This is a genomic window from Anaerocolumna sp., assembly GCF_032079385.1.
In the GTDB taxonomy this organism is placed as follows: domain Bacteria; phylum Bacillota; class Clostridia; order Lachnospirales; family Lachnospiraceae; genus Anaerocolumna.
The window spans coordinates 1-41841 of record NZ_DAMAUC010000034.1; the positions used below are offsets into that span (position 1 = coordinate 1).

At 34.6% G+C, this 41841-nt stretch carries 34 protein-coding genes, 7 tRNA genes and 1 pseudogene; 33 read left to right on the top strand and 9 right to left on the bottom strand.

Annotated features, from left to right (window positions below; all coding sequences use genetic code 11):
* Nucleotides 1-94 precede the first annotated feature (94 nt).
* From RT261_RS18915 to RT261_RS18970, 12 genes are all read left to right on the top strand, one after another.
* Nucleotides 95-168, top strand: a tRNA-Asp gene (locus tag RT261_RS18915).
* 43 nt (nt 169-211) lie between these two features.
* Nucleotides 212-284: transfer RNA gene (locus RT261_RS18920), tRNA-Val, on the top strand.
* A gap of 22 nt (nt 285-306) precedes the next feature.
* A tRNA-Thr gene (locus RT261_RS18925) sits at nt 307-379 on the top strand.
* A 76-nt stretch (nt 380-455) separates the two neighbouring features.
* A tRNA-Tyr gene (locus RT261_RS18930) sits at nt 456-537 on the top strand.
* Nucleotides 538-580: 43 nt separating this feature from the next.
* A tRNA-Met gene (locus RT261_RS18935) sits at nt 581-654 on the top strand.
* A gap of 53 nt (nt 655-707) precedes the next feature.
* A tRNA-Phe gene (locus RT261_RS18940) sits at nt 708-780 on the top strand.
* Between the two features lie 41 nt (nt 781-821).
* A tRNA-Lys gene (locus RT261_RS18945) sits at nt 822-894 on the top strand.
* A 274-nt stretch (nt 895-1168) separates the two neighbouring features.
* Nucleotides 1169-1822, top strand: a complete 654-nt coding sequence (gene fsa, locus RT261_RS18950) for a fructose-6-phosphate aldolase (RefSeq protein WP_313134685.1) — start codon at nt 1169-1171, stop codon at nt 1820-1822.
* Between the two features lie 114 nt (nt 1823-1936).
* Entirely contained in the window at nt 1937-3925 is a 1989-nt protein-coding gene (gene tkt, locus RT261_RS18955; protein WP_313134686.1) for a transketolase, read from the top strand.
* A 598-nt stretch (nt 3926-4523) separates the two neighbouring features.
* Nucleotides 4524-5030 (top strand): FliG C-terminal domain-containing protein, encoded by a 507-nt coding sequence (locus RT261_RS18960; protein WP_313134687.1) that lies wholly within the window; start codon nt 4524-4526, stop codon nt 5028-5030.
* A 369-nt stretch (nt 5031-5399) separates the two neighbouring features.
* Nucleotides 5400-6083: a response regulator transcription factor gene (locus RT261_RS18965; protein WP_313134688.1), complete on the top strand. Its 684-nt coding sequence runs from the start codon at nt 5400-5402 to the stop codon at nt 6081-6083.
* Complete coding sequence (locus RT261_RS18970; protein ID WP_313134689.1) at nt 6073-7569, top strand: sensor histidine kinase; 1497 nt, start codon at nt 6073-6075, stop codon at nt 7567-7569. The genes RT261_RS18965 and RT261_RS18970 overlap by 11 nt, the downstream gene beginning before the upstream one ends.
* A gap of 343 nt (nt 7570-7912) precedes the next feature.
* On the opposite strand, the gene RT261_RS18975 is transcribed toward RT261_RS18970, so the two are convergent.
* Nucleotides 7913-9691 carry an ABC transporter ATP-binding protein gene (locus RT261_RS18975; RefSeq protein WP_313134690.1) on the bottom strand — a complete coding sequence of 593 codons (1779 nt, stop codon included), beginning with the start codon at nt 9689-9691 and terminating at the stop codon, nt 7913-7915.
* The gene (locus RT261_RS18980) at nt 9691-11526 is read right to left on the bottom strand and encodes an ABC transporter ATP-binding protein (protein WP_313134691.1); all 1836 of its coding nucleotides are present in this window, start codon (nt 11524-11526) and stop codon (nt 9691-9693) included. The genes RT261_RS18975 and RT261_RS18980 overlap by 1 nt, the downstream gene beginning before the upstream one ends.
* A 957-nt stretch (nt 11527-12483) precedes the next feature.
* Here RT261_RS18980 and RT261_RS18985 point away from each other — a divergent pair.
* Nucleotides 12484-13122: pseudogene (locus tag RT261_RS18985) on the top strand (GTP pyrophosphokinase); the annotation flags it as partial.
* 414 nt (nt 13123-13536) lie between these two features.
* On the opposite strand, the gene RT261_RS18990 reads toward RT261_RS18985, so the two are convergent.
* On the bottom strand, nt 13537-14538 hold the full coding sequence (locus RT261_RS18990) for a S1 RNA-binding domain-containing protein (RefSeq protein ID WP_313134692.1): 1002 nt from the start codon (nt 14536-14538) through the stop codon (nt 13537-13539).
* Nucleotides 14539-14795: 257 nt separating this feature from the next.
* Here RT261_RS18990 and RT261_RS18995 point away from each other — a divergent pair, with 257 nt between their 5' ends.
* Together RT261_RS18995 and RT261_RS19000 are read left to right on the top strand one after the other, a co-directional pair.
* Complete coding sequence (locus RT261_RS18995; RefSeq protein WP_313134694.1) at nt 14796-15659, top strand: sigma factor; 864 nt, start codon at nt 14796-14798, stop codon at nt 15657-15659.
* Nucleotides 15637-16875 (top strand): DUF3810 domain-containing protein, encoded by a 1239-nt coding sequence (locus tag RT261_RS19000; protein ID WP_313134696.1) that lies wholly within the window; start codon nt 15637-15639, stop codon nt 16873-16875. Before RT261_RS18995 ends, RT261_RS19000 begins: the two co-directional genes overlap by 23 nt.
* 22 nt (nt 16876-16897) lie before the next feature.
* On the opposite strand, the gene RT261_RS19005 is transcribed toward RT261_RS19000, so the two are convergent.
* Nucleotides 16898-17629, bottom strand: a complete 732-nt coding sequence (locus RT261_RS19005) for a hypothetical protein (RefSeq protein WP_313134697.1) — start codon at nt 17627-17629, stop codon at nt 16898-16900.
* Between the two features lie 379 nt (nt 17630-18008).
* Between RT261_RS19005 and RT261_RS19010 the strand changes: the two genes are divergently transcribed.
* From RT261_RS19010 to RT261_RS19030, 5 genes are all read left to right on the top strand, one after another.
* Entirely contained in the window at nt 18009-19310 is a 1302-nt protein-coding gene (locus RT261_RS19010; protein WP_313134698.1) for a M18 family aminopeptidase, read from the top strand.
* A gap of 252 nt (nt 19311-19562) precedes the next feature.
* A complete protein-coding gene (locus RT261_RS19015; protein ID WP_313134700.1) occupies nt 19563-20291 on the top strand; it encodes a LytR/AlgR family response regulator transcription factor in 729 nt (242 codons plus the stop codon).
* On the top strand, nt 20288-21607 hold the full coding sequence (locus RT261_RS19020; protein ID WP_313134701.1) for a sensor histidine kinase: 1320 nt from the start codon (nt 20288-20290) through the stop codon (nt 21605-21607). Before RT261_RS19015 ends, RT261_RS19020 begins: the two co-directional genes overlap by 4 nt.
* Nucleotides 21608-21739: 132 nt before the next feature.
* Nucleotides 21740-22324 (top strand): accessory gene regulator ArgB-like protein, encoded by a 585-nt coding sequence (locus RT261_RS19025; protein WP_313134702.1) that lies wholly within the window; start codon nt 21740-21742, stop codon nt 22322-22324.
* Nucleotides 22321-22458 carry a cyclic lactone autoinducer peptide gene (locus RT261_RS19030; protein ID WP_091687014.1) on the top strand — a complete coding sequence of 46 codons (138 nt, stop codon included), beginning with the start codon at nt 22321-22323 and terminating at the stop codon, nt 22456-22458. The genes RT261_RS19025 and RT261_RS19030 overlap by 4 nt, the downstream gene beginning before the upstream one ends.
* Nucleotides 22459-22573: 115 nt before the next feature.
* Here the strand turns inward: RT261_RS19030 and RT261_RS19035 are convergent, their stop codons facing one another.
* Complete coding sequence (locus RT261_RS19035; RefSeq protein ID WP_313134703.1) at nt 22574-23842, bottom strand: CapA family protein; 1269 nt, start codon at nt 23840-23842, stop codon at nt 22574-22576.
* 165 nt (nt 23843-24007) lie between these two features.
* On the opposite strand from RT261_RS19035, the gene RT261_RS19040 reads away from it, so the two are divergent.
* From RT261_RS19040 to RT261_RS19100, 13 genes are all read left to right on the top strand, one after another.
* Entirely contained in the window at nt 24008-27292 is a 3285-nt protein-coding gene (locus RT261_RS19040) for a DUF6240 domain-containing protein (protein WP_313134704.1), read from the top strand.
* 147 nt (nt 27293-27439) lie between these two features.
* The gene (locus RT261_RS19045; protein ID WP_313134705.1) at nt 27440-28942 is read left to right on the top strand and encodes a flagellin N-terminal helical domain-containing protein; all 1503 of its coding nucleotides are present in this window, start codon (nt 27440-27442) and stop codon (nt 28940-28942) included.
* An 83-nt stretch (nt 28943-29025) separates the two neighbouring features.
* A complete protein-coding gene (locus RT261_RS19050; protein WP_313134706.1) occupies nt 29026-29505 on the top strand; it encodes a flagellar export chaperone FliS in 480 nt (159 codons plus the stop codon).
* 300 nt (nt 29506-29805) lie between these two features.
* Nucleotides 29806-30537, top strand: a complete 732-nt coding sequence (locus RT261_RS19055) for a FadR/GntR family transcriptional regulator (RefSeq protein WP_313134707.1) — start codon at nt 29806-29808, stop codon at nt 30535-30537.
* Between the two features lie 346 nt (nt 30538-30883).
* Nucleotides 30884-32227 (top strand): GntP family permease, encoded by a 1344-nt coding sequence (locus RT261_RS19060; RefSeq protein ID WP_313134708.1) that lies wholly within the window; start codon nt 30884-30886, stop codon nt 32225-32227.
* 139 nt (nt 32228-32366) lie between these two features.
* Nucleotides 32367-34025: a dihydroxy-acid dehydratase gene (gene ilvD, locus RT261_RS19065; protein WP_313134709.1), complete on the top strand. Its 1659-nt coding sequence runs from the start codon at nt 32367-32369 to the stop codon at nt 34023-34025.
* A 104-nt stretch (nt 34026-34129) separates the two neighbouring features.
* Nucleotides 34130-34879 carry an IclR family transcriptional regulator gene (locus tag RT261_RS19070; RefSeq protein WP_313134710.1) on the top strand — a complete coding sequence of 250 codons (750 nt, stop codon included), beginning with the start codon at nt 34130-34132 and terminating at the stop codon, nt 34877-34879.
* Between the two features lie 104 nt (nt 34880-34983).
* Nucleotides 34984-35865 carry an acetaldehyde dehydrogenase (acetylating) gene (locus RT261_RS19075; RefSeq protein WP_313134711.1) on the top strand — a complete coding sequence of 294 codons (882 nt, stop codon included), beginning with the start codon at nt 34984-34986 and terminating at the stop codon, nt 35863-35865.
* A 1-nt stretch (nt 35866) separates the two neighbouring features.
* A complete protein-coding gene (gene dmpG / locus RT261_RS19080) occupies nt 35867-36874 on the top strand; it encodes a 4-hydroxy-2-oxovalerate aldolase (protein ID WP_313134712.1) in 1008 nt (335 codons plus the stop codon).
* A 107-nt stretch (nt 36875-36981) separates the two neighbouring features.
* Nucleotides 36982-38322, top strand: coding sequence for a CoA-disulfide reductase (locus RT261_RS19085; protein ID WP_313134713.1), 1341 nt, complete (start codon nt 36982-36984; stop codon nt 38320-38322).
* A gap of 16 nt (nt 38323-38338) precedes the next feature.
* Complete coding sequence (locus RT261_RS19090) at nt 38339-39127, top strand: CoA transferase subunit A (RefSeq protein ID WP_313134714.1); 789 nt, start codon at nt 38339-38341, stop codon at nt 39125-39127.
* Nucleotides 39128-39140: 13 nt separating this feature from the next.
* The gene (locus tag RT261_RS19095) at nt 39141-39860 is read left to right on the top strand and encodes a CoA-transferase subunit beta (protein ID WP_313134715.1); all 720 of its coding nucleotides are present in this window, start codon (nt 39141-39143) and stop codon (nt 39858-39860) included.
* Between the two features lie 171 nt (nt 39861-40031).
* Nucleotides 40032-40793: an HpcH/HpaI aldolase family protein gene (locus RT261_RS19100; RefSeq protein WP_313134716.1), complete on the top strand. Its 762-nt coding sequence runs from the start codon at nt 40032-40034 to the stop codon at nt 40791-40793.
* Between the two features lie 216 nt (nt 40794-41009).
* Here RT261_RS19100 and RT261_RS19105 read toward each other — a convergent pair whose 3' ends face one another.
* The 4 genes from RT261_RS19105 to RT261_RS21185 are packed head-to-tail and all read right to left on the bottom strand — an operon-like array spanning nt 41010 to nt 41733.
* Nucleotides 41010-41285, bottom strand: a complete 276-nt coding sequence (locus RT261_RS19105) for a hypothetical protein (protein WP_313134717.1) — start codon at nt 41283-41285, stop codon at nt 41010-41012.
* Nucleotides 41269-41403, bottom strand: coding sequence for a hypothetical protein (locus tag RT261_RS19110; protein WP_313134718.1), 135 nt, complete (start codon nt 41401-41403; stop codon nt 41269-41271). The genes RT261_RS19105 and RT261_RS19110 overlap by 17 nt, the downstream gene beginning before the upstream one ends.
* A gap of 57 nt (nt 41404-41460) precedes the next feature.
* Complete coding sequence (locus tag RT261_RS19115; protein WP_313134719.1) at nt 41461-41589, bottom strand: hypothetical protein; 129 nt, start codon at nt 41587-41589, stop codon at nt 41461-41463.
* A gap of 39 nt (nt 41590-41628) precedes the next feature.
* Entirely contained in the window at nt 41629-41733 is a 105-nt protein-coding gene (locus tag RT261_RS21185) for a VOC family protein (RefSeq protein ID WP_313134720.1), read from the bottom strand.
* Nucleotides 41734-41841: the final 108 nt, after the last annotated feature.

The following is a 41841-nucleotide window of genomic DNA, read 5'->3' on the forward strand; positions in this document are numbered from 1 at the left end:
TGACTAATACTAATAGGTCGAGGGCTTGACCTAAAGAATTGTTCATATTTGTTAAAGGTAATGTCATTCAATGTGATAGTAATTGTCAAGTATTGGCCCAGTGGCTCAGTTGGTTAGAGCGCCGCCCTGTCACGGCGGAGGTCGAGGGTTCGAGTCCCTTCTGGGTCGTTTCTTTAGAGATAAAGAATGACAATAATATTTATATTCCCATGGGATCTTAGCTCAGCTGGGAGAGCATCTGCCTTACAAGCAGAGGGTCACAGGTTCGAGCCCTGTAGGTCCCATTAGAGCTTTAAAGTTCTAAATGCCGACGTGGCTCAATTGGCAGAGCAGCTGACTTGTAATCAGCAGGTTATCGGTTCAAGTCCGATCGTCGGCTTTGTGAATAAAATTATATTCATGTGTATAAATTGTTAATAAGGCATATAATATTGTTGGTAATAAAAAATTAATTTGGATGGGTTCCCGAGTGGCCAAAGGGGGCAGACTGTAAATCTGTTAGCGACGCTTTCGAAGGTTCGAATCCTTCTCCATCCACTTGTTTTACTAATAAATATAGAAAAACAAACATATATTATATCGCGGGGTGGAGCAGTCTGGAAGCTCGTCGGGCTCATAACCCGAAGGTCATAGGTTCAAATCCTATCCCCGCAACTCGAAAACTACATATGGTTTTCGTAATAGTTGCTTCGCAAGTCGAAGACAATGCCCAGATAGCTCAGTCGGTAGAGCAGAGGACTGAAAATCCTCGTGTCGCTGGTTCGATTCCGGCTCTGGGCATTTTTTATTGGGAATGGTACATGTATCAGCTCAATAAATTTGGGATATTAGCTCAGTTGGTAGAGCACTTGACTTTTAATCAAGGTGTCCCGGGTTCGAATCCCGGATGTCTCATGTATTTGTTTTAAATTAAGACTGAAAGGTCTTTTTTTTATTGTTTTAAATTAATATACAGAACTTGGAAAATATGGAATCTATTTAATGAGAATAATGTATTATTCTATCGTTTTTCTATTGAATTATAGATTTTGATATAGTATAGTATATTTGGATTAATAGTGGAATGACATCCAAGTAATAACCAGTAACTTTCTTCCATTATTCTTGCAATAATAATTTACAGATATTTATATAATTATATAGATATTAATTGAAGGAGGATTTAGGTATGAAATTTTTTATTGATACAGCTAATGTAGAAGATATTAAAAAGGCAAATGATATGGGTATCATATGCGGAGTAACTACTAATCCGTCATTGATTGCTAAGGAAGGAAGAAATTTTACAGAAGTTATTAAAGAAATTGCCTCTATAGTAGATGGTCCAATTAGTGGGGAAGTGAAAGCTACTACTGTAGACGCAGAGGGAATGATTGCAGAGGGAAGAGAGATTGCTAAAATTCATCCTAATATGGTTGTTAAAATCCCTATGACAGCAGAAGGTTTAAAGGCAACAAAGGTTTTATCAAAAGAGGGAATTAAAGTAAATGTAACTTTAATATTTACTGCTAATCAGGCATTATTGGCAGCAAGAGCTGGTGCAGCTTATGTTTCTCCTTTTTTAGGACGTTTGGATGACATATCTACGCCAGGTATTGATTTAATCAGGACAATAGCAGAAATATTTGATATTTATAATATAGATACTGAGATTATTGCAGCAAGTGTACGTAATAACATACACATAACAGATTGTGCTTTAGCTGGTGCAGATATTGCTACAGTTCCTTTTGGTGTGTTGGAGCAATGTATAAAACATCCTTTAACAGATCAAGGTATTGCTAAATTCCAGAAGGATTATAGAGAAGTATTTGGGGAATAGTATATTTTAACCAGTTATGTCAAGGTAATCAACGTGTGATATAAATAATTACAGGATTTATATCACCTTGATTTTGATAATAATGAGCATCATTAATTTTTAGGAGGAAATAAAATGAGTAACATTGATTCCATGTCAATAAATGCACTTAGAGTCTTGTCGGCTGATGCGGTTCAAAAAGCTAATTCAGGACATCCGGGACTACCATTGGGAGCTGCAGCAATGGCCTATGAACTATGGGCGAAACACATGAACCATAATCCCAAGAATCCGAAATGGCCAAACAGAGATCGATTTATTTTATCCGGAGGTCACGGATCAGCTTTACTATATTCCTTATTACATTTATTTGGTTACGGAGATTTATCTGTAGAAGATCTAGCCCAATTTAGACAGTTGGATTCTTTAACTCCAGGTCATCCTGAGTATGGACATACAGTTGGTGTAGAGGCAACTACGGGACCACTTGGTGCAGGAATGGCTATGGCTGTGGGAATGGCTATGGCAGAAGCACATTTGTCAGCTAAATTTAATGAAGATAACTTTCCAGTAGTAGATCATTACACCTATGTACTTGGTGGAGACGGTTGTATGATGGAAGGTATTTCATCGGAAGCTTTTTCTTTAGCAGGTACCCTGGGTTTAAATAAATTAATTGTTTTATACGATTCCAATAAAATATCAATTGAAGGCGACACAGATATAGCCTTTACAGAAGATGTGAAATTGCGGTTTGAAGCATATGGTTTCCAGACGTTAGTTGTAGAAGACGGTAATAATCCTGAGGAGATTGGCGCTGCAATAGAAGCAGCAAAGGCAGATAAAACAAAACCATCTTTCATTGTTGTTAAAACTAAAATTGGTTTTGGATGCCCTGCTAAGGAAGGTAAAGCCAGTGCACATGGTGAACCTTTAGGAGCAGAGAATATTACTGCATTAAAAGAAAACTTAGGTTGGCCGTCCATGGAACCTTTCCATGTTCCGGAGGAGGTATATGCAAATTATAAAACAATTGCAGATCAGAATGCTAAGGTAGAAGAAACATGGAATGCAATGTTTAAGAAATATTGTGAAACCTATCCGGAGATGAAAGAACTTTGGGAGAAACAGCATAATTTAGATATAGCCAAAGACTTACTAAATGATGAGGATTTTTGGTCATTTGAAGATAAAGCAGATGCAACAAGGAATTTATCTGGTATGGTAATCAATAGAATCAAAGACTTAGTTCCAAGCTTTATAGGCGGTTCCGCAGACCTTGCTCCTTCTACTAAGACATATATGAAAAATGAAGGTGATTTTTCAAAAGATAATTACGGTGGACGTAATCTCCATTTTGGTGTTAGAGAGCTTGCAATGGCGGCAATTGGTAATGGTTTAGCTCTTCATGGAGGATTAAGGCCATATGTTTCTACTTTCTTTGTATTTAGTGATTATATCAAACCTATGGCAAGATTGTCTTCTTTAATGGGAGTGCCGGTAACATATGTTTTAACTCATGATAGTATTGGTGTTGGTGAAGACGGTCCTACCCATGAGCCGGTTGAACAATTAGCAATGCTTCGTGCAATGCCAAACTTTACTGTTTTCAGACCGGCAGATGCTATGGAAACAATAGCTGGCTGGTATTATGCAATAACTTCAAAAACAACTCCTACTGCCTTAGTTTTAACACGTCAGAACCTGCCTCAATTAGCCGGTTCCAGTAAGGAAGCTTTAAAAGGTGGATATGTTATAGCAGATTCCCAAAAAACAACACCGGATGGGATTATTTTAGCAAGCGGTTCAGAAGTTGAGTTAGGTATCCAGGCAAAAACAGAACTTGCTAAAGAAGGAATTGATGTAAGAGTAGTAAGTATGCCATCATTAGAATTGTTCGATGCACAGTCGGAAGAGTATAAAGAAAGTGTACTTCCAAAGAGTGTAAGAGCAAGAATTGCAGTAGAAGCAGCCATTGATTTTGGTTGGGGCAAATATGTTGGTTTAGATGGAGCATATGTAACTATGAAGAGTTTTGGAGCTTCTGCACCGGCAAATCAATTATTTAAAAAGTTCGGCTTTACTGTGGAAAATGTTGTGGCAACTGTAAAGTCCGTATTATAAGAATATAAATGATTAAAGAATATTATTTTAATAAGAAGGCAATTTGAAAAACAATTAAAATAATATAGAAATTAGGATATAATAAAAATTGTAATAATAAAGAAGTTAAAATTATCTAGTAGATAATAAAGAATAAAGAGTTTTTCTTTAGCTTATGGTTAAAGGAAGACTCTTTTTTAGTTAACTCTTTGGTTTAAACGCTATATTGCAAATAATTGCTAAATATTATATAATTATTTTAATAATTTGATATTAAATAAAGAGTTTTTTCTAATTATGGAGAGGGGGAGATATTTATGTCTAAATTAAATGAAAAATTAATAGGCATTTCAATATCTGACACCGCTTTATAAGGATACTCAAAGGAATATTTAATGAAAATGTTGCCTATGTATTGTAAATACGAAACAATGTTTAAGCGTATTCAGTTAAACCAAATGGAGCATACAATTCCATATACTTATTGAAATTGTGTGTGAGGAATAACATAAAATCTTTACTGAAAGTTAAGTAATTAATTAGATCCAGTTTTATTACATAAAGACATCAATTATATTATATTTATAGCTTTTATACAAAATTAAGGAGGGTATATTATATGAAACTATTTTCTTTTACTTCTTTATTACCTGAAGAGCTTCAAATGAAATATTATGAATCAATAATACAAAATGGATTTATTAATGATGATTTGTGGAGTGATATTGATAGTTATATTAAAAGTGCATATAAAAAAGTGGATAATAGAGAAGAGGAAATTGGAGATATCTTAAAAAACTTAGATAGTGATAATAGAGAGGTATTATTAGAAATAATTAAATCAAATAATAATTCGCTATTTCAGAAACTCTCATCTAAGTTGTTAAGTTTTGAAGATATTGCTAATGTTGATTCAAAATTATTAAAATTAGTATTAGATAATTATAGTAGGGAGGATGTGTTTAAAGCTTTAAAGGCTGCGTCTCCAAAAGTTAAAGATATTATTTTATCATTAGTTGAAGAGGGGGATTCTACAAAAGTAAATAATGAAAGTGTACCTATTTCAGAAATAGTGGAAATACAAGATAGAATAATTCAAGATATTAATAATATTAGTGGTGTCTAAAACATAGTAGAGTAGCAGTATATGCTATCTTTAAAAGTTAGTCATAAATAATTTACTTTGTTTTAACCAAAAGATTTAACTTATATAAATTTAGGATGGGATTCTTTAAAGCCCATCCTTTTGTATTCATTTTCATTTTCTATTAAGTATTGTAAGGCCCAGCACAACAATTCCGAATAGATTTTTACCATTTAAAGCTATCATTAAAATTGTATGGAGGTTCTACAGAATATTAGTCACACTTTTCTAATTAAACTTTAATTTATACATATTGCATTCATTTAGAAGAACCGATAGAATAAGAATAAAAGTAAAATAATGCATTCAAAATGGATATAAGTTAACATATTCGTTATGAGAGGAGTAAAAATGGCTAAGATATTAATTATTGAGGACGAGAATAAGATTGCTAGATTTGTGGAATTGGAATTAAAATATGAAGGTTACGAAGTTGAGATCGCTTCGGATGGAAGAACTGGCTTGGAAAAGGCATTACATTATAACGTTGATCTTGTTCTTTTGGATATTATGCTGCCGGGTTTAAGCGGGATAGAGGTTTGCAGAAGAATAAGATTAGAATCAAGTGTCCCTATTATCATGTTAACGGCAAAAGATGATGTCACGGATAAAGTAGCAGGTTTGGATACAGGTGCGGATGATTATATGACCAAGCCTTTTGCAATAGAAGAATTACTGGCACGTATTCGCGTTGCCTTAAACAGACAATCTAAAATAAATCAGCCGAAGGTAGATATGTTACAAATAGGAGAATTAAAATTAAATTTAACCGGCCATAGTGCGTATTATGGTGAAGATGAAATCGTTCTTACCAAGAAAGAGTTTGAGCTGTTGGAATATTTGCTAAGAAATAAGAATATTGCCATAACAAGAGAACAGCTGCTGAATAATGTTTGGGATTATGAATATTTGGGAGATACCAATGTGGTAGATGTTTATGTCCGTTATTTAAGACAGAAAATTGATGATAAATACGGTATTCGCCTAATAAACACAGTGCGAGGGGTAGGGTATATAATTAAGGATGAAAAATAGATTAGTAGAAGCAATACGGCAATTATTAATTAAAATTATACTTCCGTTAAGAAAGAAAAAGGAAAACTTCCTGGGGCAATTCCGTTTTTCCATAGAATTTCGTATCTCGCTTCAATATTTAAAATTATTATTGATTAACGGTGCAATTTTTATGGCAGCAATTTCTTTGCTGTATTATTTTTCTGAATGGAAAAACTGTGAAAAAAAGGCCGTGGCTATTATCAATCAGTTTATATCTACCGTAGAGGAAGAGGAAACTTTAGTTAATCTATATGAAGGTAATTTACCAAGCTATGGAGAACGTGAACATAACTTGTCTATAAATCCTTATTATATAGATGGAATATCTTTTAAAGTATATGATTCAAGTACAAATAAAGAATTATACAATGATATTTCATATGATATTACGGAGAAAAAGAAGATATTAAATAAAGTGTATTCAGAGGATAAAGTTGGCGATGAACCAATGAAACTGATTATTTATGAAGAAAAAAAAGCAGCTAATAATAATATAACTTATAAATTTCATTTTCAGTACGATTTTGCTGAAGCAAGCAGCAAGTTATATGGGTTAATAATAAATGTTTCCATAGTTTATCTGGTGCTTGTATATATTATTATCCGCCGAGGAAAGAAAAGTGACAGAAAACTATTTCAACCTATTTATGAGATGTCTGCCACAGCTAATAAATTAACGGTGAATAATCTCCATAGTGAAAGATTAAATGTGGAAGGAACAAAGAATGAACTAAAAGACCTGGCGATGGTTATTAATGATATGCTTGACCGTATTGAAACCTCTTATGAAAGTCAGAAACAGTTTGTTTCAGATGCTTCTCATGAACTTCGTACGCCTATTGCAGTAATACAAGGATATGCTAATTTATTAAATCGCTGGGGTACCAAAGATGAGGATGTATTAATGGAATCCATTGATGCCATTAACAATGAAGCCAAATCCATGCAGGATTTAGTGGAAAAACTTTTATTCTTATCCAGACATGACAAAAAGACTTTGAAACTTGTGAAGAAAAGATTTAACATGTGTACTGTTGTGGAAGACATGGTAAAAGAAACCCGTTTGGTGATCACCAATCGAAAAATTGAAAGTCCAATACTTCAAAATGTAATTGTATATGGAGACAAGCAGGCGCTAAAACAGGCTATACGTGTATTTATTGATAATGCTGTGAAATACACGAAAGAAGGGGATACCATAACCATAACATGTGAGAATAAAAGCGGAGATTGTGTTATAACAGTACAGGATACGGGTATTGGTATGACAAGAAAAGATGTAGATAATATTTTTAAACGATTCTACCGTTCAGAACATGTTAGAAATGAAAAGATCAGCGGTCATGGTTTAGGGTTATCCATTGCAAAATTAATTATAATGGGACATACAGGGAAAATTAAAATACGGTCTCAATTTACAAAAGGAACTACTTTTACGATTACATTACCACGGAGAAGACATTAATTTAATAAAATATTCAATTCAATTAGAATAAAATTGACTTAGAGTAAAACATTAGCATGTTGGAAAGATGAAAGCCTCCCTTTCCCAGGCTAATCTAAAATATGCCTCTTGTTGCAGACAGATAATTAATCTACAATAAGGGGCATATTTATATTAACTGACTTTAAAGGCACATATTTGTAACTTAAATCAGTTTCAATATTACAGCCTTAATTGTTAAAATAGTTGGGAAGAATGTAATTGTATCACTTATTAAGAGTACCATTCACTATAAGAATTTTCGCTTATCCAACAAGGCTGAATAAGCGAAAAAATGACAAACGATTTCAATTCGTTTTATATATTAAATATTTTTGAATTGAGCCATATACAATTCGTAGTACATTCCCTTTTTATCTAATAATTCCTGTGCGCTTCCTTCTTCTTTTATACCCCCATCGTCAATTACAAAGATCCGGTCTGCCTTTTGAATCGTTGAAAGGCGGTGGGCAATTACAAAGGAGGTTCTTCCTTTTAATAATACTTCGATTCCTTGTTGTACCAAGATTTCAGTATGGGTATCTATACTGGAAGTTGCTTCATCCAGAATTAATATTTTAGGCATGGATACCATGGTTCTTGCAAATGCTAAAAGCTGCCGCTGACCGATGGATAATCCGGAACCTCTTTCTTTTAGTTCGGTATCATAACCTTTTTCTAATTTCATAATAAAGTCATGAGCATGGACTGCTTTGGAAGCAGCAATGATATCTTCATCTGTAGCATCTAATCTGCCATAGCGGATATTATCTTTTACAGTTCCTGAGAATAAGAAATTATCCTGTGTCATAACACCCATTTGCATTCTTAAGCTTTCAATGGTTACATCCTTTACATTGTAGCCATCAATAAAGATATCACCTTCCTGAATATCATAAAAACGGCTGATGAGATTAACAATAGTAGTTTTTCCGGCACCGGTTGGCCCTACAAGAGCTATGGTCTCACCCGGTTTAATGTGAAAGCTGACATCGTTTAATACTTTAGTATCTTTATCATAGGCAAAGGATACATTGCTAAAAACAATATCACCTTTAATTTCCGGGATATTAGTTACTTTATCCTTATCGGAAATATCCGGTTTGGTATCTAATATTTCAAAGATACGCTCTGCACCGGATATATTAGTTACCAGCTGGTTATAAAAATTGCTTAAATTCATAATTGGCCTCCAAAACATGGATATGTAGGAGCCAAACGCAAGAAGTGTACCAACAGGAACAGATTCCCTGCCAATCATTTTAACACCAACGTAATACAGGCATACAGTTCCAAGTCCCCAGCAAAAATCAATGGCAGAGCCGAAAGCATCGTTTAATACAATTGCATCTATAAAAGAACCTCTGTGTTCTTTTAGTAATTGATCAAAATCCTCTTCGGTTTCTTCCTCAGCCGTAAAGCTTTGAATAATACGCATGCCGGATAAATCCTCGTGTATGAATGCATTTAAGTTTGAACTTTTTTTACGGTGAATCTGCCATCTGACATGGGAGAATACCTGTATAAACCACATAGCAATAATTAAGATGGGTAAACTAACCATTGAAGCTAATGCAAGCTTATAATTTTTCACCAGCATGATGGTTACTACACCACATATGGATATAAAGTCCGGTATTAATGTAGTAACACTATTGGACAAAACATCTTTCAGTGAATTTACATCCCCTATAATACGGGCCAAAATTTTTCCGGTAGGTCTGCTGTCAAAAAAGCTAAAACTTAATTTCTGTATATGTTCATAAAGCTCTTGTCTGATTGACAGCAATACATTATTGGATATTTTGGACATAATGTAAATTCTTAGCTTTACCATACAAACAAAAATGATATTCATGATAATTGCAAAAACGCCAAGCTTAATTAATCCGTTCATATCATTATTTGCAATGTGCACATCAATGGCACGTTCAATAATTAATGGATTAATTAAAGTTATAGCTACAATACAGGCCATAATGCAAAGTACAATTGCAATTTCCTTTTTGTATGCAAGCAGATATTTAAATAATCTAAGGAGGGTTGCAAGTTTTCCTTTACTGCTTACCGATACTTCATCATCCCGTGTAGCATTTATAGACATTATATCACCTCCCTGGGTGTCATAAAATCAGGTGTTTCTGTAGAAGGAGATTTTAAACCTTCTCCATTTAAATCATCAGCACCTTCATTATATTCTTTTAGTTCTTTTAAGAAATCATCATTTAAGATATCTCCATACTGTGCCATATATGTTTTATAATACAGACCTTTTTTATCTAATAAATATTCATGAGTTCCTCTTTCCGCAATGGAACCTTCCTCTAGAACTAAGATTTCATCTGCATTACGAACGGCGGAGATTCTATGAGCAATGATTATTTTTGTAGTATCATTTAATTCATTTAAAGACATTTGAATGGAATGTTCTGTCTCCATATCCAGAGCTGAGGTAGAGTCATCCAATATAAGTATTGGATTTCTTTTAGCCAACGCTCTTGCAATACTGATTCGTTGCTTCTGACCGCCGGAAAGACCAACGCCCCGCTCTCCTACAACAGTATCATATTGTTTATCCATTCGTTCAACAAAGTCTTTGGCTTGTGCATGATCGAGTGCATAGACTACATCATCTTCACCTACATATGCACGTTTACCAAGTTTCACATTCTCGCTGACCGTATCAGAGAAAAGGAAAACATCCTGCATAACTAAAGATATACTGCTGCGAAGTTCTTTTAATGTTAAATCTTTGATGTTTACACCATCTAATTTAATATCACCTTCGTCGGTATCATAAAATCTTTGCAGCAAGTTTACGATAGTAGATTTACCTGCTCCGGTTGCACCCATTATGCCAATGGTTTTACCGGCTTCAAGTTTAAAACTTATGTCAGATAATATTTGTTTACCATTTTGACTAAAGGAAACATGCTCGAATTCAATGTCTCCCGTTATCTCATTTAGAACAGTTGGATTGCTAGTTTCCTTAATGATGGGTACTTCTTCATAAATCTTTTTAATTCTTTTATCGGATGCAAATGCGGAAGCAATATCATTAGCTAACCAGCCCAGCATTTCCATAGGCCATACAATATTAGTGGAATATTCTGTAAAAGCGCCTAAAGTACCAAGAGTTATTTCTCCATGCAAAACCAAAATACCGCCATAAATAATAACTAAAACCGGCATAAGTTTAGATATAAACTGGAAAAATGGATAGTACTTTACAAGAATTTTTGACTGTTTCATATTTAAATCATAATATTTTTTATTATGAGACAGGAATTTTTGAATCTCAAACTTTTCTCTAGCAAAGGCTTTTACTGTTCTAACACCGGACAGATTTTCCTGTGCTACTCTATTTAAGACAGCATTTTCTTCACTGATATCTTCATAAACACCACCCAGTTTATTCTCCATTAAAACAGCCAAAAACCCTACTAAAGGCATGGCTATTAAAGGTATAATGGTTAATTTAAAACTAAGGTTAATCATACAATAGATAACCAAACTGGTATGAATAATGACTTCTATTACTAACATACCGACAAATCCCAATGCGCCCCAGAGCTTATCAACATCATCTTTTACTCTGGACATTAACTCACCGGTATTGGTTTTATCAAAAAATTGGACGGATAAACCTTGAATATGACAAAATAGAGTTCTACGAATGTCGCAGGCAATTTTTGAACTTACAAAGTCAAAGGTCAATTCTTTTAAATATTGAAAGATACATCTTCCGATTCCAACCAAGAAAATACCTAATAATAGTTTGGTAAGGAGTTCTACTTTTCCTCCTCCTATAACATCATCAATAATACGCTTGGTAATCTGCGGTGATAATAAATCGAGTGAAACACTGATAACCATGCATATAATGCCAAATACATAGGAATACCAATATTTACGTATATAACTTGATATTTTTTTCATAATTTCCCCCATTTCGAATGTACCTATCGGGTTAATAAGTACAGCTTTTTTACTTTCCTCTAAACTAAGAGCAACCTTTTTTGGGCAAAAAATAAGCCGTAAGGTAAGATACCTACGGCAAATAAACGAATCCCTTTAAAAAATATAAACCTGCAAAAAGCATAAATACGCAGCATTCAAATTATAAGGTTATTCCTATTTCAGAGGTAAACTTACATAATACGTTACATATAAAATTGTTTTGATAATTATTAAACTTAATCATGATTTTACCTCTCTTTCTTTTATAGTCTTTCCATATTATAGCACACATGTAAAGAAAGTCAATAAATTTATTTAAAAATTATAAAATTAATTAAGAAATATAAACCAAGCTTATAAACCAGATAGGAGATTAATGCCTTGAAACCACTTTTTACAGCTGTTTTCTTCTATTTGAAGAGGATAGTTTTCAGAGAGGTTTTTTAGAGACTTCTTTATATAAAGTGCATATATTTTTGGAAAAATTATTTATAATATAGGAAATTTTTATAAAGAAAAGCAGTTTATAAATGAAAATTAAAGAAACATTAATATTTTATTAAGTCTTTAAATATTCAAAGATTGTTCATAATTTGGTGTTATAATTTAACATGTAATAATTTCTTACATAGCCAAACTGTGAATGGGATATTGGTAACAAAATTGAAAAATCAGATTAAAATATTAGTAGACAGAGCCATTAATTGATGAAACATTTTTAACAATAAACGAAAAACAAAAGTATGTAACTATGAATCGAAACGATGAGAAATAAAAAATAAGAATAAAAAAAATTAAATGATAAGAAATGATAAATAACTAACAACAAAAAGAATTAAATGATAAAAAGAACTAGAACTAGAAATAAAATATGATACTAAAAATAGAAGATATATTTGAATTATGGAATATTGGGGAAACATATAGGAGGAAGTTATGGATTTACCTATGTTTTACAATGAAGAGGAAGAATGGAAAAAGGTCATGCTTATGTATGACTCTGCATTGAGAGAAGTAAATACTAAAATAGAAATATTAAATAATGAATTTAAATTAGCACATCAATACAATCCAATTGAACATGTTACATCACGTATAAAGTCACCTCAAAGTATAGCAAAGAAGATACGCCACAATGGAAGGGAATTAACGGTAGAAAATATTGTGAAATATATTAATGACGTTGCTGGAATTCGAATTATATGCTCATTTACTTCAGACATTTACCGTATTGCAGATCTGCTTGCTAAACAAAGTGACGTGCAGGTGTTAAAAGTAAAAGATTATATTATGTGTCCAAAAGAAAATGGTTATACCAGTTATCATATGATAGTATCCGTGCCAATTTATCTGTCCAATACTATGATAAATACGAAAGTAGAAGTACAGATTCGTACCATTGCTATGGACTTTTGGGCAAGTCTTGAACACAAAATATATTACAAATTTGAAGGAAATGCACCGGAACGAATCCGCAAAGAATTAAAAGAATGTGCGGATATAGTAGCCTTCCTTGATCAAAAAATGTTAACGATCAATGAAGAAGTAAAATCCTATAGCCTGGAAGACAAAGATGCCCAATACAGGGAAATTGTATCGGATACCTTTCAGCATATGATTAAAGACTCTTATGGAACCGTAGTGGATGACGAAGAGTCTGTCAGTTATACCCAAAAAGAAGTAAGTATTGTAGAAGAACCCGTTCCACCCTCATCTGAAAAAGAAGATAAAAAGACAAATCATGCTGCCGAAACAAAGAAGAAGGAAAAAAGATCTAAGATATTTAAGTTTATATAGAGGATGCTTGGCTCATTTTAATAGTAGATTACCATAAGGACCCGTTGCCTCAGAACCTATCATGACATTAGAGAGTATGGGAGACTGTAGTATTAGAACCATCGAATTCCCGATGGAACAAGAACTACACAGCCTCCCATACTTTTTAATGTCTGGATAACTTCTTTTTGACAAGGGTCCTGCCAGATTAGATTATAATTTAATCTTAGACAATAAACTACCTAAACCGGTAGATACTTCTTCTCCTGAAGTATATTCGAATGGCACTTCTTCCACAGCATCTACTACTTCTGCGGATTCTTCCACTGCCTTCATGCTTAAACTGATTTTACCATCTTTTATGTCTGTGATTTTTACGGTAACTTCTTCTCCTTCTTTAATCACTTCGTTAGGGGATTTAATTCGTCTGCCGCAGATTTGAGAAATATGAACTAATCCGGATAAGCCGTCGCCAATATTGATAAATGCACCATAAGGCATTATTTTTTCAACAGTTCCGGTGGTTACTACACCTTTTTGTAGTCTGGATATTTTACTGTTTCTATCTGCTTCTGCTTTATTTCGTTCCACTTCTTTGCCGGATAAAACAAGTCTGCTATTTTCTTCTTCTGCAGTAATTACAATAACTTCTATTTCTTTATTTACCCAAGATTCCAAGTCTTCTACATAGTTAAGAGAAAGTTGGGATGCAGGGATAAAGCCCCGGATTCCTTCTAAATATGTTACAACGCCACTATTGACAGCTTGGGCAATTTTAACCTTCTTTACTTCCTGATGATTCATGTATTCTTTCAGCTTCGTCCAGGAAAGAATATTATCAGCATCTTTCTTTGATAGTAAGATATTTCCTTCTCCGTCATCTTCTCTTAGAACAACGCCGCAGATTTCTTCACCAACTGTAACGTCGGCTTTAATGGAGAAACGAGGATCGTTACTCAGATCTTCTAATCGAATAATACCTTCTGCATAATAACCAAGGTCAACGGTAACTTCCGTTTCAGAAACACCGATTACAGTTCCTTTTAGAAGCTCCCCTTCTTTTACCTGATGAAGAGAACGGCTGATTTCTTCTTCAAAATCTTTCATAGAAGGTATTTCTTCCGGAGTGGTATTTTCAGCAGTTACTGCTGCATTTTCCTGCAATTCCTCATTCTTTAGTTCTTTTGTTTGAATATCCTTTTCTAAATCGCTCATACAATGCTCCTATCCGTGTTTTGATCCACATTTTTTCTGATACCAGTCTTTTCACCAGAATGAAAAAGTACTCATAATGTTATTTATTATACCATAATAATACTGCTTTTTCTAGCAATAATCAGATTGCGATGGGGTTATTTGTATGATAAAATATAAGTACGTCTATTAGTAATGTAAGATTAGTAAAACGATTTTTAATCCTATAAAATTATTAAAAAAATCGTTATTAATGTGATAAGGAATGAGGAACTTCAATGAGTGATGCAAATAAATTTCATGAAATGCTTTCAGATATTATGGAAGTTGCCAGAGTACAAGGTAATCAGCTAACGATGGAGGACGTAAAGTCTTTGTTTGGTGATATGAATTTAACCGACGGGCAGTACGATCATATTTATGCCTACCTTGCTGCAAATAAGATTAAAATCAAAGGTTATGTGGATTCTGCTTCCCTTTATACGGAAGCGGTAAATCAAGAAAAATTAAAAGAAGAGCATTTAGATAAAGAGGATTCCGAACAAAAAGCTTCAGCGCATGTTCAGGATAAGGATACATTACAGGAAGAGGATTCGGTTTATCTAAAAATGTATCTGGAAGATTTAGAGGGCATAAAGGATTGTACTTTAGAAGAAGAATTGACATTAATTAATCATATAATAACGGGGGATTTTTCTGCAAAGCAGCGTTATATTGAGGGAAATCTAAGAAATGTAATAAAAATTGCTAAAGAGTATAGGAACAAGGGAGTTACCCTGGAGGATTTAATTCAGGAGGGGAATATAGCGCTAATGAATGCCTTGGAACATCTTCAGGAATTTGAAAAAGAAACAATAAGAGAGCAAATAATTCAGTATATCAGAAATTTTATAGAAGCTGTTATTAACGAAGAAAAGGAAAGCAGCAGTTTTGGAAACAGTATAGTTGACAGAACCGACTTTCTTAATAATGCAGCTAAGGAACTGGCAGAAGATTTGGGCAGAAATGCAGATATTCACGAATTAGCTGTCTATACAAAATTATCGGAGAGAGAAATTAAAGATATACTCAGTATGTCAGGGGATGCAGTAAAGGTAAGCGTTCATCATCATAGGAAGGATGGAAAGAGTGAAGGCATATGAGAAGGGAAAGCGGTTTAATTTACTAAGGAAATTTTCGAAAGAAAAAGATGATAAAGGGATGGTAATGCCTGTTAAGTGGAATAGCATATTACAGAAAAAGCGGATATGGATACTTATTTTAACACCAATCGCCTTGATTATAATGCTTCTGGCACAGGTAAATCCGTGGATTGCAGAATATATCTTTGCCAGAGGAATCTATAAACAACTGGCACAAGCATTCAGTATGATGGCAGGTATTGTACCATTCTCCATTATGGAGGTACAGGTGATTTTGCTGCCTATATTGGCTATCATTTTATTTCTGCGCTTCTTGTGGAAAATTGTAAAAAAGATATATAAGAAACAAAATGACTTAGGCTATACCATTGCAAATGGTTTATTGAATGGGGCCTGTATATTTAGCGTTGTTTTATTCTTATTTGTTATATTTGCAGGTGTTAATTATCATAGATATTCTTTTGCCGATTACAGCGGATTAGAGGTAAAGGAATCTACCCTGCAGGAGCTTTATAATCTAAATGTTGCAATAGCTAATAAGGCATCGGATATTCGAGATAAATTGCATTTAGAAGGTGCAGAGGATGAGAATGGTGTGATTCAGTTTAGCAGTAGCAATTGGAATGAAATAGGACAGGAAGCAGCTAAGGCCTTTGATAAAGCCGCTGAAAAATATCCTGTATTAAAGGGCAATTATGGAACCCCAAAGCCGGTTTTCTTCTCCAGGTTTATGTCCAGAATGGAAATCACAGGTATCTATTGGCCTTTTACCTTGGAGGCAAATATAAATGTAGATACAACAACCCATTCTATTCCGGCTACCATGGGCCATGAATTGGCACATTTAAGAGGATTTATGAGGGAAGACGAAGCTAACTTTATAGCATATCTGGTTTGCAAGGAATCGGAGAACTTATTGTTCCAATACAGTGGTACCATGTTGGCTTTATCCTATGTAAGTAATCAATTATATAAAGAGGATAGTGAGTTGTATGACAAAGTAGCAGCTCTTTATAGTCCTTTTATGATAGCAGATCTTCGAGAAGAATATTATTACTGGAACCAGTTTGAAGATACAGTGATCAGTACCATTTCAAATACCATGAATGATACGTATTTAAAGGCAAATAATCAAGAAGACGGCGTGAAAAGCTATGGAAGAATGGTAGATCTTTTATTAGCTGAATACCGGACAAATCAGGATATAGTGAATTAAATATAAAAATGAAAAAACAAGCCTATCGGGAGTAAAGATAAGCTTGTTTTTTCTTCCCCACTTTTTTGATGACACCAACATAATTTAAGATGTTTAAGGCAGAGAAAGCGTACTTCTGGCTGAGACCGGTAACTTTTCTAAAATCTATGGTTGTAAAGTTCTCATTTAAGCCAGGTGGTATTAGTTTTTCATATTCCGTTATATCTTTGATATATATTTCTTCCACCAGCTTTGAGGGAATGCCATCGCTTCTGGTAGAGCCTTTCTTTTTATCCTTGCTCCAGCCATTTAGAAGCCGGTATTCTTCTAAGTCCATAAGAATAATATGTAACTTTAGATTGGGATGTAACAGATAATTTTTAATCTTATAAAGTTCAGGAAAAATCATATAAGGAGAGCCCTTTTTGGGAGATTTTCTGGGCGGGCTGATTTCACCGGTTTCTTCATTTACCCATCGCAGCATCTTTATATAAGGGATGGGATAAACAATGGTTACCGGTTTTAATTCTAAAAACACCTCTAATTTTCTTCTTAATTTATCAAAATTACGTGTTTGAATTTCAATAATTCCCTGATCATTTAAAATATCCGCATAAAAATTACCTATTTTAATCTCGTGAGAAGAAGTATCAGGTGCTAAATAGTTTTTAATGACGGCGTGAATGGTCTTTTCACTTAACGTACCAATTTCATGGCTTTCCCTAATCTGGTCTATTACAGTATCACATGCTTGTTGAAATAGGATTTGGTCCATAGGAACCTCCAGTATTTATATATTAAATTCCCAGCCAGTTCAAAATGAGCTGCTAAGAAGGTGAACATGGTTTAAGTTCATGATACAATAAAATGTAACGAGGAAATGCAAGCTTGCTTGTATTTCCGGGTGGAGTGCAAGATCATGAACATGTTTTGTGTTTATAAGACAATAAACATAATGAGGAAAACGCAAGCCAGCTTGTATTTTCCCAATGGAGTGCTAAGATCATGAACAGGCTTTATGTTTATGATATATTACATATATAATCTAGTCAAGTTGGGAAAAAACTATTGTTTAGTTATGGAACTTGGCTTATAATACCTATGAGATTACATGGTAAAATATAGAATACTGAATTTGGAAAGGAAAGATTAATATGACACAAAACATAGCGGCAAAAGAATTGATAAATTATATAAATTCAGCAACTTCTCCATATCAGGTTGTTGAAAAAGGAATAGAGACACTTAAGGCAGCAGGCTTTCAGGAATTGAATATGAAAGAAAAATGGAATCTAGAACGAGGGGAAGCCTATTATATAATGCCTTATCCCACTTCTTTGTTTGCATTTACAGTAGGAAGCCAGTGGGAGGAAGGACAGACTTTACGAATTGGAGCAGCTCATACGGATCATCCTTGTTTCCGCATTAAACCTAAGGCTGAATTAACATCCGGTAAATATCTGAAACTGAATACAGAAGTGTATGGAGGTCCTATTATTAATACCTGGCTGGACAGACCTTTATCTATAGCAGGAAGGGTTATGTTAAAAAGCAATGATCCCTTTCACCCCAAAGCAAGAATATTGGATATGAGGAGACCGGTTATTACCATACCCAATCTTGCAGTTCACATTAACAGAGAAGTAAACAAAGGTATTGAATTAAATAAACAAATCGATACCATTCCTCTTATTGCAATGATGAAGGAAAGTTTAAACAAAGACAGGTTCTTTATTCAATACCTGGCAAAAGAATTGGAAGTAAATGAAGAGGAAATCCTGGACTTTGACATGTACATTTATAATGCAGAAGAGGGCTGTGTAATCGGTATAGAGGAAGAATTCATCTCCGCTCCCAGATTAGATAACCTGACATCCGTATGGGCATTGTTAAAGGCCATTATACAAGGTAAGAGAAGCGCTGGAATCAACGTTATTGGTTTATATGATAATGAAGAAATCGGTAGTAACACAAAGCAAGGTGCTGACTCAGCTATTTTGAACATGATTTTGAAGAAAGTATATTCCGGATTAGGAGTAAAGAATGAAAATGCGTTATATGAAGCTATGGCAGACGGTCTTCTTTTATCTGTGGATGTAGCTCATGGACTTCATCCGAATAAACCGGAGAAATACGACCCTACTAATGTTACATTTTTAAATGGAGGCGTGGTATTTAAAATTGACAGTAATCAAAAATATTCTTTTGATACGGAAGCCATTGCGATTATTCAGCAAATATGTGAAACATTAGGAGTTAAATATCAGAAGTTTGTGAAACGTTCAGATATGCCAGGAGGAGGCACCTTAGGACCTATTATATCTTCCTGGCTTCCTATGAAGACCGTAGACCTTGGAATTCCTTTACTGGCCATGCATTCTGCCAGAGAAACGATGGGTGTTTATGATCAGGAGCAGTTAGAAAATTTATTAAAAGGATTCTTTAGTTTGAATTAAAACCTGTTTTGGTAAAAATAACAACAATTAAACAAAATGTACACTATCTATTGACATATCTCACAATAAATGTTATTATCAAATAAGTCGATACGCGAAGGTATTGAACTAGAGGATGTAAGCGCGTTGGGGAACGTGAGAGGGCAAAAACTATGATAAAATAAGGCTAACTGATACGTGTACTTTGAGTTAGGGGTACACCTTTAGTTAGTCTTATTTTATTTTTTATTAACAAGATAAAGGCGGAGATATATGTTTGTTAGAATAGCTGTTTGTGATGATGATTCTGTATTTCTGGAAATGCTGGTAAAGCAGGTTTCACAGTTGTTTCAAAATGTAGATAGCTCCCTGGAGCTGGAATATCAGATAGATTCTTTTCAAGATGGTGCTAATTTATTAGGCAATTGGGATCACGAAGTTTATGATATTTTATTTCTGGATATAGAAATGCCCAGAGCCTCAGGAATTCAAGTTGCAGATAAAGTTCGTATGAAAAACCCCTATGTGAAGATCTTATTCATTACCAATCGGGAAGATTTGGTGTTTCATTCTATTCAATACAGGCCATTTCGGTTTATTCGTAAAAATCATCTGGAGGACGAGCTGCCGGAAGCCGTTAATGGATTAATTGAAAGTTTACATAAAGAAAATAAATACCTTAAGGTTAGTTTTAACGGCACAGAAAAAAATATTAAGATTATTGACATTCATTATATAGAAAGCTGTAAGCATGATATATACATATACACATTTCACGATACTTTTCGGATAAAGAGTAACCTTACCAAGCTGGAAAATCAATTAGAAGCATATGGATTTATTAGAACCCACAGTGGGTACCTTGTAAATTCTCGTTATGTATTTTCTGTGGAAAAAACCCAGGTTGTATTAAATGACGGAAGAGAAATTCCGTTAAGCAGATACCGGACAGAAAAGGTGAAACATAAGCTTCAATTATATGGACGAGGGACAGAAGAATGAATTGGATAGTATTAGACGTGGTGACAACTTTTTTTGAATGTTTTATTTCGACGGAGTTTATAACCAAATACTTAGGATTTAAGGCCAAAGAAATAAAGTATTATACAGGTTTTATTATTACCTTTCTCTTAGGAATAATATCTACTTTAATAATGAATCGTATTACTTTATTTGAAGGCATTGGAGGATTGATTTACCCGACTATAATAGTTTGTTACGGAATGCTATGTTTAAATGGTTCGATATTTGAAAAGATTATCATTGCCTGTATTGACAACGGACTTAATATGCTAACCAGTGTAACGGTACTAACTATAATCAATTATATTTCATCTTCGAATATCAGTCAGTTAATTACGGATCAGGGCGTTGTAAGAATTTTTATGATATTCATGGCAAAGGGAAGTTATTTCTTTTTAACAAGAATTATACTACGAATGAATAAAAGGAACAGATTTGCTCTGTCCTCTATTGAATGGATTGCTATTTTGGGCGTATTTATTATGTCTTTTATTACAGGGGTATTTGTATTCCAAATGCTTATAATCAATCTTAATGATAAATATAATAATTTTTTATCCGTATCAGCAGTGGTATGTCTCATATTAATCAACGTATTCTGCTATTATATTTTTATTAAAATAAGTGCTAAAAATAAAGAGAGAATGCAGTATTCCTTTCTCGAATTTAAACTGCTGGAACAGCAAAAAAGTATTTCTGAAATGAAACTTTTATATGATGAAATTACAAAATTAAGACATGATATGAAGAATTATTTAGGCTGCATAGGGACTATGTTGCATAATGAAAAATATCCGGAGGCAAAAGAGTATCTGGATAGTCTTTTGGAGAACCGGCTAAGTTTTGGTAAACAGTATATCTTAACCGAAAGTGATGCCGTAAATGCTATTATGAATTCCAAAATGTCAATCTGCAAAGAACATGGAATTAAAATGGATTACCAAATCAGCGGTAGTTTGAATTCAATTTCTGAGCTGGACTTAAGTATATTGCTGGGGAATGTACTAGATAACGCAATAGAGGCCTGTATAAAGGTAGAGAATTCACCCCTAATAGACATTAAGATTTATAATGAAGGTAATTATCTTGTAATCAAGGTTGCCAATTCCATAAAAGATTCCGTACTCAAATATAATCCGAATCTGCAATCCACCAAGAAGGATAAATCAAAACATGGTTTCGGAACGGCTAGTATTAAAGATATTGTAAAAAACCACAATGGAATGATTCGCTTTTATGAGAAAAACAATCAATTTATAACAGATATTTGGCTAAAACCAGACAAAAAAGATTAAATAATGATTTGATTTAAACCAAATATGCTTCATAGCATGCCAAACGTGTCCAAGCTATTGAAATGTAAATCAAAATCAGCTATCATCAAAACATAAAGAGAAAGTTATGAAAATCATAAACAGGAGGGGATTGTGATTCATAAGTTTGCTCAGATGGTAGCTGATTTTTTATGCGATAACGATACAATTAAAGAAGAAGAAAAAGATATTTACATATATGGTTATGAAATTATCATATCCAATATTGTTAATTTTTTAATTATTCTTACTTTGGGGTTATTATTACATCAAGTAATTGATGGATTTTTGTTTTATATCGTTTTCATTATAACAAGGCAGTATTGCGGCGGTTACCATGCAAATACATACTTAAAATGTAACATTTTATTTGGAACCCTATGTTTAGTAACGTTATGTTTTTCAAAGATGTTATATCCTTCTACTTCATTTATATCCTTATTGATCCTGTTTCTTATTTATATAGGCTGCATTTTGGAATATGCCCCTATAGATAATGAACATAAAAAAATATCTGCAGAAGATAAAAAAAAATACAGAAGAATTAGTATCTGGATTAGTGTTTTATGGTCAGCAGTAGATATTGTGTTATATCTCACTGTAAAGAAATATGCTATTACTTTAACTATTACATTGGTTATTATAGCAATGTTAATGGTAATAGAAATAAATAGGAGAAAGGAGTTAATTTTAGAATGAAAAAAGATTTATTAAGGGTGATTGCAAAACTTGGTTACAACTCAGCAATAAAAGCAGCAGGAGCTGCTTCAAGGTATGGTACTTATCAACCAGAAGAACCGGAGGTTCTTCAAAAGTTAAGAAAAGACAAATAATAGGTTATATTTAAAGAGTAGGTATAGTAGGCTTTGGGGGAGTATTTCCTATAATAAAAGGCACCTGTAATCCGATGATTTAGCATGGGATTACAGGTGTTTTTCATTCTAAACTCTATTTTACGGGACAGGGATACAGCTGATGCCAATCACCAAGTATTTGTTTGGCCAGTGATCTTGTGCCGGATAAGGAAAAAGAACTTTCTTTTTGCAGTTTCAAGATTCCATGGCGGATTGCTTTATCCACGGTATAATCTTCTAATTTATATACGGTATAGGAGGAATCCCTGGCAGACTCATAATGGGTCACAATAGGGGTAATTCCGGCTTTGCTAATATAAGTAATTTCCTTTTCCTTTGTTATGGTAATATGAGCCATGCCTCCCAACATTCTGGGAGCTTCTCTTTGATAAGATACAAAATTGCCTAAAGAATAATAAATTAACATGGGATGTCCGGAATCTGAAACAATCCATGTAACCGGCTGCAATACATGGGGATGTGTGCCTATAACCAGATCCACACCTTCTTCCGCAAAGAAACTTGCTAGATCCTTTTGCGTGTCATTGGGCTGGTATACATATTCGGTTCCCCAGTGAGGGAATACAATTACAAAATCAGCCAGTTTTTTTGCCTTCTTTATATCTTTTTTCATTTCAGACTTGTCCAACATGTTAACAAGAAAAGGTTTATCTTTTGGCATGGTGAAGCCATTTAATCCGTAAGTATAATTTAACATGGCTATTTTAATTCCATTTTTCTCAATTATTTGAATGGTATCTTTATCTTCCTGGGATTTATTTATTCCCAAAACGGTAATCAGGGGGTGCTTATTCCAGTATTCAAGCGTATTCTTAATACCGGGGTAACCCTTGTCCAATGCATGGTTAGAGGCATGCAGTACAACATCAAAGCCGGCATGAATAAGGGCATCTCCAATCTCAGTGGGTGAATTAAATACCGGATAACCGGAATAAGGGAATTCATTACCGCCTAAGATGGTCTCCTGATTAATGATAGCTATGTCAGCAGCTTCTATATCAGGCTTTAATGTGGAATATAAATGATCATAATTATAGGAACCATCTTTTTTTAAACCACTTTTAACGATCTGCATGTGTATTAGGTTGTCCCCAACAGCTAATAAGGTCAGCTCTTGCTTAGTATTGTTCTCCTCTTTTTCAGGAGTTTCTTCTTTGGTATAAATAATAGGAACAGGAGGGATTTGCCCGGTCATCGTTGATGTAAGGTTTGTATCAGAAACGGATACTGATATTTTCTCTTTGGAAGGATTGCATCCCTGCAAAAACAAAAGCGAAGACACAACAAGACTTAAGGTGAAAATTCCTTTTATCCTTCTAATTCTCATCTTTTTGATATCCATACCTTTCCATATTCATTTATACAAATATAGTATACCACATTTTGGTAAAAAAATAATTAAAGAGTTTATGAAGATTTGCCGAAATATGTTTCAACAATGGAAAAGCATTTGAAAGAAGCAAAAGATAAATGTTTTTAACACAGGAAAAGTGAGAGAGTGAATTCTATGAACATTAATTCTATCTATGGTAATAGTACAACTCAGAATCAAATAGGAGAAAATAGTATTGGTAAAGAAATAGAGAAAAGTATCAGTACAAGCCAAAAGGGTCTGGAGAGTATACATACCGAAAAAAGTCCCTATGAAGTAACCCTTCAAAGTTCAGAACCCAATCCTAATATTTATGAAGAAGAAACGAAGGAGTCTTCCAAAGAAGTTACAAACAAGGAAGAGACAGAAGAAGATAAATGGAAATCCAATTCGGAACGAATGACAGAAGAGGATTATAAGGCTTTGACAGAAGAGGGTATAACGCTTGAAGAATATACCATAGAACAATTAGAGCGGGCATTAATCAGGATTAAAGACCAAAAAGTAATAAAAGCAGAAGGTATAGAACAGCAAAAACAGAAGCTGGATGAACAAAATATGGCTTTAAAAAGCTCAGCCGGTTTACAAGGGGTTTCAAAGAAAATAGTTGAGAAATTATTAGAAGCCAATTTACCTATAACCCAGGCAAATATTGAGAGAATAGCCAAAGCACTGAATATGGCAGAGTCAGCAACTTCTTTATCTGATAAAGAGAGCCATTATATTATAAAGAATGGTTTGGAACCAACTATTGAGAATCTATATAAGGCCCAATACAGCGGATATTATTATCAATATCAGCAAGTAACCGAAGATACATGGAACAGTTTATTACCTCAAGTTTCTGAAATCATATCCAATGGAGGAATGGAAATAAACGAAGAAAATTTAAATTCTGCCAAATGGCTGATTAATCATAAATTACCGGTAACGGAAGACACCTTATGGGCATGTCGGGATTTAAATCTAATTAAACATAATAACAGCAAAGACCAGATTTTAAACAAAGTTATTGATGCATTTAACAATGGCACTCTACCAGAATCCGCCAATTTAAGTATGGTTCAAACAGAAAGAATAGAGGCAGTCAATGATTTATTCCATACCATTGGTGATGAGGCTCTTCATTTGGCTGTTAATACAAAAGATAATATTGACTTAATTAACTACAAGGATTTAAAAGAGGCCCAGAAGAAGGTACAACAAAGCAGGGAGCAAGAAGAACAAAATCAGGTAAAAGTGGGCGGGAAGAAGGTACAAGAAAATTCTATAACAGATACTAGTCTTGTTACAGAACAACAAAGTTCCAATCCGAAAGACTATCAGTCCATTGATATAAAGACTATTACCGTAAGACGTCAATTAGAAGAAATACGTTTAAAGCTTACTGTAGAATCAGGACAAAGACTAATAAAGAATGGTATTCATCTGGAGACAGCCAGTCTAAGTAAAATTATTAATGGATTAAAAGAAATAGAAGACGGGTACTACCGCAATCTTCTTCAAGAAAACGATGTAGCGGTTAATCAATCTAATATAGAATTATTAAAGGATACATTTGATAGTCTTGACCAATTAAAGACTATGCCTAATTATATATTAGGTTCTACCTTGGCAAACCGTTCTGTGGAAACGGTAGATGGTTTGTTAAAAGCCGGTATCCAATGTAAGCAGTCTCTGGATAAAGCAAATGAAACATATGAAGCTCTTATGACCAGTCCAAGGTCGGATATGGGAGATTCTATTACAAAGGCTTTCCGTAATGTGGATGGAATTTTAGAAGATCTGAATCTGGAAACTACAGCTGCGAATCAAAGAGCAGTAAGAATATTAGGTTATAATCAGATTGCAATTACAGAAGATAATATTCTTGAAGTAAAAGCATATGACCAGCAGGTAAATCATATGATGAAAAGTCTTCATCCTGGGGTTACTGCCAAGTTAATTAAAGACGGTATTAATCCGCTAAATACACCGATAGAACAGCTTGACCTGCAAATTCGGCAAGTACAGCAGGAATTAGGTATAACAGGCAGGGAAGAAGAAAAATACAGTAAGTATTTATGGAAGTTAGAAAAAGAGCAAAAGATTACGGAAGAAGAGAAAAAATCTTTCATAGGAATCTACCGCCTATTACATGCAGTTGAGAAAACTCAGGGGGCAGCAGTGGGGGCAGTAGTAAAAGCCGGTCAGGAGATTACTTTGAACAACCTGCTTACAGCTGTGAGGACCATGAAAAAGGGCAGTGTAGAAGCTTCTATTGATGATGATTTTGGCACTTTAGAGGATGTTAGCTTTGCCGGAGAAAGAATAACAGAACAAATAAATGCTGGATACCATAAGAATATCATTGAAGATATAAAAGAAGAGATGGAGCCTGGTAAATTAGCTTCACTTAGAAGTTCTGAAGATATTATGAACATGCCTATTGAAGTATTACAGGATAAATTAACTTCTTCAAAGAATGATTCAATAAATAACAGTGAAGAACAAGAATATTGGTCGGAAAAGGTGAGGGATTACCGTGAATTAATAGAGAATTCCCAAGAGGCAATTCATTTGCTGAAAAGTAATCAATTACCTGTTACCATTCAAAGTATCCAGGCAGCAGCCGATTTATTAAGCGGTGAACAGTCTTTCTATAAGCAATGGAAGAATATTACCGCAGATATGGACAGTGATGATGCAGAGATGAAATTGGATCTAGGTTCGGATACCTTTACCGGAAATCAGGAAGAACCACTTACCATTGATACCATGTCAGAAAACTTAATAAGCAGTATGGAAAATCATAGTACAATGATCGAGCAATACAGTACCATTGAGAAAAATGTGGAGAATATTATTGCTCAATTATATGAAAATCCACTTATTACGGCGAAAGATATAAAAACACTTCAACGAATCAGCAATGGTATGGCTTTCTTAAATAATCTTGCAACCAAAGAGAGTTATGAGATACCGTTAGCAGTTGGAGATAGAGTTACCAATGTCAATGTAACAATATTAAGGAATGCAGAGGAAACAGGGAAAGTTGATATTAGTTTAATTTCCGATCATCTAGGTAAAGTAACCGCAAGTTTTTCTGTAAAGAAAGAAGGCGTGAACGGTTTCGTAACCTGTGACAATCAAAAGGGCTTAGATACATTAAAGTCTTACGAAGAAACAATGAAGCAGTCTATTCTTCAAGGTGACATAGAAGTAAAGCAGCTGAATTTTGGGATAGAGGGTAAAACAAAGAACAGGTATAATTTTAAATTACCCAACTCATTTTCTCAAAGTGATAAAACTTTTGCAGAAAAAGCCGATACTATCAGTGAGTCTAAAGAAGCAAAAATATCAACAGAGACCTTATATAAGGCAGCAAAAACCTTTTTAATTCAAATAAGAAATATAGAAATGGAAATTGCACAGAATTAATCGAGTAGTTTAAACCGAAAGTTGTTCTGAAGTACAAAATTTCTGCCCCTATTAAATGGTGCTAAAGCACCGAAATTAAGATTATTATGAAATAAAATAGCAATTACAATAAAGATAAAACCAAAAACAGAAAGGTGAAAAAACAGTATGAGAATTAATCACAATATACCAGCCTTAAAAGCAAATAATCAGTTATTTAAAACAAATAATGCATTGGATAAAAGCTTAGAAAGATTATCTTCCGGATTCCGTATCAATCGTGCAGCAGATGATGCTGCCGGAATGGCAATTTCTCAAAAGATGAAAACACAAATTGCCGGGCTTGACCAAGCTTCCAGAAATGCTGCTGACGGAATATCCGTTATCCAAACAGCAGAAGGTGCTCTGATTGAAGTTGGTACGATGCTTCAAAGAATGAGAGAATTAGCGGTACAGGCGGCCAATGGAACAAATACATTGGAGGATCGTGCTTCCATTCAGGCAGAAATTGACCAATTAACGCAAGAAATTCAAAGAATATCAGATACAACGGAATTCAATACCAAAACCTTATTGAATGGTAATATCGATCAAATGTCATATTCCGATAATTCTTCTGTTAATTTAGTTTCTGTATCCGACACTGTAGCAACTGGAAACTATGAATTAGAAATTACCCAAGATGCCAGACAAGCAGTTATTGTAGGTAAGAATATTACTTCATCAACTATTCCAACAGGTGCCGGTGGTACTATTAACTTAAATGGAATAGAAATCAAAATAGAAGAAGGTGAAACTATACAGCAGGTTTACGAAAAAATTCGTAATGCTGCCGATAGCCTTAACATAAGAGTAATTGCAAATGATAGTACAGATACAGATGCTGGTCCGGCTGAAAATGCTGGCTATCCATCAGGTGAGGTTAAGGATGGTAATAGATTTATATTTGTTACAGAAGGTTATGGATCAAAAGAAAAAATAAATATTCAATGTAATAATCCAAATTTAGAAGCTGCATTAGGATTATCTACTACTGCAACTTCTGCTCAAGGGTATGATGCAGAGGCTAAGATTAATTTTAACAGTAAAACAGCAACGGTTTCGACGGATGGAAAACTAATTACAGTTACAGATAGTAATGGATTTAAGATGGTATTTGAAACAGAGCCGGGAGCAGTAGGAACAACTTTTACAGATAGAGAGATGGGAAATACAGCACCTCTTCCAAAACCAGCAGCGGGAAGTGTTATAGCAACTATAACTGTTCTGGATGCCGGTCCTATGCAACTTCAAATTGGTGCCAATGAGGGACAAATCATGGAAGTAAGAATTCCTAAAATAAATCCCAAAACATTAGGAATAGATAATATTAATATAAGTACAGAAAATGGTGCTCAGGAGGCAATAACATCTTGCAACAAAGCTTTACTTGAGGTTACATCAATTCGATCCAAACTAGGCGCATATCAGAATCGCTTGGAACACTCCATTGCAAACTTAGATGTAACATCTGAGAATATGTCTGAAGCCCTTTCCAGAATTGAAGATGCAGATATGGCAGCTGAAATGGCTACTTATACCCAGAAGAATGTATTGGCTCAGGCAGGAACTGCTATGTTAGCACAGGCAAATGAGAGACCACAGAACATATTAACACTTTTACAAGGTTAATATATAAAAGGTTTATTATAAAGTGGCATTCTTAAAATGATTTGATAGTAATGTAAATTTGCAAAAGAAAGGCTGGTTAAATCATGACAAAAGATTTGATACAAGCATATACAGCCAAAATAACCCAAGCCTCAAAAACAGAGCTGATTGTTATTATATATGAAATAATTCTGGAAGATATAAAAGCGGCCAGATTATCCTATAAAAACAATGATATGGAAGGCTATATAAAAGAATTAAAACATGGACAGCGTTTCTTAAATGAGTTAATGGGAACTCTAAATTATAATTATATTTTATCCTATGATTTAATGAGCCTGTACCTATTTGTTAATAAGGCTATAATAACAGCAATATTTAAGAAATCACCTGAAAAACTAGATGAAGCAGAAGCAATTCTTGAAAAACTATACAGTAGTTTCAAAGAAGTTTCAAAGCAAGATAATTCAGGACCGGTTATGCAAAACACCCAGCAGGTTTATGCCGGACTAACATATGGAAAAGGGGTACTTAACGAAACATTTATTGATCCTCAGCAACAAAATAGGGGATTTATGGCTTAATAGAAATAGGCGAATGTTACGAACACATTGCCCACTTAAGGCAGTGATGAATTGCTAGAACAAATAAGTTTATTGGAAACTCTGGAAGTGCAGATAGCTGCTGCATTTCCAGAGTTCAATTTTTTGTAGTAAATAAAAAACTGGCTTTATGAAGTTCCAGGAAGCAATTATGTCAAGTATAATAATTCAAAAGTATAAGTATAAAAGAGGTTCATAAAATTGCTTGGACTTGTAATAAATGATTCATATATGGTATACTATCATAAAATATTATAGAAACTAATGGAAGGAAAATTAATAATGGGAAATAATTATAATTGGTTATCTCCTGTTCCGAAACAATCATTATCAAAAATGGTTGTTAATAAAATAAAGGATGCTATTATTCGGGGAGATTTAAAACCAGGAGATTTCTTGCCAGCTGAATCTGAATTGGCAGAAAGCTTAGGTGTGGGAAAATCAAGCGTTAGGGAAGCTGTTAAGATGCTTGAGGCCATTGGAGTAGTAGAAATCATTAAAGGCAACGGAAGTAAAATAAAGGACTCAATTAGCGAAGATATTCTGAACCCTTTAGTGTTTCAACTCATATTACAAAATAATGAAAGTCAGAGTAAACTGTTAGAGTTTAGAGAAATGATTGAAACTTCAGCAAGTGTTTTAGCTATTAAAAATGCTACGAATGAAGATATCGAAAGATTAGTACAAAATGTGCAAGAAATGACAGAAAGTGTTTCTGTAGGCAAACCAAATGTAAATTTGGATTTGGATTTTCATAGAAAATTATTTGAAAGTACCCATAATCCCTTTGTAGTATGTGTGGGAAACGCAGTTATGGAATTATACAAGCCTTCCTTGAACATCGCAAATAGTGAATATGCTTTAGAGGTTATAAATGATCATAAAGCAACTCTGGAAGCTCTTATTGAACGAGATGAAGATAAAATGAGAAGGGTAATAAAAGAGTATCTGCATAAATGGAGCCAAAGTACATTAAGTGATAATTTGAATAAGAAAAAAATATTTGAAAAATAATGAAGAATTTTAATTTGAATTCTTCATTATTTTTTTGCTTTTTTACATATTATATGAGCACAGTTTATGGGAACCTCGGATAGCTATATAAAGGTAAAAAATGGACTTCTTTAATGTCCAATGTAAAAATACATAAATTGTATTCAAAAGTGTTAAAAAAACTAGTCAATTTTACGTAGAATCTCAGAAATAATATTGACATCACTTGTGACATGTGATATCATGACAACAGACATCAGATGACTGGTTAGTTGAAGGGTGTGTTATTACTTTAGTATCTATTGGAAAGAAATAAACCATCCAAACAGAGGTCTCTTTGTTAATAATATGGTATAGGAGAGAGGATATGGATATTACAATTTTTTTATGGCTGGCAATTTCAATTGCACTTATTCTATTTACAATTTTAAAATTGAAATTAAATCCAGCGATTGCACTTGTATTGGGTAGTATTTTTATGGGGTTAGCTTCTGGATTAGGAGCAGATGCTACGATTTCCACCATCAATTCTGGCTTTGGAAATTTAATGACGGGACTTGGTTTATCAGTTGGTTTTGGGGTTATTCTGGGACAATTGCTGTCTGATTCCGGTGGAGCTAAAGTAATTGCAAATACGATGATTAAGGCTACATCAGAAAAATTTGCATTATATGCATTAGGTATTACAGCATTTGTTTTGTCTATTCCTGTATTTTATGATGTAACATTTGTTATATTGATTCCTTTAGCAATTGCGGTTTCAAGACAGATTAAAAAGCCAATTCAATATACAGCCGGAGCTATGATTATTGGAGCTGGTGCTGCACACACCCTTGCACCACCTACACCCAATCCACTAGCCGCCGCAGAAATACTAGGTTTTGACTTAGGTATTATGGTAATCGTAGGTACTATACTTGGGCTTGTTGCTGCAATATTAGCAATGAAAATTTATTTCCTTTTACTAGATAAAGGTATGTGGAATAAAGACAAAGATGAATCTGGTGTAGAAGTTTATGAAGAACGTGTTGAAGATGAGAATAAAAAGCTTCCCTCCTTTATTGCTGCTTTAACTCCTGTTTTACTTCCAGTTGTGTTAATTTTAATTGGAACAATTTTTGGAGCTGTAATGGAGGAAGTTCCTCTAATTATTACATTTTTAAGTAACAAAACCATTGCCCTTTTAATTGGTGTTTTAAGTTCCTATATAATTGCAACTGGAATTATGACAAAAGATGAGTGTGATGCGTCAGCTACGGAAGCTTTAAAAAGCTGCGGAATTGTTTTATTAATCACTGGTGCAGGCGGTTCCTTTGGTGCAATTATAAGTGCCACAGGGATAGCAGATATGATAGCGACTGCAATTTCAGGAATATCTGCGTCTCCGGTTCTAGCGCTTTTAATCGCATTCTTTATTGCAGCGCTTTTCAGAATAGCTTTAGGTTCTGGTACAGTGGCTTCTATTACAACAATGACAATTATGTCTTCTGTGCCAGCAATGGTAGGCATTCATCCAGTTTGGATGGCAATTGCATGTTTAGCAGGCTCATTAAGCTGCGGACATGTAAACGACAGCGGTTTCTGGGTAAGTACAAACCTTTCTGGATTTTCAATCACAGGCGGTTTGAAGACTTATACATTAGGAAATGCCATTACGGCTATATTTGCAATGATATTTGCAGTTATCGGCGCATTGGTGATTCCATTATAAGTTTAAATAGTCTTAATAAAAATTATTCTTTATAAACAGGTTAATGATAATAGTTTTAACAATAATCACCTTAGTATTTTATAGAACTATTTAAAATACTAAGGTGAGATAAATTATGATATAGGTTAGGAGAAAATATATGCGTAGTTCCTTAGTAAAAGATGGGATAACCCGTGCAACTCAGCGTTCACTTCTTAAGGCGACGGGGTTATCTGATGAAGATTTAAAGAAGCCGTTAATAGGTATTGTTAATTCATTTAATGAAGTAAATCCTGGTCATATTCACCTGCGTGATATATGTGATGCCGTAAAACTCGGTATTGCTTCAAAAGGCGGAGTTGGAATGGAGTTCCCAGTTATTGCAATATGTGATGGTATTGCAATGGGACATGCAGGAATGAGATACCCTCTTGCCAGCAGAGAAATCATTGCAGATTCAATAGAAGCAATGGCAGAAGGACATCAGTTGGATGCTTTGGTAATGGTTAGTAATTGTGACAAGATTACTCCCGGCATGCTGATTGCAGCAGCCAGATTGAATATTCCATCCATTATTATTGCAGGAGGCCCAATGTATGCAGGTGTTTTTAGAGGGGAACGTATCGATGGCAGCTTTTTATATGAAGCAGCAGGGAAAGTAGCCACCAATGCAATGTCACTGGATGATTTAAATGAAATGGAAGATGCTGCAACCCCAGGTTGTGGTGCTTGTGGGCATTTAGGTACAGCAAACTCCATGAACTGTATGGCAGAGGCACTAGGTATGTCACTCCCATTTAATAGCACCATTCCTGCATATTTAGCAAAACGTAAAGTGTTGGCCAGAAGAACGGGAGAAACTATTATGGATCTGTTCTACAATGATATTAAGCCAAGAGATATAATGACTCGTCAGGCTTTCCTGAATGCCATAGCAGTGGATATGGCAATAGGTGGTTCTTCCAATACTATATTGCATCTTTTGGCAATCGCAAAAGCTGCCAAAGTGGAACTAACTTTGAAGGATTTTGATGAATTATCAAAACGTTCTAAAAAGCTTATTGAAATGAGACCTGGTGGCACCATGTATATGGAAGACATGTATAGAGCAGGAGGATTACAAGTAATAGTAAAGGAAACTGCAAAATTGGATTTTGTAGATTTGAATGTAATAACTGTTACAGGTAAAACACAGGCAGAAAATGTGGCCGATTGTGAAATACTGGATGAAACTGTTGTGCGAAAAATGGAGAATGCAGTTTATCCGGAAGGCGGCCTTGCTATCTTATATGGAAATATTGCAAAAGAAGGTGCTGTTGTTAAACAGTCAGCTGTGTTACCAGAAATGTTTAAGCATAGCGGCCCTGCAAGAGTATTTGATTTGGAAGAAGATGCAGTAGAAGCAATTTTAAATGGAAGTATAAAAGAAGGAGATGTTGTAGTTGTTCGTTACGAAGGGCCTAAGGGAGGACCTGGAATGCGTGAGATGTTAACTCCAACAGCAGCAATATGCGGTGCGGGACTTGATAAATCAGTGGCTTTGATAACGGATGGACGATTCTCCGGTGCAACTCGTGGTGCAGCCATTGGTCATGTATCTCCAGAAGCTGCGGAAGGCGGAGAAATCGCCCTTCTACGTGACGGCGATATAATAGAAATAGATATTATGAATCGTACTCTAAATGCTAAATTATCCAATAAGGAATTAGAGGAGAGAAAGAAATCATGGGTTCCTCCAACTCCAAAGGTAACGGAAGGATATCTAGTTCGTTATGCTAAACTAGTTCGATCAGCAAGCTATGGTGCATCTGTAGATTAATTTTTACAGTTAAATATAATTATTTTTACTTAACTTGAAAGCAAACTATATCAATACAATATCCATTCATTTAAAACATAAGGATTCTATAAGTCAAAACAATTATGAGTGATAATTATATAAATTCAATTATAAAAGGATTTAAAGTCCTAGAACTATTTGACAGACGTAACAACTTACTAGGCATTACAGAAATCTCACAAATGTTGAGCTATCCTATCAGTACTACTTTTAGGATAGTATCAACACTTGAACATTGTGGATATTTACGACAGGATTTGGCCAGTAACAAGTATTGTCTAGGAATACAAAATTACAAAATTGGATTAAACGTTAATTTCATTAATGAACTGAAACGTATATCCTATGAACATATGAAAGCATTGTCTTATGACTACAATGAAGTTACTCATCTGGCTGTATTAGATAATGACAAGGTGCTTTGTATTCAAAAAATAAGTGTAAACAGGGCATTATCCGCGACTCCGGAAGAGGGAGAGACAAATTATGCTCATGCCACATCAGCTGGTAAATGCATGTTTGCTTATACAAGTGACAATGTGGTTGAAGGGTTCTTACAAAACAACCAGCTTATAAAGCTTACTGAAAATACAATAACTGAAAAAAATCTATTTCTAAATGAATTAAAAAGAATAAGAGAAGATGGCTGTGCAGTTGATCATGAAGAGTCTGAAATAGGATTAACTTGTGTTGGTGCTCCGATTTTTGATTCTCAAAACAAATGTGTTGCAGCTATCAGTATTTCTGTGCCTAACGCCAGGCTAAATTCTAATTTAGAACAACTAAAAAATGGGATAAAAATAATCGCCAAAAAGATTAGTCTTCAATTATAAAGGATATGGAGGGTATATCTTTTCATTTATATCCTTTTGGCGGAAAAGGATTCCGCAATACGGGAAAACAACAAAAGTAATAATAAATTTAGGAGGTAATAATTGTGAATAAAGTAAAAGTAGCTATTATTGGACCAGGTAACATAGGTAGTGACTTAATGTATAAGATTATGAGAAGTAAAAGTTTAGAAATGGGAGCAATGATTGGCATTGATCCCGAATCGGAAGGATTAAAAAGAGCAGCGGCATTAGGATTTAAGACATCACATGAAGGTATTAAGTACATACAGGACAACCCTGACTGTGCAAAGATAGTTTTTGATGCCACTACAGCTAAAGTTCATGAAAAAGTTCATGCGCCAATATTAAAAGAGTTAGGTATTATTGCAATTGATCTAACACCAGCGGCAGTGGGTAAAATTTGTACTCCCCTTGTAAATATGGAGGAATGTATTAATGAAATGAACGTGAATCTTATTACCTGCGGGGGTCAGGCAACTACTCCAATTGCAAATGCAGTTTCTTCTTTAGTTGATATTGATTATTTAGAAGTAATAACAACAGTAGCAAGTAAAAGTGCAGGACCTGGCACTCGAAGTAATATAGACGAATATTGCCGTACAACAGCAAAAGCACTTACAAGTCTAGGCGGTGCTAAAAAATCAAAGGTATTTACTATTTTCAATCCAGCAGTGCCTGAAATTGCAATGAGAAATACACTATTTTTTATTCCTTTCGGGGAATTTAACATAGAAGAAGTTGTTGCAGCTGTAGAAAAAAGAGTAAAAGAAATTCAAGAATATGTACCAGGGTACGAACTTACTATGAGTCCTGTGGTAGAAAACGGCTATATTGCAACAACAGTATCCGTTAACGGTGCAGGAGACTTCTTACCAAGTTATGCCGGTAATCTTGATATGGAAACATCCTCTGCAGTAAAAATGGCAGAAATGTTTGCTGAAAAAATATTAAAGGAGAATAAATAATATGAATAAGACAGTAAAATTATATGATTCAACTTTGAGAGACGGTAGTCATGCAGTACACCACCAGTATGACGAAGAAACAGTAAGAAATGTATGCAAAGGAATGGAAGAAGCGGGTGTTTATGCAGTTGAAGTAGGACATGGGGGAGGTCTTGGAGGCTCCACCATACAGTTTGGATTTGGTAAAGTATCCGATGATTTATTGCTAAAGGCAGCCAAATCAGTACTTAAAAATACGAAATTGAGTGTTCTTCTTGTTCCGGGACTTGGAACAATGGAAGATCTTAAAATGGCAGCGAAATATGGTGTAGATATTGTAAGAGTGGCTGTACACTGTACAGAGCTTGATGTGGGAATGCAGCATATTAAGCTAACAAAAGAGTTGGGACTTGAAGCAGCCGCATTTTTCATGATGTCACATATGATATCCCCGGAGGATTTAGCAAAACAAGCAGAAATTGCACAGAGTTATGGCGTGGATTATATTTTTATTGCCGATTCTTCCGGAGCTATGACGCCTCAAGATATTAGAGAACGTGTAATCAAAGTGAAGGCAGTTGTAAATGTTCCGGTGGGTGTTCACTGCCATAACAATCTTGCACTTGGCGTAGGTAATTCTGTTGCAGCATTTGAAGCGGGCGCAGATATTATCGATGGTACACTTCAAGGCCTTGGAGCAGGGTGCGGAAATACACCAACAGAAGTTTTAGCAGCTGTATTCAACAAAATGGATGTAGAAACGGGTTGTGATATGTTCAAGCTTATGGACGTTGGGGAAAAATTCATTGTTCCAATAAAACCTCGTCCCATTGAAGTTACAAATGAAACACTAATTCTTGGTTATACCGGAATTTACTCCAGCTTCTATCTGCATACTCTTGATGTTGCGAAAAGATATAATCTAGATCCAAGAGATATTTTTGTTGAACTGGGTAATAGAAAGGTTGTTGGAGGTCAGGAAGATATGATTATCAATGTAGCTCTTGATCTTATTAACAAAAAGAAATAAGAACTTTATTAATAATTGGAAATCTAACAAGAACTAATACTAATAATTGGAAATCTAACAAGCACTCATTAATAATTAAAATCTAATAAGAAAAGGGTGATTATGGAATGAAAGTAATTATAATTGGCGGCGTTGCTGCGGGGATGTCCGCAGCATCAAAGATACGTAGAAGCGATGAAAATGCCATAATAACAGTATATGAAAAAGGCGTTGAGACATCTTATGGAGCATGTGGTTTGCCTTATTATATATCAGGAGCCAACGATGATGTAGATTTGTTACGCATTCGAAAACCACAGGAATTTAGAGACAAACAAAACATTGATGTAAAGCTTTTACATGAAGTAGTAAGTGTGAATACAGAGCTAAAACAAGTAGAAGTTTCCAATCTTGTAACAGGCGAAAAATTTACGGATAATTACGATAAATTAGTTATTTCATCGGGCGCAAGTCCCATCATCCCACCAATTGAGGGATTAGAGCCGAATCTTAACAATGTCTTTACTGTAAAAACAATAGAAGATGGACAGGCCATCAAAAGTTATCTGTTAAATAACAGCATACATAATGTAGTAATTGCAGGTGCTGGATATATAGGATTGGAAATGGTGGAAGCTTGCCATGATCTAAAAAAACAAGTAACTCTAATTGAATTGCAGGATAAATTGCTAGCCTCTGTGGATGACGAAATTGGCTCTTTAATTAAACAGGAGCTGTATGAAAACAACATCAATGTTCGATTGAAAGAGAAAATCGTGAAAGTAAATACAAACCTTGGCAAAGTAGTATCCGTAGAAACACCGAGCGGAGTTTATGAGGCGGATGCGCTGATACTAGCAACTGGTGTAAGGCCTAATACAAAGTTTCTTGAAGGGACTGATATTGAGCTGGATCGTGGTGCTATCGTAATCAATGACAAAATGGAAACAAGTGTTAAGGACATATATGCAGGTGGTGACTGTGCCGTTGTATATCATAAAATCCTAAAAAGCAATAAATATATTCCGTTAGGAACTTATGCAAATAAGCAGGGTAAGTTAATAGGGGAAAATGTAATGGGTGCCAATAAGAGTTTCCCAGGAGGAATTGGTACAGCTGCAATTAAGATACTCAATCTTGAAGTAGGCAGAACTGGAATTAGTGAAGAAGAAGCAAAAGCATACAACATGAACTACGGAACCGTATTTGTAAAGGCACCAGCGCATGCCCCTTACTATCCAGGTAATGAACCAATAGCAATCAAATTAATCTATGAAAAAGAGAAGAAAACAATACTTGGCGCACAACTTGCAGGGAAAAAAGGAGCAGCATTAAGAGCAGATATGTTTGCAATTATAATTGATGCCGGCTATACCGCGGAAGATATTCAACATTTGGATCTGTTGTATGCCCCTCCATATGCTTATGTATGGGATGCGATACAGATAGCAGCAGGGAGAATTAAATAACAGGAGATAAACTACAATGAATAAGTTAGTAAGTCTTGAACAAGCAGTTTCTTTGGTGAAAGATGGAGACATTATTGCATTGGGCGGTAATGTGCTGCATCGTGCACCACATAAATTTGTATATGAATTAATAAAAAGTAAGGTAAAAAACTTAGAGGTAATAAAAACAGCTGGAGCACATGACGTTGATGCTATGTGCCTTGGTGAAAGTGTAAAAAGTGTTGCTGCCGGATTTATAAGCTATGAAACAGAATATGGATTATGCCGAAACTACCGCCGTTCTGTAGAGAATGGTAGTGTAAGAGCAGATGAGCATGCATGCTATACGGTAATTTCAGCCATAAGAGCCGCCATTCAAGGAATACCTTTCATGCCATTTCGGGGATTGACGGGAAGTGATCTTCACTCAAGAAGTTACTTTGAAATGGTAAAAGATCCATTTACCGGTGAGGAAGTACCTGTAGTAAAGGCCATTCGACCAGATATAGCAGTTATTCATGTACAAGAGGCAGATCAATATGGCAATGCCAGAATTTATGGTCCGGTATATGAAGATTTATTATTTGCAAAAGCTTCAAAATCAGTGATCATTACGGCTGAGCGTATCATCACAAATGAACAGGTACGGGATAATGGAGCACTTACTATGATTCCAGGCTTTATGGTAACGGCAGTTGTTGAACTACCAAATGGAGCAAGTCCTGGTTCCTGTGCCGGTGTCTATGATATTAATCGGACAATACTTGATGAATTCAAAGAGCTAAAATCGAAAGATGAGCTAGATGCTTATCTTGCAAAATATTAAAGGAGTGGATACCATGGACTTTCATGTTTCAGATATGATGGCAGTTGCCATTGCAAGAAGACTAAAGAACGATGACAAGGTTTTTCACGGGGTTGCCTCTCCGCTTCCAATGGTTGCAATTTTGCTGGCAAAAAATCTATATGTTGAGAATTTAACATACCTAAATATTACTGGTGGTGTTAATGTGCTACCTGAAAAATTATCAAAATCAACAGACGGTCCGGAGTTAACTTATCAAACAGAGGGAAAATTCGATCTTTCTGATATATTTGACCTGGGAGCAAGAGGTGAACTGGACGTTGCCTTTTTAAGCGGAGTTCAAATCGATGGAAAAGGAAGATTAAACTCCAGTGTAATAGGCGAATACGATACACCTAAGGTAAAGCTTCCAGGAGGAGCAGGGAGTGCAGTGCTTGTTCCTAACGTAAAGAAAGCATTTATATGGAGAACAAAACATGATCCAAGAACAATGGTTGAACAGGTTGATTTTGTCACAACCCAGGGAAATGTATATAAAGTATTTACCCCACTCTGTATTTTTGGAAAAGACGAAGAAGGCTTATACCTGGACAAATTATTAGGAGAAACCAGCCTGGAAGAAGTAAAGAAGATGACAGGATTTGAAATTAGATATAAGAAGAATCCAGTTGAAAGGGAGCCTTTGCCAACACAGGAAGAAATGGATATGTTAAATACAATAGATCCAAGCGGAATTAGACATATTGAATTTTAATATGAGAATAGTAAAGTCAGGCACCTTAATGAATCAAGATTCGCACTGGAGTACCTCACCTGCAAGCAGATGGGGTACTGCATGAGAGCCAGTATGAAAATCCAAGATTTTTCATACAACAAATTATTCTGAATCCCAAATTTGTTGTTTTTAGACAGAATGGAGATAAATATGATTAATAATAAGTTAAAATCAAAGCTTTATAATGGGGAAACTGCAATAGGAACGTTTATGGCATATTCTAGTCCGGAAATGGTGGAAATTCTGGGGATATGCGGATTGGATTTTGTAGTTTTGGACTGTGAGCATGGCCCGTACTCCGTAGAATCAACCACTAATTTAGTACGTGCGGCAGAGCTTAGAGGTATTACCCCTATTACAAGAGTCACCTGTAACAATGAGACAAAAATACTTAGAGCACTCGACGTAGGTGCTCATGGAATACAGGTACCACAAGTTAATTGTAAGAAAGACGCCCAAAATGTAATTTCATCAGCTAAATATCATCCAATCGGGAAAAGAGGTGGAGCCATTCCTCGTGCTATAGAATTTGGAATGATTGATGTATTGAAAGCATATGAGAATGCTAATGAACAGACTTTAGTTGTTGTCCACTGTGAAACCGAAGAATGCTATAATAATTTAGATGAAATATTATCTATTCCAGAAATAGACGTGGTATTCCTCGGCCCGTTTGATATGACCCAATCATTAAATATTCCACAACAGTTTGACCATCCTAAAATGATTGAAATTACCAATACACTACTTGAAAAAACAAAAAAAGCCGGTAAAATCCCAGGAATATACGCAGGAACCACAGAACAGGCAAAACAACGTGTTAAGCAGGGATTTCAGTATATTACAATTGGCATGTTTGAAACTGTAGTTGCAAACACATTTAAAACGATAGTAGATGAAATGAAAAAATAGAAAGAAACCTAAAAAGTATAATATATCAATAATTCTTAGATATATTCGCACCTCCTAGTGATTTGTTTCCAGACTAACACTGGGAGGTTTTTTTATATAAAATAAATGCCAAAATGTCAATTATATGAAGCTAACTACAAATATCACTTAAAGTATATTTAAAAATTGTGAATCCACTGGGTTCCATCTGGCCAAACATCATAAGTTTTTAATATTTCAACTATTTCCGTAGTACAAAGAATCATTGATTTTCTTAAAGTAATACCCATAAGTGTTGGCCCAATCAAAAGCAATAACTTTCATTTCCCAATTGTGCTCTTCCAGTAAAGATTCACATAACGGCAGAATATTATCTATATTCTTATCAGAAAGTGTTCGAAACATTTTAGAAGATATTTTTCGTATATCACCTGTCTTCATATGTGCTCCAATTGGATTTTTTTCGTTAGAAACATCAATGTCCTGCTTAACAGCTTCAATTATACGATTCATTAAACTCTCCTTTTTTAGGCAAATATTGACCGCTGATTTCGATAACATTTCCATCCGGGTCTGTTAATTGAAAGTAATAATATGGTCTTGCATTATTTACATATTTGATTTTGGACAATCTATTGCTAATATCTAATTTTTCTATTCTTTCTCTCTCTTCCTCCAAGTTATTAGTCTAGAAATTAAGTACAAACTTATGTGTATTCTCAGCCTCCGCTATAGCAACCAAATTATCGAATTCTTCTATGTATTCCCCTTTATGTATTGTAAATTCTGGATTCATAGAGTCAAAATAACCATTCATAATAGAAATATTCTTCCCATCAAATTCAAATTGAGCAAATCACTGCATATTTTGAGAACTTACGGATATTCCTAATAATTTTTCATAAAATCGAATTGATTTATCAAAATCTCTCACAATCAAATAAATGGAGCCTAAGTGCATTATACCATCACCCAAACAAATGTTCAATATTTACAGTTTTATCTATGAGATTAATAAAAATTTATCGTAGTAGGACGCTTTGCCTGGGGAGTTGTAGAGAACTCAGAA

Coding starts and splice junctions, on each gene's coding strand:
- RT261_RS19095 (WP_313134715.1), top strand. CDS start 39,141: ATGGACTTTCATGTTTCAGATATGATGGCAGTTGCCATTGCAAGAAGA.
- RT261_RS19010 (WP_313134698.1), top strand. CDS start 18,009: ATGACACAAAACATAGCGGCAAAAGAATTGATAAATTATATAAATTCA.
- RT261_RS19030 (WP_091687014.1), top strand. CDS start 22,321: ATGAAAAAAGATTTATTAAGGGTGATTGCAAAACTTGGTTACAACTCA.
- RT261_RS19050 (WP_313134706.1), top strand. CDS start 29,026: ATGACAAAAGATTTGATACAAGCATATACAGCCAAAATAACCCAAGCC.
- ilvD (WP_313134709.1), top strand. CDS start 32,367: ATGCGTAGTTCCTTAGTAAAAGATGGGATAACCCGTGCAACTCAGCGT.
- RT261_RS19070 (WP_313134710.1), top strand. CDS start 34,130: ATGAGTGATAATTATATAAATTCAATTATAAAAGGATTTAAAGTCCTA.
- RT261_RS18990 (WP_313134692.1), bottom strand. CDS start 14,538: ATGAGCGATTTAGAAAAGGATATTCAAACAAAAGAACTAAAGAATGAG.
- RT261_RS18970 (WP_313134689.1), top strand. CDS start 6,073: ATGAAAAATAGATTAGTAGAAGCAATACGGCAATTATTAATTAAAATT.
- RT261_RS21185 (WP_313134720.1), bottom strand. CDS start 41,733: ATGCACTTAGGCTCCATTTATTTGATTGTGAGAGATTTTGATAAATCA.
- RT261_RS19105 (WP_313134717.1), bottom strand. CDS start 41,285: ATGAATCGTATAATTGAAGCTGTTAAGCAGGACATTGATGTTTCTAAC.
- RT261_RS18960 (WP_313134687.1), top strand. CDS start 4,524: ATGAAACTATTTTCTTTTACTTCTTTATTACCTGAAGAGCTTCAAATG.
- RT261_RS19000 (WP_313134696.1), top strand. CDS start 15,637: ATGGAAAGAGTGAAGGCATATGAGAAGGGAAAGCGGTTTAATTTACTA.
- tkt (WP_313134686.1), top strand. CDS start 1,937: ATGAGTAACATTGATTCCATGTCAATAAATGCACTTAGAGTCTTGTCG.
- RT261_RS19060 (WP_313134708.1), top strand. CDS start 30,884: ATGGATATTACAATTTTTTTATGGCTGGCAATTTCAATTGCACTTATT.
- dmpG (WP_313134712.1), top strand. CDS start 35,867: ATGAATAAGACAGTAAAATTATATGATTCAACTTTGAGAGACGGTAGT.
- RT261_RS19100 (WP_313134716.1), top strand. CDS start 40,032: ATGATTAATAATAAGTTAAAATCAAAGCTTTATAATGGGGAAACTGCA.
- RT261_RS19045 (WP_313134705.1), top strand. CDS start 27,440: ATGAGAATTAATCACAATATACCAGCCTTAAAAGCAAATAATCAGTTA.
- RT261_RS19005 (WP_313134697.1), bottom strand. CDS start 17,629: ATGGACCAAATCCTATTTCAACAAGCATGTGATACTGTAATAGACCAG.
- RT261_RS19035 (WP_313134703.1), bottom strand. CDS start 23,842: ATGGATATCAAAAAGATGAGAATTAGAAGGATAAAAGGAATTTTCACC.
- RT261_RS19115 (WP_313134719.1), bottom strand. CDS start 41,589: ATGAATGGTTATTTTGACTCTATGAATCCAGAATTTACAATACATAAA.
- RT261_RS19020 (WP_313134701.1), top strand. CDS start 20,288: ATGAATTGGATAGTATTAGACGTGGTGACAACTTTTTTTGAATGTTTT.
- RT261_RS19040 (WP_313134704.1), top strand. CDS start 24,008: ATGAACATTAATTCTATCTATGGTAATAGTACAACTCAGAATCAAATA.
- RT261_RS18975 (WP_313134690.1), bottom strand. CDS start 9,691: ATGTCTATAAATGCTACACGGGATGATGAAGTATCGGTAAGCAGTAAA.
- RT261_RS19090 (WP_313134714.1), top strand. CDS start 38,339: ATGAATAAGTTAGTAAGTCTTGAACAAGCAGTTTCTTTGGTGAAAGAT.
- fsa (WP_313134685.1), top strand. CDS start 1,169: ATGAAATTTTTTATTGATACAGCTAATGTAGAAGATATTAAAAAGGCA.
- RT261_RS19015 (WP_313134700.1), top strand. CDS start 19,563: ATGTTTGTTAGAATAGCTGTTTGTGATGATGATTCTGTATTTCTGGAA.
- RT261_RS18995 (WP_313134694.1), top strand. CDS start 14,796: ATGAGTGATGCAAATAAATTTCATGAAATGCTTTCAGATATTATGGAA.
- RT261_RS19055 (WP_313134707.1), top strand. CDS start 29,806: ATGGGAAATAATTATAATTGGTTATCTCCTGTTCCGAAACAATCATTA.
- RT261_RS18980 (WP_313134691.1), bottom strand. CDS start 11,526: ATGAAAAAAATATCAAGTTATATACGTAAATATTGGTATTCCTATGTA.
- RT261_RS19085 (WP_313134713.1), top strand. CDS start 36,982: ATGAAAGTAATTATAATTGGCGGCGTTGCTGCGGGGATGTCCGCAGCA.
- RT261_RS18965 (WP_313134688.1), top strand. CDS start 5,400: ATGGCTAAGATATTAATTATTGAGGACGAGAATAAGATTGCTAGATTT.